A 57,671-nucleotide genomic window follows, 5' to 3' on the forward strand; every position below is an offset into this window, starting at 1 on the left:
GTGATTTGTGGTTTGTGGTTTGTGGTTTGTGGTTTGTGGTTTGTGGTTTGTGATTTGTGGTTTGTGGTTTGTGGCGGCTATTGTTCCATCGGCAACAAACCAATTAATAGTAAAATGGCTGCCTAACGGCAGCCATTCGTATAATTAGGTCAACCAGAATCTTCTGGTTGGCCTTTTTAATGTAATGTGTAATAGCACACTTAGGCATTCGTTCATTTTCTATGCTAACCAGTGTGTTGGACGAGTAAGCGTCGGCGGAAGTTTTGTATCTGCATTCCCTTTGGCTGCGTTAAGCTGAAATTGCGTCAGAAAGAGACTTTTTGAGAGGTTTGCACCACTGAGGTCAGCGTCTCGAAAATCAGCTCCGATAAGGTCCGCCGCTCTAAGATCGGCATCTCTGAGATCCGCAGCTATCAGATAAGACCCTCTTAGATTTGCTCCGATAAGATCAGCACCTCTAAGCTTAGCTCCCATGAGATCGGCGCCTCTTTCGTAGGTCTTCTTACGGCCTCGAGTGTTACTCTGCTTATTCGCACGAATGGCTTCCTCGCGTACAAGCTCACTTGCTTTAAGAAGCAGCTTGTTGATTGCCAAACGATGTGCTGACACATTCAATTCCACCAATGAATCCGGGCTCAGGCGAGTGAACCGTTCTGTTTCTTCGAGCATAAATCTAAGCTCATCGTGAATCGATTGTGTCGTTTCCAGTGCAAGCGCCTCGTTTAAATACCAAAGCAGCTCGTGGATTTGCCGCATGACCCGGAATACCTCGTACATTTGCTCCGCGGTATCTGGTACCTGCCGCCAATCTTGTCCGTTATAGGTTACCTGTGAAACCTGTTGACCAGCTCCAAAACAATCGTAAACTGTACAACCTTTAAATCCCCGCTCCCTAAGACTTTGATGAATGCCGCAGCGAAAGTTCGATTGCAAATTGCTGCATGGCTGACCGGCGTCTTTATCGATCGCAAAATCTATAGAAGCTGTGAACGGCAATGAAACACAGCATAAACCAAAACAATTCTCGCAGTCAGCATGCAGACTGCCTCTATTCCATTCAGGAATGGATTGTGAAAATTCGTGTATCACAGACAATGTGAGACCTCCTAACCAATACTTGGTGCAGTTAAATGAACTTTCATCTATATAAACAGATTGTTTTTATTCCAGTTCTTATATCCTATTACTGTAAATCCCTTCAGTCAATACCGACAGCGGCGCATGTGCACGGAAAAAATCATTTAAACTAAACTTTACCAAAATAGTTGAAGCTTCGTATCGAAAAGCTATATTCTTACATGAAAAAAGGATACAGATCACGGCAACGTGTCTGCATCCCTTTTTATAAATCTATCCACTTATCATTTACCAGGCAAAAACTCTGTCGTAAATATCTCCTTGGCGTCGAACTTATTTTTGAGCAGCCCTAGATCAGCAAGCTGATTGATCAGCGTCGACCAACGCTCCTCTGTCATATAGCCAAATCCATGCTCAGCAGCATCCCCGCCATAAACAAATTCCTTCTGAGCTTGATCCTCAAAATCGATCGCATCAAGATCAATATTCGGATTAGCTGCATGAATAGCGGCATTCACTTCCTTAGAAGTATCCTTATAAGACATCCAGCCCTCGGAGAAGGCAGCGACAAAATTTCCAACGGTCTCTTTATTTTTCTCCAAATACTCTTTTGTGACGAACAATACGACATTGTATGGATTATAACCAGATTCCGAAATTAGCAATGTTTTTGTTTTTACGCCTTCCTTCTCCATGAAGAACGGCTCTGAAGTTAGGAATGCTTGAGTGACCGATTCTGGATCAGCAAGGAAATTGACATGCTGGCCGGTGTAGGTCATTTCTTTTGCTCCGCTCAAATCATATTTACTCTTCAAAAAGTCCCAATACGTAATGCCCGGCTGAATAAATACGGTTCTGCCATTGAGGTCCTCGAAGCTATTTACTTCCGCACTTTCTTGAAACATGAACGCTTGCGGACTGCCTTGAAGCGCCGCTGCTACGACAACCAAATCAATCCCCTGATTTTTGGCGATAACGATTTGATCCGCATGAGCAAGACCGAACTCCGCTTTTCCAGAAGCGACGATTTGCACAGCCGAAACCTGCGGGCCTCCCGGCTCAAGCGTAACATCAAAACCATGCTTCTCAAAAATCCCCTGCTCCTTGGCCGCATATACACCGCCATGCTGTGCCTTTGGAAACCAGTTCAGAACAAGCTTTGCTTTCTTCGTTTCTACAGGAGCTTTGGGCTCTTCTGTAGCAGCCGTTTCTGCAGTTGGTAAATTCTCTGTTGTATTTGCCGGTGTGTTATTTCCAGACTTCCCTCCACATGCTGCGAACAAGACCATCATTAGCGTTAGCGATAAAGCAACTCCCCCGAATTTCATCCATTTCTTCATTTTGTCTCTCCTCCACTTTTTCTATTTATTTTCTTGTCTTCATCGCGGACTCATGCCATGAGCCCAGTACTCGCTTAGCGATCATGCTGACGATGAGATAGAAGCTGATGCCTAAAATAGCTGAAGCAATACCGCAAGCAAATAAAAAAGGTGTTTTCATCTGTACAGCAGCTATCGTTATGGCGTAACCGAGCCCGCCTTTGCCGCCCCCAATTCCTGCCACATACTCCCCTACAATGACTCCGACAATCGATAGGGTACACGATATTTTCAAACCAGCCATGATGTAAGGCATTGCAGCAGGTAGGCGAAGCTTCCACATCTTCTGCCACTTTGACGAATTGTAAAGCGTGAACAATTCATCCATATTGGAATCCACTGAATTTAATCCCATTAATGTATTGGAGACAACAGGGAAAAATCCGATTAAAAAGGAGATAACGACGATAGAATTATAGCCGGCGCCAAACCAGATCACGACAAGCGGCGCTACAGCAACAACGGGAATGGTCTGAAGGATAATGGCGTATGGATAAATGCTTCGCTCCATAATGAGCGAGCTGGCCAGCAATATGGAGATGAAGATACCGATCACCGCGCTAAGCAAAAAGCCTACTACCGACTCCAAAACAGTAATGCGCACGGCTTCCCACAAAATGGACCAGTCCTCGATTGCTGCTTTCAACACATCCGTCGGTTTAGGGAAAATAAAAGGCTTCATGCCAAGCCAAGCAGGAATGAGCTGCCAGAGCGCCATGACAAGAACAAAGGCCACAATCGGTCCTAGATAATAATGTTTGAATGTATATCCGAAATTTCGGCTTGTTTTCTTCACAACAACAGGCGTCTCAAGCTTAGGCTGCAAGGTTTCGAATGATGAGATCGACATTAACCCAGCTCCTTCCGATGAGTGCCATGCTCCAAATAAGTTGAGGCAAGCTCAACATATTTACCGAAATCCCGCTCGGTTCGCATGCCAAGCGTTCTTGGATAGGGCAGCCGCACATTAATTAATGCAGATAATTTTCCAGCACGTGCCGACATGACGGCAATCTTGGAGGATAGCAGAACCGCTTCAAACACATTGTGCGTCACGAACAAAACAGTCATTTTCTCACGTTCCCATATATCAAACAGCTCCATTTGGAGGGTTTGCCTTGTAATTTCATCAAGCGCTGCAAAGGGCTCATCCATGAGCAGAAGTTTTGGCTTCGCTGCTAGAGCGCGGGCAATGGAAACTCGCATTCTCATGCCCCCAGAAAGCTGTCTTGGATATGCTTTAAAATGATCCTTTAAACCAACCATCTCCAGCACTTGTTTGGCCGCTTCTTTATTTTCTTTCATATTTCCACCTCTGAGCTCCAGAGGTAAAATGACATTGTCCAGCACAGTGCGCCACGGCAATAAATTAGCTTCTTGGAATACATAGGCAATATCGTTCGACTCACGGATCAACTGCTTCGGCTCCTTGCCATTCACCAGCACACCACCAGAGGTAGCCTCCTCCAGCCCCGCTACCATTCGAAGCGCAGTAGACTTTCCACAACCAGACGGTCCTAGAAAGCTGATAAACTCTCCCTCTTTTATGGAGAAATGAACATCACTTAGCGCGATGGTTCCGGTATTATATATTTTACTTACTTGGTTAAAGGCTACGATTTCTTTCCCTGCCACATCATTCACATCGTCTCCCCCTTTTCCGCTTAACAATCGTCAGATGATATTGGTTTTTATGTTAATTTATATGACATATTATCACTCGAAATACCTAGGAACAATAGCTAAGTTAGCTAAAATTGGGCGCTCATTATTGTGCAATCCTAATAAAACTAACTTGAATGCGTTATATTCATGGTGATCACAAAGTCATTTATGTTAGAAAACCTAACTCAAACTGACTACTTTTATAAAATGCAAACAAAAAAAGTGATCATCCAAAAAAATCAGATGATCACTTCTAATTAATTAGCAGCATTAACATGCCCAATATGTGCGTTGATTGTGGAGATGGACAAGCTTTCTTTTCCACTCCTCTTCCCGTTCGCGTTCCACAGAAAAGAACTCTTAATCCATGGCTGTTTTTGGCATTTTCATTGAATTTATGCAGCGCATATTCAACCCAAACACGAAAATAAGCAAACTAAAAAAGCCGAGCAGCAGTTAGATCCTGCACAGGCTCGACTTTTGATTATGGTCAGTTAAAACTAATATCATTATTCCCAGCGGGTCAACACGATTGGACCTTCCTTCGTAATCGCCACGGTATGCTCAAATTGCGCCGCCCATGCCCCATCTCTAGTCCGAGCCGTCCACCCATCCTGTGCTATATATACGTCGGCTCTTCCTGCTGTAAGGATCGGCTCTATTGTTATCACCATACCTTCTTCAAGCAAAATCCCCTGACCAGGCAAGCCATGATGCATAACCTGAGGAAATTCATGCATGCTTCTGCCGATGCCATGACCAACAAAAGCTGTTACTACCTCAAAACCAGCTCTTTCCGCTCTTCTTTGAATCGCGTATCCGATGTCTCCCAGTCGATTGCCTAGCACAGCTTGCTTTATTCCATCTTTTAACGATTGCTCTGCTGCAAGGAGCAGCTTTTCTGTAGCCGTATTCGTCTTGCCAATTGCATAAGTCCATGCTGAATCAGCTTTCCATCCGTCCAAATCAGCTACCATATCAATCGTAACAATATCACCGGCTTCCAGCGGCTCAGAGTCTGGAAAGCCGTGGCAAACAACCTCGTTAACGGAGGCACACGTAGCAAATGGATATCCTTTATAGCCTTTCTGCGCCGGAGTCGCCCCTCGATCCAGCATGAACCGCTCAACAAACCGGTCAATCTCCTGCGTGGTGACACCCGGCGCTATCCGTTTCGAGAGCGCTTTGTGACAGGCAGCGACAATACGGCCAGCTTTACGAATGCCCCGAATATGTTCCTTTGTCTTCAAATCCACTGCCATGTGTGTACGTACCTCCTCCAGGTTTTACGATAGTAAAATCCACTTCGAAAGCATAAGCCTAGGTTTTACGTAGTAAAATCCACTTCGAAAGCATAGACCCAGGTTTTACGATAGTAAAATCCACTTCGAAAGCATAAGCCTAGGTTTTACGATAGTAAAATCCACTTCGCAAACATACCCCGCCTATGACAACGAGTAGATTTGTCTATGTATAACTTATTCGAGAAAAGGGAGACACATGCCCATCAGATATGGCGAAATTATGATTTGGAAGGAGAAATATTCGTTGCACTCGCGAGTGACCAAAAATAATCTGGGGTTAGTTGGATAGGTGGGAAATCCGCTTTTAGAAAAACCTATCATCCTAAGTTTGTACGTCCTGTAAAAAAACAAAAAGACTTTGCATCCTGCCTATAGACAGTTTACAAAGCCGTATCCTTCATGATGAGTCTAGCTGACCGAGGAGTTGATTCTGCACAATTCATTTTCCACCAATGTCGTTAATTCATCTTCGTAGCCCCCGGTAATCCGGTACTTTCGAATATACTCTTTAACAAATTTACGCGGGTCCTTGGGTTGAAAAATTCTCGTGAGTTCTTTCAGGCTTTCCTTGACTTCATTCTGGCTATGCTTCGCCATGAAATCTCCTCCCCTTTACGTTGGATGGTCGTCCTAAACAGCATTATACGAGACCGCATGCGGCGATTACACCGCAAGAACCCCCACTCGGTGCAGGCAACTCCATGGCCAATGAGTCACAATGTTCGCATTTTTCTTACTATTATAACATTTAGGTTCAGAATATGAAAGTTAACAATTATTAATCTCTTGGCGCGGCTTTTTTGGATTTGGGCGGCTTCTTATGCTCAGAATCCCTTGCGGTTGTTATGCTAATTACGTTTGGAGGCGAGACATCAGCTGACTGGTGAGACGTAGAAGAAAGCCGATCTTTACGAAACATTCTTAAATATGCGATTACGCCAATAATAGCGACTAAAATTCCGAATGCTAAAACCAATGTCGTTACCCAGCCCTGAACCATGTCCTCGCCTCCTTCCCCTATTACTTTTATCGGTATATTACGCTTAATTATTAGTTCAGTTCCACACAAGCTTTTCTTCCATAATTAGGTATTATTATATCGTACCAGAAGCAAGCAATCAACTTACGAAAATGTGAACTAAATGATCCGATACGCGCCGATCCCGCAAACGAGCAGCTTGCCTGCGTCATCCTTGACCTGCGCTTGCAGCGTCAGTGTACGTTCCGTTCGGTGAACCAGCTCTGCTTCGCAAAGCAGCACGCCTCCCTTGGCGCTGGCGAGAAATTGTGTGTTCAAATTTGCCGTTACCGCACTTTTCTCAGGTGCTGCTAGCATAACCACAAGCCCCATCGCATTATCCATCAAAGACATCAGTACTCCGCCGTGAACGATGTTTAGCAGATTAAGATGCCGCTCCGTTGCATCTAGGCAAATGGCCGCTTTGCTTGCGTTTGCCTGCACGATTTCACAGCCAAGCAATCCCCAAAAGGTGGCTTGCGCACGTTCTGCGAGCCTTGTCAGATGACCGGCTTGATCTGCCTGTTGAACAAACCAATCCTCATCCATACCGCTCACTCTCCCTTCTTCTCCGCCTTTCTCGCCTTTTCAGCCTCCGCCTCCTCCTCCTGCAGTTTTCGACGAAGCACTTTTCCGACCATCGTCTTTGGAAGCGTTTCCCTAAAGGAATAGTGGTGTGGCACCTTATAGGAAGCGAGCCGCTCTCTGCACCAACGGTCAAGCTGACTGCTTGATACTTGCCAGCCCTCCTTAAACACAATAAAAGCTTTTACTGTTTCGCCTCTGTACTCATCCTTCACACCAATCACTGCCGCTTCCCTTACAGCCGGATGCTCGAACAGTACCTCCTCCACTTCACGCGGATAAATATTAAAGCCGCCAGCGATAATAACATCCTTAATTCGATCCATAATTGTAAAATAACCATCTTCATCCATCGTAGCGAGATCGCCAGTATGGAGCCAACCATTCCGCAATACCTGATCCGTTTCAGCAGGCTTATTCCAATATCCTCGCATGACCTGTGGACCGCGAACAATTAATTCCCCAAGCTGGCCGCTAGGCAGTCTCTCACCACTCTCAGGATCGATTACTGCCGCATCCGTATCCGGAAAAGGTATGCCGATCGTACCGATTTTCCGTTTCTCCCATACCGGATTGGCATGTGTGACGGGAGAAGATTCCGACAAGCCATAACCTTCAACGAGCCTTCCGCCAGTTAAAGCTTCGAACTTCTCCTGCACCTCTAGCGGCAAAGCCGCTGATCCGCTAACACACACATTAATAGAAGAAAAATCGATTTTTGCAGCGGACTTATGATGGATGAGTGCGACATACATCGTTGGCGCGCCTGGAAAAATGGTAGGTTTCTGCTGATTAATCGTTTGCAATACCGTCTCCACTTCGAAGCGCGGAAGTAATATAAGCGTTCCCGCACGCAGTACCGACATATTCATTAATACCGTTAATCCAAACACATGAAACAGTGGCAGCGCCGCTAAAAATCTCTCTTTAGCATCCTCCGCTTTATAGCACCAAGTAGATATTTGTATCGTATTGGCAACGAGATTGCGATGAGTCAGCATCACACCTTTTGGCGTTCCTGTCGTGCCGCCTGTATATTGCAGCGCCGCGAGATCAGACCCTTTTGCCGAATCAGGCAGGCTCATATCCGTATGCTTTGCTGCAAGCAGCTTCTTATAAGAAACGACACCATAGCTGCCATATGGAATATCTGCACGAAAGCCTTCTTTTCGCTGCTTAAGAGGATAAAGCAAGTTTTTCGGAAACGGCAGCCCATCCTTAATCGATGTGATGATGGCATGCTTCAGCTGCGGCAGCGGACCCGACTCCGGCTGCTTGCCTCGAACCCGAGACAAGCGTGCATAAAGCAGATCAACCGTAATAACAGCAACAGCTCCGCTATCTGCCAACTGATGCTCAAGCTCCCGCTCCACATAAAGCGGATTCGTCTGAACGACGACGCCGCCTGCAAGCAGCACGCCATAAAAAGCAGCCACTGCCTGCGGGCAATTCGGCAGCATGATTGCCACACGGTCTCCTTTGGCTATGCCAAGGGAAAGGAGTCCATAAGCGAGATTAATCGCATTCTCGTGAAGCTCGCGGTATGTTAATATTTTGCCAAGGAAATGCACGGCAGGATGATTTGGATGATGATTAGCCGCATTAATTAAAAACTGGACGATGCTCTGATCGGGATAGTCCAGTGAAGGTGAAACCTCTTTAGGGTAATGTTGAAGCCATGGGCGCGCTTGCTCTTCAGATTGAGTGGACGGTTGCTCGGGCAAAGACGGATCTTCCGGTCTGAGCGAATCCATTCATGCTCTCCCCCTTCACACGACATAATGCTCACTATTAATGACACGAGCGGCAATTGTTCGCTTCAAAGCAACCGTATCTGAGATAGGCGCGCGCATCAGCTTTTTGAGGACGGACAGCTGCATTTGCAGCCCGTCTCCCGTCTCTAGCGCAGCAAGCGCCAACTTCGCTAGTGACTCAACCCGCTCCATTGCCTCCTGCACAAAAACTGTCGTCATCGCTAAAACATTTTCCGTCTTTTCCGAAGCGACTCCGCGGCTAGCCTTCCATATTTTTTGTGAGCGCAGCAGTGCGCTTTCCATGGCAAAGATGTTGATCATAAGATCTGCAAGAGAACACAGCACCTCTTGTTCCTGCTCCAGCCGCAGTCCCAGCTTCTGAACAGCAAGCCCGCCGATGGCGAGGAAGATTTTTTTCGCTTGACCTACGCGGAACGCTTCTTTGCTAAGCGGCTTTTCAAGAGGCGGAATCGGCATCGGCTGCAGCAGCTCTGCTTGCAATGAACGAGCTTTGCGCAGCAGCGGGAGCTCGCCCTTTAACGCTTTTTTCATCAGCGTGCCAGGAATGAGCATCCGATTAATTTCATTCGTGCCTTCAAAAATCCGATTAATTCGCGAATCCCGATAAATTCTTTCCACCTTATACTCGCGAATATAGCCGTAGCCGCCGTGAATCTGCACCCCTTCATCCGCTACAAAATCAAGCGCCTCAGATGCAAAAACCTTTATAATCGAGCATTCAATGGCATACTCTCCGATTGCCTTAGCGACCGTCATGCCTTCAACTGCCGCCCCGCCTTCTTCCGTCGTCCGCAGCATCGAATCGATCCAGCCCGCAGTTCGGTAAACCATGCTCTCCAGCACATAAGTACGAATGTTCATATCAGCCAGCTTGGCGCCTATTAACGGATAGGAGGAAATCGCCTTCCCAAATTGCTTCCGCGTATTGGCATAGGCCGATGCAAGCTCAATGGTCTCCTTCGACGAACCGAGGCAAGCTGCTCCAAGCTTAAAGCGTCCTATGTTCAAAATGTTAAATGCGATTTGATGCCCTTTTCCAACCTCCCCAAGCACGTTTTCAACCGATACCGCCACATCTTCAAAAAATAAAGGGCGTGTTGAAGAACCCTTGATGCCCATCTTATGCTCCTCCGGTCCAATACTGAACCCCGGCATGCCTTTCTCTACAATAAATGCTGTAAAATACTCACCGTCTACCTTCGCATAAACGATAAATAAGTCAGCAAAACCTGCGTTTGTAATATAGAGCTTTGATCCATTGAGCACGTAGTGCTTCCCATTTGGCGATAATCTTGCCGTCGTTTTCGCCCCTAGAGCATCCGAGCCCGATGCTGGTTCCGTTAAGCAATAAGCAGCGATGCGCTCCCCCGTTGCAAGTGCCGGGAGATACGTTTCTTTTTGCTTTGGTGTTCCGAAAAAAACGATCGGCAGCGTGCCGATTCCCGTATGAGCGCCTACCGAAAGCGCAAACGAGGAGGATCTTGCCAACGTTTCTGCGAGCAGCGTCGTACTTACCTTGTCGAGCCCCAGCCCGCCGTAAGCCTCCGGCACATCTGCGCCCAGCAGTCCAAGCTCGCCTGCTTTGCGCATCAGCTCTACGGTCAGATCATAATTTAAAGCTTCCAGCTCCGCATCGCGCGGCGTTATTTCCGCATCCATGAACTGCTGCGCCGCATCCGCCATCATTCGTTGCTCTTCCGTAAAATCCTCGGGCGTCACGACCGATTCCGGCACACTGTCTTCCACGACAAACCGACCGCCAAAACGTATCGTCTCCGTCATGCGCAGTTCTCCTTTCAGCCAACCGATTATTATATTTCAGGATGCTGCCAAACTCCCTTATCCGCCTGCCGACCTTATTGGTCTGAATTATACACCTCAATTACGCCTGCTGCTCCCATACCTCCGCCTATACACATCGTGACAACGCCAATACCGCCGCCTCTGCGACCAAGCTCATGAATAAGTGATACCGACAGCTTTGTTCCTGTACAACCAAGCGGATGTCCGAGTGCGATAGCTCCGCCGTTCACATTGACGATTTCAGGATTAATGCCAAGCTCTTTAATTATTGGGACACACTGCGCCGCAAAAGCTTCATTAAGCTCAAATAGATCAACCTGATCAAGCGTAATTCCCGCTTTCTTAAGCGCTTTAGGCACGGCTTCGATGGGACCGATACCCATAACCTCAGGAGCGACGCCAGCTACACTAAAACCGCGGAATACGGCAAGCGGACGATAGCCAAGCTCCTCCGCACGCGCCCTGCTCATCACGATTACCGCAGCTGCTCCATCGCTCATTTGGGACGTATTGCCCGCTGTAACCGTACCTTCTCTTGCAAAAGAGGGCTTGAGCGGCGCCAACGTCTGAACCGTCGTCTCCGGCCGGACGCCTTCATCTGTATCGAAAGTGATCACTTTCGACCATGGACGGCCAGCATCGTTCACGCCGGAGCGGCTTGTCGTTATTGGCACGATCTCAGCTTGGTAGCGTCCTGCTTCAATAGCTGCTGCCGCCTTGCGATGGCTCGATGCTGCAAACGCGTCCTGCTCCTCACGCGTCACCCCATAACGGCGGGCAACCTCTTCAGCCGTATGTCCCATCCCCATATAAACCTCTGGCATCGCATCGACAATGGCAGGATGCGGCGACAGCCTGAAGCCGGTCATCGGCACATGGCTCATGCTCTCCACTCCGCCAGCAGCAATAATGTCCGCATCGCCAAGCCTAATTCGCTCCGCTGCATAGGCGATTGCTTGCAGGCCTGATGCGCAGAAACGGTTAATCGTTACTGCTGGCGTCGTCACCGGCAATCCCGAATAAAGCGAGATCGTGCGCGCCATATTCAAGCCTTGTTCGCCTTCGGGCATCGCGCACCCAATGATGACATCCTCTATAAGCTCGGGCGACAAGCCGGGCAGGCGTTCAAGCGCACCTTGCAGCACAGCTCGCCCAAGATCCTCTGCCCTCGTCTCCGCAAGGCTCCCCTTTGATGCTTTGCCGACCGCCGTCCTCACCGCAGCTACGATAACGGCATCACGAGCGTGATCTTCAAACGGTGATGAAGCTGACATTTCACTCTCCCCCTTCGTTTTAGACTAGTTGCGCAGCGGCTTGCCTGTCGCGAGCATATGGCTCATACGCTCCTGTGTCTTGCGCTCGCCGCATAGGCTGAGGAATGCTTCGCATTCCAAATCGAGCAAATATTGCTCGCTCACTTCAGCGCCCGGCTGAATGTCCCCGCCCGCGAGTACAGAACCAAGCTTGCCGGCGATAAGCGCGTCATGCTCACTAATATGGCCGCTAAGCTGCATCGCTTGCACCGCTACCTTAAGCACCGCTCTGCCTTCTCGTCCGGCAACGCGAATACGTTCCTCCGCTGGCGGCGAGTAGCCCGCCCGGTCCAGCTCCAGCACCGCCCGCTTCGCTTCGGCTATCCGTGCCTCCTGCCGCATAATGACCTTATCCTGCGGCCGCATCAATCCCAAACGGCGAACCTCATAGCCGCTGGTTGATGATTTGGCCAGCGCAATCGTCTCAAACAGCGCATTCAAATGCGGCTGCAGGTCTCCGCCTGGCTTGCCGCCATTCGCAATAAAGGCCCGTTCAGCTGCCATCGCAGCCGCTTCCTTGCAGCCCCCGCCCGCAGGAATAAGGCCAACTCCCGTTTCCACTAACCCAAAGTATGTCTCTGGCGAATAAATAATACGATCAGCAGGCAAGCATGCTTCTACTCCGCCGCCCAGCGTCATTCGGTGCGGAGCAGCTACGACAGGACGGTCAAGCCGCTTGAGTCCCAGCATACTGCTCTGAAAGAAACGAATAATATCCTCCACTTCATCCCATTCGCCGCTTTGCGCCTCCATTAATAGCAGCATCAGGTTTGCTCCTACACAGAAGTTTTTCCCCTCATTCGCTATCACAAGCCCGCGCCAATTTTGTGACACCTCCTCTGTGCTTTGCCGAATCGCCGATAAAATATCACCCCCGATGGCATTGTTAGGCGAATGGAATTCCAGCAGTACAACGTCATCGCCAATATCGATTAGACTAGCGCCTGAGGTAGACAATACCGTTTTTCCGGCAGCCTTTAATGCCGTTAAGGAAACCGAATCAGCTTCCTCCACCTCTCTCTTGTATGCTCCCCTTGCAGCATAAACCCGCTCCGTTCCCTCCACCTTATAGAAGCTTTCATGTCCGGCTTCCAGCCAAACCGCCACCCACTCTGGGATCGCATCGCCCTCCTTCTGCATTTGCTGCACCGATTTGCGAAGCCCTATCGCATCCCACAGCTCGAACGGTCCAAGCTCCCAGTTAAAGCCCCAGCGCATTGCGCGATCGATATCCGAGATTGAATCCGCAATGACACCGACTTGTGCCGCTGCATAAAGCAGCGTTTTTTTGATAGTGGACCATGCAAATTTAGCGTAGCGGTCCTGCGGGTCTGTGCGAAGCAGCGCCTTCACTTTTGCCGCCGCTCCCTTCGCAGCCTTAGACGCATCAATAACAGGTGAGTTGACTGAACGCTTAGGCCCATACTCGAGCGTATCCAGCTTAAGCGATTCAATCTCACTGCCTCCTTTCCCCTTCACCTTTCGGTAAAAGCCCGCACCCGTTTTCTCACCCAGCCGTCCCGATGCTGCAAGCTTCTCAAGCAGGGGCGGCCTTGCAAAAACCTTTTGCTCCGCTGGATCGCTGCTCCTCTCCCGCACATTATCCACGACATGCAGCAGCGTATCTAACCCAACCAAATCTAGCATGCGCAGTGTCGCCGTCTTCGGCCTTCCCATCGCCGGGCCGGTCAAAGCATCCGCTTCCTCTACCGTCAGCCCAAATGCCAGTGTATCCTCAAGCGTAACCAGCATGCCGTAAGTACCAATTCGGTTCGCAATGAAGTTAGGCGTATCCTTCGCCAGTACGACTCCCTTGCCAAGCCGCTTCTCGCACACCTCCATCAACAGCTGAACAACCTCGGAAGTGGTGTCTTCGGTAGGCACGATCTCAACAAGCTTCATATACCGCGGCGGGTTGAAAAAATGGGTTACCGCAAAATGCTGCCGAAACTCCTTGCTCCTCCCCTCTGCCATGGACGCCGCTGATAATCCCGACGTATTCGTAGAAACGATGCTGCCCGGGCGGCGTGCGGCTTCAACCTTTGCAAGCACATCACGTTTAATATCGAGCCGCTCCACAACCGCTTCTACAATCCAGTCAGCCTCACCCAGCAGGTCTAGATGATCGGTCAAATTACCTGGCGTAATGCGTGATGACCAAGCTGGATCGTAGAGTTGGGCGGGTTGTGACTTGCCCATTTTTGCTATCGCCGCATTTGCGAGGCGATTGCGCACCTTGGCATCAGAGAGCGTAAGCCCCTGTCGTTCTTCCTCTGCCGTCAGCGAATGCGGAACAATGTCCAGCAGCGTCACTCGCATCCCCGCATTGGCTAAATGTGCAGCGATGCCGGCCCCCATTACGCCGGAGCCGATCACTGCGGCTCTGCGAATCGTACTTGAGTTATTTTGCGATGCTTGTGTCGTCATAGCCTCCTCCTCCTTTTTGACAAACAGCGGCTTATTCGCCAAAAACACTTTCGGCAAGCAGCTCAGCCACATCACGTGCGATTACCTTCTCATCCGCGCCCAGCGCCTTTAAACCGTCCTCCATCATCGTTAGGCAATAGGGGCAGGCGGAGCTGATAACCGATGGTTTTACTTCAAGTGCCTGAGCGGTTCGAGCATGGTTGATGCGAGTTCCAGAATGTTCCTCCATCCACATGAGACCGCCCCCCGCCCCGCAGCACATGCCGTTCGAGCCCGAGCGCTCCATCTCTTCAATCGATACGCCTGGAATGGAGCGAAGCAGGCTGCGCGGCGCTTCATACGTATCGTTGTAACGGCCGAGGTAGCAAGAATCATGTACGGTTACTCGCTCCTCAATCTTATGCTCCGGCTTCAATAAACCTTCCTCAAGCAGGCGAGAGAGCATTTCGGTATGATGCTCCACGAGGATGCTAGGATTAAGACCGAAGTCAGGATATTCATTTTTGAACGTGTTATACGTATGCGGGCAAGCGGTCACGATTTGTGTAACGCCATATTTGTTAAGCGTTTCTATATTCTCGCGGCATAGCTCTTGGAAAAGCAGTTCATTGCCGATTCGTCTAGCTGTATCGCCAGAGCTTTTTTCCTCCAATCCCAGCGTAGCGTAGTTGATTCCCGCATGGTCCAGCAGCCTAACCACATCGTACAAAACACGGCGGCTTCGCATGTCATACGCGCCCATTGATCCCGCCCAGAGCAGCACATCTGCTTTTTTGCCCTGCTTTTTCAGCTCCTGCATCGTCGGCACTTGAATGCCGGTTCTGTTCTCGCAATCTTTAATCCAAGCCGCCCGCTCGGCACGCGGCAGGCCCCAAGGATTGCTTTGCCGCTCGATATTCTGCAGCGCGCGCTGCCCGTCAGACGGCAGCCTCCCTTCCATCAGCACCAAGTAACGGCGCATATCGATAATCTTGTCGACATGCTCATTGCCAACCGGGCATTGCTCCTCGCAATTCCGGCAGGTCGTACATGCCCAAAGCTCCTCTTCGGTCAACACCTCGCCGATCAGCTCGACCTCCTCTGGCTTAGCACTCTCTTTTATATTCCATGCCCCAGCCTGCGCAGCCATGGTTGGCGCTATGTTTGTGCCCCATTCAGATTCAGCTTCCCAAGCAGGAAGCACCGCTCCCATCACATGGGCCTGAGGCTCACGCGATTTCGAATGCAGCAGGCTGGCTGGAAGCCATGGTGACTTGGACGTTATGGCAGCGCCTTTTTCGGTCAAATGATCCCTCAGCTTCACAATAAGATGCATCGGCGAGAGCAGCTTGCCGGTGCTCGATGCCGGACAAACATTCGTACAGCGTCCGCATTCCACACATGCATACAAATCTAGCATCTGTTTTTGCGAGAAATGCTCAACCTTCCCTGCACCGAAGGACTCCGCTTCCTCATCCTCTAGGTTAAGCGGCACAAGTCGGCCGGGAGGCGTGCTGCGTCTGAACCAAAGATTCACAGGCGCTGTCAATAAATGAAAATGCTTTGATTGCGGCACGTACACAAGGAAGCTAAGCAGAACCAGAAGATGCAGCCACCAAAACAATTCAAACCCCGCATGGGCTGCGGTGCTTTGCGGCTCTACACCTGCACTCTCAAGCATAGTGGCTATGGGAACGCTCACTGGTGCGAACTTCGCCTCAACGATGGCTGCAGTGGATCCATGCACCGAAGCCAATCTCTCGAATGCTAATGAGAATAAAACAGTCAGCATCAACGAGCCAATAAACCACATGACGAGCGAAGGTTTCCACCCCCGCTTAAGCCGCGGGAGCCGTTCCCCATAACGCCGGAATGCACCGTACAGCACAGCTGCAAAAACAAGCGTAACGGTCATCTCCTGCGTCAGCGAAAACCAATTATAATAGGGCAGCGGCAGCGGTACACCTTGGTTCAGCCCTTTCCAAACCAAGTCCGCCGCACCAAACTGAAGCACAATAAAGCCATAAAAATAAACCAAATGCATCACGCCGCTTCTCACATCGTTCAGCAGCTTACGATGGCCTAGCACTTGTGAGGTAAAACCGGATTTACTGCCTGACTTGCGTCGATACCGCGAAAAAACCGCCGGCACCCCAAGCCTCATATACAAGATGCGCCGCTGTACAACCATCGCGAACATGGTAATAGCAAACAGCACAACCGCCGCGAATAATGCCCATCTTCCCCCTATCAACCAGTGATCGACATTCCTAAGTGCCAAAAAAGATGGCATACGCCCCGCCTCCCTTATATGCCGGCTATATAACCGAGCACCTGCGCGCGCAGTAGTCGGACAAGTATTGAAGCGCTTACAAAAATAGCCGCGGTGCTCCATGTATATGAGCTTTCGGCCTTGAACATGCCGCACAGCGGGCAATTGCACACGGTCTATTCAATTCCAAGACAGCATATCCTAGCACTGATGGACAGTGTCAACAAATTAGCGGTACAAGTGAGGGAGCTTCTATGCCGAAAATAGTTGTGCTTCTCAAGCAAACGTTCGATACCGAGGAAAAAATCATTGTAACACCCGCTGGCGTTGACGAAAGAGACGCCAAATTTGTAATTAATCCCTACGATGAATACGCGCTCGAGGAAGCCATTCGCCAGCGGGAGCAGCTCGGCGGCGAGGTCATCGTGATCACCTGCGGTTCGGAGCGCTCGCAAGAAGCGCTCCGAACAGCTCTGGCTATCGGAGCAGATGAAGCTATTCGGCTTGATAGCGCAGATTTGTCCGATGACAGCTCAGCCGTCGCTGCTGCTCTTGCTGCCGTAATTGGACCGCTTTCCCCTGACTTGCTGCTAGCCGGCTTGTTTGCAGTAGACAGCGGCGCTGGAAGCGTAGCTCTGCAAATTGCCGAGCTGCTTCACTTGCCTCATGCAGCTTCAGCTGTGAAGGTCACCATCTTGACTGCTGGGGAGCTTGGCTCCCTGCCTGCCGATGGGCTTCTCAGCTCACCTACTGCTCGGAGCGCTGAGCGTTACGCATTAGTTGAGCGCGATGTTGAAGGAGATACCGAAACGGTATCGATTCCACTCCCTGCGCTCATTACCGCTCAGCAAGGACTAAACGAGCCGCGTTATCCGTCGCTGCCAGGCATTATGAAGGCGAAGCGCAAGCCGCTTCGCACAATAACAGCTGCTGAGCTGATCGCCAGTGGCGAGCTTTCACTTGAAAGCGTATCGCCTCGCACGGCGCGTACGCAGCTGCTCCCGCCGCCTCCACGCGCAGCAGGCAAACGGCTCCCCGGCGACCCGGCCGAGCAAGCCGCAGCTCTTGTTTCTCTGCTGCGAGAGGAAGCGAAGCTTCTTTGAGTTTGTGAATTTTGTAGTTGGGAGCTGTTTAGCGGTAGTGGGGTTGGGTTGGGGGGATTTAGGTAGTGGGGCTGAGATGATCGCCAGTGGCGAGCTTTCACTTGAAAGCGTTGTGCCGCGAACCGTGCGCACGCAGATGCTCCCGCCGCCTCCCTCTGTGCGCTGCGGACAAATGGCTCCCCGTGCGAGCCGACCGAGTAAGCTGCAGCAAGCAGTGCAAGCAGTGCAAGCAGTGCAAGCAGTGCAAGCAGTGCAAGCAGTGCAAGCAGTGCAAGCAGTGCAAGCAGTGCAAGCAGTGCAAGCAGTGCAAGCAGCAACAATTGTCTCGCCACTGCGGGAGGAAGGGAAGCTTCTATAGGAACATGACTTATTCAGTGAAGTTGGGCTTTTCAGGGGTAGTGGAGTTGGGCTGGGGAATGTAGATAGTGGAGCAGGTAGTAAATTTGTATTGGGGCATGTTGATATTGGGCAGGTAGTGGTTTTGTGCTGAGGCATGTTGGTATTGGGCAGGTAGTAAATTTGTGTTGAGGTATGTTGGTATTGGGCAGGTAGTGGATTGGTGCTGAGGCATGTTGGTATTGGGCAGGTAGTGGATTGGTGCTGAGGCATGTTGGTATTGGGCAGGTAGTGTTGGTGCTAAGGCATGTTGGTATTGGGCAGGTAGTGTTGGTGCTAAGGCATGTTGGTATTGGGCAGGTAGTGTTGGTGCTGAGGCATGTTGGTATTGGGCAGGTAGTGTTGGTGCTGAGGCATGTTGGTATTAGAGCAGGAATGATGCAGAGACATTTGACAAGAACTGAATAGTTACTGGTTACTAGACAATTTAGTGAGTTTTCTTGTTGATAAAGTGGCTCAAATCAAAAGCAGTGTTTGACCTACATTGGACTTTGGTAATTAATCAAACCTTCCCAATTAACGGACATCAGATACCTTATTTGCTGAAAAACCTTCTATTTCTCGATCTAACGGACATAGGTTCCCTTATTTCATAAAATATCGAGCGTTTGGGTGCCATTTAGGGCAAATAACGGATCTCATGTCCGTTAAATTGTAATTTAGCCCTTAAATACAGAAATAACGGATCTCATGTCCGTTAGATAATAATTTATGCCCCTAAATTCGGAAATAACGGCTCTCATGTCCGTTAGAAAGTAATTTATGCCCCTAAATCCAGAAATAACGGATCTCATGTCCGTTAGATAATAATTTATGCCCCTAAATTCAGAAACAACGGCTCTCATGTCCGTTAGAAAGTAATTTATGCCCCTAAATTCGGAAATAACGGATCTCATGTCCGTTAGAGAGTAATTAACCACTAAATTCACAAATAGCGGCTCTAATGTCCATTAAGACGATACCTAAACAGGTCAAGCACTGAATATAGAGTTGAACGCACAAAGAGCTACGCTTATTCGTAAAAGCTGTGGAAGAGGAGCTGTATCCTATGTCCAAAACCATTCTCGTATTTGCAGAAAGCCGGAATGGCGCGCTGCGCCGAGTGGCGCTTGAGGCACTCGGCGCAGCGCGCCGGCTCGCAGGCAAGGACGGCCATGTCCACGCCGTCCTTGCCTGCTTCGGCGGTGCGGCGGATGAAGCCGCCGCACTGCTCGCGCGGGGCGCGGACGTCGTGCATATCGCCGACGATCCGGCCCTTCGCGCCTTTGCGCCCGAGGCGTATATCGCCGCCCTCGGCGCAGCCATAACTGCGGTGCGGCCGGACGCGCTATTGCTCGGCCACACCGCTTTGGGGCGCGAGCTCGCGCCCCGAGTGGCCGCTGCCAATGGCGCCGGCCACATCGCAGACGTCATTGCCATCGAAACATCTGACGATGGCAATGACGTCTTATTTACCCGCCCGCTCTACGCCGGCAAGGCGTTCGAGCGGCGCAGCTTTGTTTCGGGCGCGACGTGGGTCATCACCGTGCGCCCGAACAACCTCCCGGCGACTGAACCGCTGGACGCCGCCGATATAAAGGGCACCGCAGCGGAGCTGCCCTTCACGGTGCCGCCGCTTTATACCGCCGTGCGCAGCGTTGTGCGCCGCGCCGGAGGGCAGCTCGATCTTGCCGAAGCCGACGTCGTCGTGTCCGGCGGCCGAGGCGTTCGCAGCGCAGCAGGTTTTGAGCCGCTGCAAGCGATGGCAACAGCGCTTGGGGGCGCAGTCGGCGCCTCTCGCGGCGCATGCGATGCCGGCTACTGCGATTATGCCCTCCAAATCGGGCAGACCGGCAAAGTTGTCACGCCTCAGCTCTATATTGCTTGCGGAATCAGCGGCGCTATTCAACATCTGGCGGGTATGAGCCAATCTCGCGTCATTGTCGCTATCAATAAAGACCCCGATGCCCCTATTTTCAGCGTTGCTGATTATGGCATCGTAGGCGATTTATTCGAGGTTGTTCCGCTATTAACAACAGAGCTCCAACGTGCTCGCGCTTAAATGTCCTAGTTTTCATCTAATTGCCTCTCACCCGAATCGCGCTTAAATGTCCTAGCTTTCATCTGAATCGCACTTAAAATTTTTTCACCAAAGTTGATTCCATCTACAATCAACTAAATCATCTGATTCAAGCCCCTAACCCTGTCCACTAAAAAATCAAAAAAAGGCGTCTACCCTGTTTCGGCCGCATACAGAGCCGAGTCAGAGATAGAACGCCTTTTGATTTAACCTATATCACTTATTAAATCACTTACTTATGCAAAATCAGGACGGATTTCACGAATACAATCCGGCGATTCGTACAGATCATCATGCACCGCATTCGTTACCGGGTAGGCGCGCATGAGGTAAGTGTCCATAGCCTCTAAATGCTTCCGCAATCCGCTGAATTCGGTAATACGCGGATTGAGCCAATCTTCCATACCCTCTTCGTCCAAAATAACCGGAACTCGAGGCTGCCACACCGACATCGCTCCTGTCGATGCTGCGGTAATCATTGTGAAGGCACGTACTTCCTTGCCGCTCACGTTTTTCCAGCAGTCGTAAATGCCCGCTATGCCAAAAAGCTGCTGGCTTGGAACAACAATGTGCATCGCCCTCGGATCACGCTCTTTGCCGAATTGCTTTTGACCAAAAAAGCCGCTGCATGGCAGCACACATCTTTGTCTGCGAAGCATTCTTTCTAAGAAAGGCTTCTCGGACAACGTCATATGGTCTGCATTAACTGCATCCTTTGCCCAAAAAGGAAACAGCCCCCATCTCGATTCCTCCATCGTCCGCTGATCAAATCGATCATTCATGACAATCGAAACCATCTGAGTCGGAGCTGCATTAAATCGGTTTGTATGCCCACGAATTACTTTTCCTACCTGAAACATATCCACTATATCGCCAATATCTGCTGTTAACGAAAACCGTTCAATCATCGCGACCACCCTTTTCACGTTGTTGAATCCAGTTTTTGTTAAAGTCGCGATATTTATGCAACGTTTCTAGTCAGAATATTAGAAAGACCTAAACAACAGCTTTCCGAAAATAGTTCCTCTACTCTTCAAAATCCGCTCGTCTACATCGTAAACCGTTTTCGGAATTTAAGAGGAGGCATTCCCGTATGGGATGCAAACAGCCTAGAGAAATGCGGCGTCTGCCGGAAGCCTGTTTCCTCTGCTACTTTTGCAATGGTCCAATCTGTCTTAATAAGCAGCAGCTTTGCTTGATCGAGTCTATAATAAAGCAAATATTGCTGCGGCGTACAATCAAAAACCTCACTCATGCAGCGAGTAATATAATTCGTATGTAATTGAAGCACATCGCTCAGCATCGTATTGCTGATTGGTGAACGATAATTCAGCTTTAAGTACGCAGCCGCACGCTCTGCTACCGATACGGCAGCTTTAGCCGCATCCGAGCGCCAGCCTTCGTCCAGCATTTGAAGCAAATGCAGAAACCGCTGCTGCCGATCCCAGAACGCGCCATGTGACGAGCCTTTGGAAGCCTCATGCAATTGTGAGAAAATAAGACTCGCTTCATCCGTGTAGGTAAGCTTCATTTGTTTAGGCAGACGAATGGCATAAGTGTAGTAATCTCCTCTAAGCGATCCGCTTTGATTGCCTACCGTCTCCTCCCAAGCGCCTACTGTTTGAAAATGAATCCAATCAAACACGGTCTCTTCCTCGCATGGACGTGTAGAATAATGCCAGCGGTCCGGCCTTAAAATAAGCACATCTCCAGGACCGAGCGTCCATCTGCGATTATCCTCTGCTACATGCAGTGCTCCCTTGTTTACATACAACAAATCAAATACGCCGAGGTTTGTCCTATTCGGATGCTCCTCGCCCGCACGATAAACCAAACGGTTGGATTCTATAAAAAATGGCAATGGTGGTGAACGAAACGTTAGTAATAGCTCCTCTGACAACCTAATCTCTCTCCTTCTAGAGTTTTGCATAGCAAAACTCACTTCGTAAGCATGAGCTTTGTTTTGCATAGCAAAACCTTCTTCGTAAGCATAAGTTTTGCTCAGCAAATCTCTCTTCATAAGCATTAATCCAGTTTTGCACAACAAAGCCTGCCATCCTAGCCTATGCTCATTTTACCTAGCAAAACTAGCTTCAAAAAGCATACGCTTACTTTTTCACAGTAAAATAAACTTCGCAATTAATAATCATGTGTAAATGTGCAAAAAATGACTACTGCTCATGTTACTTGAAAACCATTTCATTTGTCTACAACAAAAGAAATCCCCCACCATTCCGCTTCCGGAAATGACTTGGGGGATTTGCAAATTTTGTATTATTTTCAGCAGCAATTTCACATCACCAGCTGTACATCATCCGAGCCCGGATTAACCTTAAAGAAATCTACGTCCGGCAGCAAGCTTTTGACCAAAAACATATAATCATAAGAAAGCTCAAGCGATTGCTCGTCAGGCACGAACACGACCTGCTTGCCGCTTAAAAGGGAGAACACTTCGATTCGGTCAGGGAGCTTCTCGAATGCACTCATACAAAATACCGATGTCATATGAAAATATAGATTAAGAGCATCTTCATCTGTATCTACTGCTAGCTTTTGAACAATATAATGATCAAGCGAAGCCTCTTGCTCGGCAGAAACCAAATGAAAGATTTGTGAAATCTCCAAATCGAGCTCCTCTACATAAGCCGTCATTTGTTCATAAAATATAATCGGCATACTCGGTGCTCCGCCGCCAAGCAAGAAGGCTGCCAAATGCTCCTTAATGGTTTGCTTCATTTGCAAGAAATGCTCATCGGAATGGAACTTATAATTTCGATTTGTCCACCAATTCTCAACGGAAGTATGTATCGTCTCTACTCCGCGTGTCTCTTTGGACTGACGATAAAAGTCGTTTACCGTGTGGCTGGCTGCATATTGAACAAGCTGCCGCCAATTCACATCACTTTCCTGCTTGCGACCGGACTTTCTTCGAGCGAACCGTTCGGGGCAACGCAGCAGCTCTTCTAGCTTATAGTCTTCAACTCTCAAAATCGCTGGCAACTGCTCCATTACAAAGTCCGCCTTTCTCGTTCCACTATCCGGCTACCGCTACAAGACCCGCAATTTGGCGTCCTAATTTTCTTCCTTGCTCTTTCTCTTCCTCAGACGCGTTATATTCAAATTTAATGCACTCGCCCGCAATTTCTGCGCCGAGCTCCTTCAGCTTCGCTTCAATTGTATCTACAGCGCCGCAATAGATTGGGTATGATGTATCGCCTGAGCCAAATACGGCTGCTTTCTTGCCGCTAAGATCAAGTCCATCCATTTCTTCGAAGAAATCGAGAAATTCATCCGGCAGCTCACCGTCTCCCCATGTGTACGCGCCAATAATAATGGCGTCATAATGATTCAGCTCATCCGCGGTGGCATCGAAGGCTTCTTTAGAAACAACCTCCGCGCCCGCTTCCTTAGCTCCTTCTACTATCGCCTCGGCCATTTCTTCTGTATTTCCGGTCATGCTAGCATACACCACAAGTATTTTGGGCATCTTCTTTCCTCCGCTTTCTATTTTTTGTCGTTAGACATTTATCGTTTGAATGCCTTGGAAAAGCGTAGCGAGATACAGATTTCCATCTTGCATATCAATATCTGTTACAGGATAACCAAGTTGAACGGATAGTAGAGTTACTTGATTACACAAATAAGTAAGCTGGAATAATCCGCGATCCGTACATACATAAACCTCATTGCCCTTCGCCTGCACAGAAAAAATAAAACGTTTACCGAATCTTATCCGGTCAAATCTTCCTTTTTTATCGCCAATAAACAGCTCGCCCTGATCGCTCGTTCCAATTAAGTGGCCTCTGAATACCGCTAAGCTTGTTACACTTGCACCCAGCTCAAAATGAGCCCAATCATCCATAAAACGATCATATAAAGAGATGCCGCTCTCATGCGAAATGATCAAATATTGAGGCAAGTTCATAAAATCATATACACGTTTATCTTGGCATGCTATTTGCTCCCATTTGGAGCTGGCTTTGGACCAAAGCCCATATTCCGTTGCAACGTAGCTGCTTCCACCGATCTTGCGATACTGATAACTAGGAATCAATATGCCATCATTGACCCATGCTTCTCCGTTCCATTCATATAAGCCGCTGCTTGAGCAGGCATGCAGCAAATCATGCTGCAACTGCAGCCGATTTACATTAGTCTGGTCTTCCATGCCTTGATCAAGCTTCTTCCATTCTCCTTCAGCATCGATTTGGTAAATCCCGTGACCGACTGAAGCGGCATACAAGCTATCAGCTCCTGCTTTAACGGACGAGAAGGGAAAGAGCAGCCAATTCCAAGGCTTGCTCGTTTCAGTCTGCATGTCTCTCACTCCTATAAAAATAATCGTTATATCGTTATCCATTCACTAATAATGCAATATGTTTCGTTTCTTATAAGGCGTTATTGGGGATGTCTATCCAAACTCTTTCATGGCAGTAGTAAAAGAACAACACCATCCAGTGATAATGATTATCACTTTCGTATACATGATAACCATTCTCAATAATAATGTCAATCCTGTTCTTCATTTATTCTTCATTCATGCTCTTCTACTTCTCTATCATTTAGTAGTCGATCATCCATCCCATACAAACACACAAATCCGCAAATATAGTTGAAGGACTATGACCATAGCAGATAGATACCCAATCAATAGATAGAGTAGAGCCGTATAATAAGGCATCTAACAAGGAGGTGTTTTCGCTGAGTCATTATTATTATAAGAAACGTTGTGTCAGAAAACCGACTGCAGGTTGCAGTCCAAGAAGGAAGAAACACGATGACAAAATAATTGTTGTAAAGAAAAAAATTATATCTCAAAGAGTTAAAGTCGTAGCTGAGCGAGGAGAAGACGGTCACAAAGGCAGAAGAGGACCCCAAGGACCACAAGGTCCTCAAGGGCCTCAAGGAATAGCTGGTCCTACAGGTGCAACAGGATCTGCAGGGGCAGCGGGTTCTACCGGCGCTACTGGAGTTGGAGTTACGGGAGCGACTGGCGCTACTGGTGCAAATGGTATTAACGGCGTAACCGGTGCTACTGGTCCAGCAGGTCCTACAGGACCAGGAGTAGGAGCTACAGGAGCGACTGGTGCTACTGGAGATCCAGGGGCTGCTGGTGCTGCTGGTGCTACTGGGGCTACTGGTGCTGGCGTTACTGGAGCGACTGGTGCTACTGGAGATCCAGGTGTTGCAGGAGCGACTGGCGCTACTGGTACCGCTGGTGTTACCGGTGCTACTGGGGCTACTGGAGACCCAGGTGTTACTGGGGCTACTGGCGCTACCGGTACTGCTGGCGTTACCGGTGCTACTGGGGCTACAGGAGATCCGGGTGTTACTGGGGCTACTGGTACTGCTGGCGTTACCGGCGCTACTGGCGCTACCGGTGCTACTGGTGCTACTGGTGGTACTGGCGCTACTGGTGCTACTGGTATTGATGGTGCGGGCGCTATTATTCCTTTTGCTTCAGGCATTCCAACCGAATTAACGACAGTATTAGGCGGTTTGGTAGGTACTTCGAGTCTGGTAGGTTTTGGTTCCTCCGCTGTAGGCGTTAGTATACTTGGTGGTATAATCGACCTCACAGGCGCTGCAGGAACACTACTCAACTTTGCTTTCTCTGTGCCGCGCGATGGTACGATCACTTCTCTTGCAGCTTACTTCAGTACAACATTAGCGCTTTCACTTGTCGGCTCTACAGTAACTATTACTGCCCAGCTTTACCAGTCAACGGCTCCAAACAACTCGTTTACTGCAGTTCCAGGCGCTGTTGTAACATTAGCTCCTCCACTTACCGGCGTTCTGGCTCTAGGCACTATTAGCAGCGGCATTACTCCAGGTTTGTCTATTCCTGTTACTGCTGGAACACGCCTTCTTCTTGTCTTCTCTGCTACAGCTACTGGTGTATCACTTGTCAATCTTGTAGCTGGCTATGCTAGCGCTGGATTAGGCATCTCTTAAAAAACGAAATTATGAAAAACGACAGATTAAGGATTCGTCCTTAATCTGTCGTTTTCTTTTCCAAGGTTCATCGTTCATTACAGCTTTAATTGAATTTGGAGCTTGAAACGAATTTTTATCTGATTATTCTCGAACTGTACATCTCTCACCGTTACAACATCCTGCGCCGGCAAATCTAGCGGAATGACGATCGTTTCTAGCATACTTAGCGGCAGCTGAATAGCTTTGACAGAAAGCGATTGGGGTTTAAGAATAATGTTTGGAGACTCCCAGTCCATTGAATATACCGCATCCAGTCTTGCAGGAATTTTGTTCTTATAGGTTATATTCATTTGTGCTGTCAGCCTGTTCTCTTCGAGGTCAAAGTTTGCCCCATCCAGATGAATAGCCTTCGCCATTTCTTGATCAGCGGATTCCGGTCTGCTGATGGCAAGCTCATCTTTCATATTCATTTTGATCAAATGGTTAATATCGGATTCCGTCAGGACGAGCTCCAGCTTCATTTTTCTGACCATATCCAGCGCTTTCTCTTTCACATCAATCGGCGCGTAGCTCATGTCCAGCGGCTCATCCGGTGCAATGTAAGACAGGAACCACCATAGTGCGCCGCCAAGCAGCAACAGAATAACAATGAAGCTCGTCAGAAGTCTTTTTAAGGTTTTTCCCATGTGAATCCTCTCCTTGCTATACAAATAAACGATTTCTATTACGCCAACTCATAATGATAGTGCTATAATGAATCCAATCATTTTTACTGTTGATCAAAAAAATGCCGAGAGGATGGTCACCTATGAACACAAATCCTATACCGCTGCATCGTATTGGGCTTGAAGAAATCGTTCAAGCTCAAATGCACTTAAAGGATATCATTACACGAACACCACTTCAACATAACCGTGTGCTGTCCGAGCGGTTTGGATGCCATGTTCTTCTAAAACGAGAGGATCTGCAAATCGTTCGTTCCTTCAAAATACGCGGAGCGTACCATATGATGCGTTCTCTGTCACCAGAAACGCTCGCTAAAGGGGTGGTTTGCGCCAGCGCCGGCAACCATGCGCAAGGCGTAGCTTACTCGTGTCAAACACTTGGCATCCCCGGCAAAATATATATGCCCAGCACAACTCCTCGCCAGAAGGTGACACAGGTTAACTTTTTTGGCGGATCGCAAGTTGAGGTCATCCTTACAGGAGACACCTTTGACGATGCTTATGCCGAAGCAGTCGCAGAGAGCAACCGCAATGGCCTTGCCTTCGTACATCCTTTTGACGATCCCAAAATCATCGCAGGAAACGGAACGGTAGGACAAGAATTAATGGAAGCCGCGGATACTGTACCTGACTTTGTATTCGTGACTGTCGGCGGTGGCGGGCTTGCAGCCGGCGTCTCCTCTTATGTAAAAATCGTCTCACCGACAACAAAGGTAATTGGCGTGGAGCCGGAAGGCGCGCAATCACTAAGAGCATCGCTTGATGCAGGTGAAGTCGTTACCCTTGATCAAATTGAGAAATTCGTCGATGGCGCAGCTGTTAAACGTATCGGTGATTTATCATTTGAGCTATGCAGAGACCTGCTTGACGATGTTATTTCCGTGCCTGAAGGAAAAGTGTGTACGACGATGCTCGATTTATATAATGAGAATGCCATCGTAGCCGAGCCGGCTGGCGCACTTCCCATTGCTGCGCTAGAAGCCTATCGTGATCAAATTCAAGGCAAGACGGTCGTCTGTGTCGTAAGCGGCGGCAACAATGATGTCGATCGGATGCAGGAAATCAAAGAACGTTCTCTCATCTATGAGGGCTACAAACATTACTTTATGGTCAGCTTCCCGCAGCGCGCAGGAGCGCTTCGCGAATTTCTCGACAGCGTGCTTGGTCCTAATGATGATATTACACGATTCGAGTACACCAAAAAATCAAACAAAGACAACGGTCCCGCACTCGTCGGCATCGAGCTTACTCACCGTGAGGATTACGATCCGCTCGTTGCTCGTATGAGCAAGAAGGGCTTTCAATTTCTTGAGCTGAACAAGGATCCTGTTTTGTTTAACTTGTTGATTTGATCGGCATGATGTGAATAAGATACGCCCCGTATCCATGAATGGATACGGGGCGTTTGTCATTACCAGGCGTAGGCGCGCGGTGCATCTCCGCCAGGACCAGGGAATATTTCATCAATACGTTTCAGTGCAGATTCATCTAATGAGATTTCAACTGCGCGAAGCGAGCGCTCGAATTGATCCAGCGTGCGGACACCGATAATCGGAGCCGTTACTGCCGGATTCGCAAGCAGCCATGCCAGTGAAACCAGATCCTCAGGCTCGCCAAGCTCGTCACAAAATGCAGCATAGGCATCTAATTGCTCACGATGCTGATCCAATCGTTTCGAATCTCCGCTGCGGCGGCCTCCGTCTTTACGACGATGATTGCCTGCAAGCAAGCCGCCGTCAAGCGGACTCCACGGAATAACGCCAAGTCCTAATTCCTTCGAAGCTGGCAATACCTCCAGTTCCGGCAAACGGCATAACAAATTATATTTGTGCTGCTCAGATACAAGACCGATCGATCCTCTTGCCTTCGCTTCGCCTTGCGCAACTGCAATATCCCAGCCGGCAAAATTACTTGAGCCTATGTAGCCAACCTTGCCTTGGTTTACTGCTGTTTCAAACGCTCCCCAAAGCTCATTCCAATTTGCACTGCGATCCACATGATGCATTTGGTACAGCTCGATATGATCCGTTTGAAGACGCTTAAGCGAACCTTCCAAATGTCTGCGAATTTTATATGCGGAAAGTCCCGCTTCACGGTTCGGACCGTCATGATTATCATGCATGTCGCCGTATACTTTTGTAGCCAGCACCGTACGTTCACGGCGTCCGTCGCCCTGCTTGAACCATTTTCCGATAATTTCTTCAGTACGGCCTGCGTTCTCGCCCCAACCGTAAATGTTAGCGGTATCGATAAAATTAATGCCTGCATCTAGAGCTGCGTCTAATATACGAAATGATTCCTTCTCGTCTGTGTCCACGCCAAAATTCATTGTGCCCAAACATAAACGGCTAACTCGAAGTCCAGATCTTCCTAATTTCGTGTATTGCACTCTAATCATCGCTCCTTCAATTTTGAAATAGGATGGATTGCGTATTCATTATACTAAAAATACACAAAGTAACCAAACGCCGTTCACAATCGCATAACAAATGTTCGTTACACTAACGGCAGGAGGTGTGTCTATGATACGTTTCGAGGAAAAACCGCAGCCGAAATTGTTAATTTTGTACGCTTCATATGGAGAAGGCCATCTTCAGGTTGCTCGTGCGATTAAGAGCGCTTGGGAGGAGCATGGCAATTATCGTACGGTAATGGTCGATCTCATGGCAGAATCTCACCCTTGGATAAATGAGTTTGCTAAGCGCTTTTACTTAAAGAGCTATACGCATATGCCCTCGCTATATGGCTGGGTGTATGATTTCACAAGGCTAATGAAGCATGATTCATTATTTGGCGGGCTTCTTCATTCCTTTGGTACAGAAAAAATCAGGCGTATTCTTGCAGTCGAGCAGCCGGATATCGTCGTGCATACTTTCCCCAGCTTTGCTCTGCCGAAGCTTAAGAAACGTAAAAGCTTTCATCCTCCCTCCTATGCTGTCATTACCGATTTTGATCTTCACAGGCGCTGGGTTCATCCAAGCGTCGACCGCTATTATGTCGCTACTGAGGATCTCCGATTAGAGCTTTCATCGCTGGGAATACCGGAGAGGGCAATTCAAGTGAGCGGCATTCCGCTCAAACGCGGCTTCCGTGCAACAGCCGCCTCAAGCGAGTTCTACGAGAGATATAAACTAAATCCTAATCAACCTATCATCCTAATCATGGCGGGAGCGCAGGGCGTTTTGCCAGATGTATCGCAAATTTGCAGCAGCTTGCTGCAAAACGCTGAGGTTCAAGTCGCGCTCGTATGTGGACATAATCTTTTTATGAAAAATATTATTGAGCAACAATTTCAAGCACATGAAGGAGCTTCTCGCCTGCAGGTGTACGGGTTTATTGAGTCTATTCATGAGCTCATGGCTATATCTAATTGTCTCATCACTAAGCCAGGTGGCGTTACATTATCAGAAGCAATCGCTGCTGAGCTGCCCATATTCATTTACAAGCCAGTTCCTGGACAAGAAAAACAAAATGCATTGTATCTTAAGTCCAAAGGCGCAGCTGTTGTTGCCTATGAGGTGAACGAGCTGACGGAACAAATTTTGAAACTCGTTCATGATCCATTACGTCTTACTAATAGCAGACAATCCACCAAACAGCTTCAAGCCTCACAAACCGCAGCAGACAGCATCGTTTTGGATATTTTATCCAACTTGCGTATAATGGAGAAAGCAATCACTTTATAATGGATAAGGGGCTTGCCCGTGATTACAAATCAGAAAAGTTGGTTTGGAGCGGAGATGCGACTTATCTCCGTTATTTTGTTTATTGTGGAGTTTGTAAGAGGTGCTGTTCTTGTTAGTTTGCTGCCTATTTTTGGGGCAAAGACTTTAGGTTTATCACCTGATGTAATTGGCGCTGCGATTTCAGCTCACTATTTAACCGATACGCTGCTCAAAATGGCTATTGGCTATTTGCTGGATCGTTTCTCAACGCGGATCGTCGTTCAAGCAGGTTTAATTATTTCGCTGATCGGCATATATTTGCTGCAATTTTCCGAGCTGCCATGGATGTTCATTGGTGCAGCCGCACTATATGGCATCGGGATGTCACCGATCTGGATCGTATGCTTAACGAAAGTAACCGAGCAGCAGCGTGCAACCCAAATGGGAACGCTCTACACCATTTGGATGGTGGGACTAGGAAGCGGTCCGATCATATGTAATATTCTGCTCGATTTCAGCGTATCTTTTACGTACAAGCTGCTTGTCAGCATGTCTGTGGCTGCATGCATATTAACGCTTTTCATGAGCAAAGAAAGGGCTGCTGCATCAAACCGCATGCCATTTCGAAAGCAGCTCGTCATTCTGAAGGAACGACTCGGCCATATGAAGATGCTTCTGCCGGGGATGATATTACAGACGACAGGCGCAAGCATGCTCGTTCCCATTTTACCAAGCTTCGCGAATCAGGAGCTGGGTATCTCAGGTACGCAGTACTCCATTCTTTTAACGGCCGGAGGACTTTTTGCTGCAGGCGGACTCATTCCCATGGGGAAGCTTGCCGATAAGCTGGTTAATAAAAAATGGTTCCTCGTGACTGGATTTGGAGCGTTTGCATTTGGTTTATATATGCTGGCATCAGGACTTTCGTTCTGGTATTGTTTACTAATAGCGGCTGCTCTTGGATTATCCTATTCTGCTATTTTGCCTGTTTGGAATGCGCTGCTGGCTGCCTATGTTCCACCTAATCAAGAAGGGCTTGGCTGGGGTGTATTATCCACCTTTGAAGGCATTGGCGTTATGATCGGTCCAGCTGCTGGCGGCCTAATCGCTGCTTGGAACGGAGAAGCATCCGTTTTTTGGACAAGCGCAATCCTCTTTGGATTGATCGGCTTATTTTATTTATGGTTCCCATTTCCGGCATTCGCTACAAATGAAAAAGCTACAAACAAGTAGAACGGGGTTAGATCTATGGATGATTGGCGCAACTGGCTTGAATACTTAAAACACTTGGATCTCGATTCAATCCAATGGACATTGGAAAGCTATTCGCAATGGGGGCCTTTTCCCGGCATTTTGCTTCCCATGCTTGAATCGTTTCTCCCTTTCCTCCCATTAATTCTTATCATTGCGGCAAACGCCAACATTTACGGCCTCGGCTTTGGATTTCTTTTTTCATGGATCGGTGTAAGCGCTGGTGCCTTCTGCGTATTTTGGATCAGCCGAAAGCTCGGACGCAATGTAAAAGGGAAACTAGAGCGAAGATTTCCAAAGTCGCAGCGGTTCTTCAATTGGGTTGAACGCCGCGGCTTCACGCCGCTATTCCTGCTGGCTTGCTTCCCTTTTACACCTTCAGTCGTCATAACTGTCGTATCCGGACTTAGCAAGGTGCCATTTCCTACTTTTATGCTCGCTACACTGCTTGGGAAGGCAGTTATGATATTTTGCATTTCATTGATTAGTTTCGATATTGGCAATTTAGTCAATGAGCCTTGGCGTATATTCGTCTCGATTACTGCTGTTCTGGTCATGTGGTTCGGGGGCAAACGTCTCGAATCCCGCTATCAGCTGAATGGGTGAGGTGATGGAGTATGTTTACATGGACCATCTTGGCTAGCTTGCCTGTACATACGCCTCTCCCTCTCCTCACATGGTTTGATGTTGGGGCTACGACGATCGTGCTGATCATTGCGTTTGCTCTGCTCGCTGGCATGTTTATGTTCATTCGAATTGTTACAGATGACTCAGATAAATTTAAGGACATGAAAGAGATGGTGGAGACGATCTTCGGAACGCCTGCCCATCTCCGTCCGAATCCCGAACAATCCTCCGCCTTAAAAGAAGGCAAAAGCGAGCTCATACATGATGCCGCTGCTGCTAAAGCACCATTTTCCGAACCATGTCCCGCTTGCGATGAGATCGTCACTGAACGTGATTCGGTTTGCCCCTCATGCGGACTCCAGTTATTATAGATTGCTCCTGTACTTCCACCTTGTACTCATACATTTCATCCTTTTGTGGCACACTGTTGAGGATCTTCTTCTGAAGATAAAGAAAATATAAAAACGATGTGATTCTCGAGGAGGGTGACCACATGTCAGGCAAACAGCCATCCGATCAACAGAAGGCAGCAAGCAAGGCGCAATCCCGAGCAGACCGCAATCTAGCCAGCAAGTCGTCAGCGAGCGAACTGCAGTCAGATGCCGATCGTTCAGCTGTGCCGAAGCACGGATTATAAGGACAGGAAGGTTGGTTGACACCATATGAGCAATGATAATAACCATAATGAGATGAATCCCCTATCTGGTGAGCCTGTTGAAGTAAAAGGCACATACCGCAACGAATGGGGACGTGAAGAGCAGCTCGAACGCGGAGATGTGTTCCCAGCAGATCCGATGCTTGGATCAACCGAGTGGCAGCTCGTTGAGCTCTTCTTCAATAATCATCATGAGGGGCATACTGATCCGAGGCTGGTGCCGCATGATGATGATAATAACCCAGAGGCTCATATGCAGCATCCAAGACGTCATGAAGGCAGCAACAAAACTGACGATGACCAGTAAACATTGACATGCTGTAAAATAAGCAGAAAAACAGCAGGCAAGAACGCTCGTAAGCGGCGTTCTAACCTGCTGTTTTTGTTTTATTTTCTAAACTAACCAGCTAAATCTGTTCATGATGACTTCGATCCGTTCTCGGCCTCTTCAGCACAGCGCTTCGCGTTTTCCTCGCGCTGCGTCACTTGATCGAGCAGCTTCTCCAGTCGCCGCAAATGGTAGGCGTATTCGAACAATGCCGAAGCGACAAATACGAGACGCTTATGCTCGTCCGGATCTTCCAAAATGTACGCTGTCAATTCCTTCACAAACCGCGCTTCTCGTTCTTCCTCAGGCTCAATCAGCGCATTAGGCTTCATTTTCCCTTCAGCTTTCAACAAGATGTGCTCGTGATACTTTGACAAATCCTCAATTTGCCGATCGAAGCGCAGCGCCCACTCACTGGCACTGTGGGAGGAAAAATAATGCTCCTCCACCACATCGAGCAGATCAGCCCCTTTTTGCAGAGACTTAATCATTTGTTTCGATACAAGCAGCTGACGGGCATGGCTCGTCTTCGTCTTCGCAAGCACTTTGCGCTCCTCTTCGAATACGGTGTGGCGTTCCTCCAGCTTGTGCAGCGTATCGTGAAGCTTGTTCTTCTCTTGGCGGAAAACCTGCTCCTTCATCTCATTCGAAATGGCTGTGCGAAGCAGCAGAGAAAGCTGTGAATAGGCATGATGAACCTGTTCGGTAAATTGCTTCCTTGGCCGCGGAGGAAATACGAGCACGTTAACCGCAAATGAAGCTCCAATCCCCGTTAGCACCATTAAAAATCTTCCTATTGCCACGTCCCAGCCTTGTCCATTCGCTTCCATAATGGCAACGACCGTAACCAGCGTCAGACTAATCGTGCTCTCCATCTTCAAGCGAATACTGATGAGAATGACAAGGATACATACAAGACCAGCCGCAATCGGCGTATGACCGAATAACCGAACGGCTACAATCGCCATTACAGCACCCAGCAGATTCGTTTGCACTTGGTCCGCTACACGCTGCCATGAGCGGTAAATAGAAGGTTGAATCGTAAATATAGCTGCCACGGCAGCAATAAGCGGGGAAGCGAAGCCGAACAAGCTGCTCAAGTAAATCGCTAATGCAACTGCCATCCCCGTTTTTAAAACCCTTGCACCAATCGTCATGTTGATTCTGCCTCCGTCACCAGAAGTTCGGCTGAAGCCACCTCTCTTCCATTTACCCAAAGCGTCACAAGATGAAGCCCGCTATAATGCTTGCGCGTCGTTAGATCAGCAAAACGATGAGTGCGAACACTTGAAGCTGACGCTCCTCCAGCATACTCGCGATCCGATAGCAGGAAACGTTTCAATGAAGTTTTCCCTCCAGACTTCACGAATGCAATTCCATATTCGATACGCAGCTTGGCCGGCTCACCCTCACGCAGCTGTACGCGATAGCGTAAAGATACCTCACCGCCAATAGCAACCGTCTCTGGGTCTACCTCGATTGCAGCAAAAGCAACAAGCGGGTGTTCCTCTTCTTCTGCAGATGCGTGCTTCGCATACCCAAACAATTCCATGATCTGCGGACTTGATTGCTTAATCAGCGTACGGCAGCCATGACGAATGATCCAATCGGTCTTCGCATCATTGCCGATCCAAGCCTGCGCAAGCGATATGACAAGCTCGGGATGATCTTTCGCGATATCATTCAAGTTGTTAGCTACACTCTTGCGCACATAAAGGGAATCATCACATTTCAGCTTCTCCAAAATCGGAACAATCGGCGATGGGTCTCGCTTAAAGAGCGGCAGCGCCTGCGCCCACGGCAGGCGTGGTCTTATGCCTTCGCTCGCAAGCCGCCTTACGTGCTCATTCGGATGATCTGCCCATACAAGCATTTGTTTAGCCATACGCTCTGGATCGGCAAGAATGAATGCTCTTATTGCAAATTCTGAGGTCGAGTATTTCGTAAAGCGCTCCAGCGCGTCCAAAGACAGCTCCCAGTTTTGCGGCTCCAGTCCAAACACCTCGACGAAGTCCGGAAATATGATAAAAGGCAGCCCTGTGCATTTTTCATCTATTTGATATAAAACAGCCAGCGCTTCATCATATGCCTGCGGTAATGTAGCACCCAGCGCTTCTGTTATTTTTCGAGTTCGAGCCTTTAACTCTAATTGCTCCCAGTCACCATCCCTTACACGCTCTGCGAAAAGAACGGCGTCAAAAGGACTCCATGCTGACTTCAGCAAACCCGCAAATTTCTCCAAAAATAATCCATCGTACATAGCCTTAAGCGGTTCTGCCAAATTAATCCCCTCCTCCAGTTATTATACCGAAAAAACCGATTCGATCACTACTTGCATCCGTTATTCATTTATAACGGCGCTGCAAGCAGCAAAAAAGCTCCGAAACGCCCCTGCAGGAGCGCTCCCGAGCTTGTTTTATTTATAAAAATTAAATATAGCGCGCTATGATTCCAGACAATTGCTGCGCAATTGCGTTCGGCCCTGCTGACAGCTGCTCATTCGTGAAGCGAGCCCGAACAAATGTCTCATCCATATCCATAGCCTCTGCAAAAAAGGATGATAACCCGCGTGCGCGCCGGTCGATTTGGAGCACCAGCTCAAGCTCGCGATCCGATGGATAGAACATCACTTCCAGCTCATCAAGCTGGCCTCGGAACTGCGAGGTCGGTACAAATTCCAGCTCTTGAATAAATGGCATTTTGCCGCCAAGACGGGAAGAGTACTCGCATTCTGCCTTGCGCAACCGGAAGCCGAGCACATTCAGCGCATCCAGCACCGTGTTCATGGCGTGAGTCGGAACAACTTCGATTCGGTCATTATCACCAGGATCGACGCCTCCGCGAACGTCTAATTCCGTCTTCACCCATACTGGCGCGCGGCCAATTGTAAGCGGTGTTTGATGGGGCAGCTGAAAGGAGAAAGGCACCTCGCGACTTTCATTTGCCTGCAATGTGAAGGGAGCGCTCACGTGATAACGTCCGACCACTCCCTGCTGCGTTATTTTACTGTCATTGCTCTCACGTATATATTCTGTCATGACCGATAGCTGTATCGTTTCAATTCGCTGCTCTACGTTGCCGCCTTGCATTTTGACGATACCTCGAACCTCTTCACCTGGTGCATAACGTGCTTTTTCTAATAGTGTATCAATCTTTGCTGAGCCAATACCGATGCTTGCCAAAAAACGATTAAACATCAAACCGACCTCCACTCATATTATCTTCATTCCGAACTGCATAACCGTATTACGATGTCTTGAAAATTAAGTTTCAAATTCAAAAACTCATCCTTCGGCGCGTGAAAAATCGTTGAATATGAATGGTGTGAACCCGTCTCTAATGGTCTGAATCATCTGATTGGCCTAGCTCGCTCTGCTTCTGATCCATCGGCAAATTCGGCTGCTCCATATACGGCAATTGGATGATGAAGGTCGTCCCGACTCCTAGCTTGCTTTCGGCCGTAATTTGTCCCTGATGATTATTAATAATTTTGAAAGTGACCATTAATCCAAGTCCGGTCCCTTTATCCTTTGTTGTATAAAAGGGTTGACCAATCTTCGACAGCTGCTCCGCAGGCATGCCTGATCCTTCATCTTTAATGCGTATCAATACTCCGCGATCAGGATCAAGGGACATATTAATCATGACGATGCCACCATTATGCATCGCTTCTATCGCATTTTTAAGCACGTTAATAAACGCTTGCTTTAATTGATTCTCAACGCCGTATACCCACAATGGGCGATAGTCAGAATGGAATTCAATGATCACATTGTGCAAAATAGCTTGTGTCTCCAGTAAATTAACCGTGTCCGCCATTAATTGACGGCAATCTTTGTACACAAATTCATAAACCTGCGGCTTGGAGAGCATAAGTAGCTCGCTGACAATTGACTCGATACGGATGAGCTCTGTTTTCATAATGTCGTAAAAATGGTTGATATTGCCCCGGCCCGACGAAAGCAGCTGCATAAACCCTTTTAACGAGGTAAGCGGATTTCGGATTTCATGTGCAATGCCCGCCGCTAATTGACCTGCAACATAAAGCTTCTCAGAATTAATGAGCAGCTCCTCATTCTTCTTCCTCTCAGAAATATCCCGAATAATGACTTGTTCAATTTGTTTACCCGAAAAGGTAGAGCTCACCCTTACCATTTCTGTATGAAGCAGCGTCCCTTGAGTGGACATCCATTGCAGCTCGATTGGCTTATTGGGCGCATCATCTCCTGCTTGGCCTGCCGTGAGCCATGCTTCCAATTCATTATGATAGGGTTCGGCCAATAAGTTATAAATATTTGTACCGATTATTTTATCCGCTGAATCTACTTCGAATAAACGCAAGCCAGCACGGTTCATAAATTCCCATTTGCCGTCGCTTATTAAAGCTATCGTATCTATGGAGTTCTCCACTAGAAGTTTATAACGCTCATTCATTTGAGTATATTTGTTGGATGCAAACCAGGTGGTAAGACTGAAGCTGAGGATAAATAAAGTAGATAAACCAAGTAAAGATGCAAGAATCAGCAAATATTGGTTTAGAAGATCTGTAGATAAAACATCGCTATAATCAACCTGCAGCGCGTGCATGCCAACTTGATGAACGACTATATTAGACAATCCGAGTGATAAGCAGCTTTTTATCTTATACCTTAACCCCTTTGTTTCCAGCCAATAAAAAGCCAAATATGCGCCAATAAAGTTGACTCCAAACGAAATCCAATATAGCAGCCAGTCCATTTTTAGGATGATGACCGATTCGGAAAGCATCGACAGGTAATGAAGCATAGTCGCTCCAAAAGCCATTAATAGAGCGCCGAATAAAATGCGTACCGATGAGAGATTTTTCTTTTGCATAACAACTAATGAGACATAAATGATAATGACACATGCGAATACTATAGGGAGCATGCTCCAATTCATGACCAATCTATAATGGGATGCAAGCAATAAAACAACATGCATCGTCCATAGGCCAAGTCCAAATACGGCAGCACCGCCAATGATCCAATTGATGCCGTGTGTCTGTTCTTTTGGCAGAGGCTTTTCAATCATTTTCAGCATCGTATAGGATGCAAAACACATGATGAAGAGCGATAAAACTAAATAAAACCAATTTCCCTCTATAACTAGGTCGCTCATAGAACTCCTTAAATAACCATTAATTTGCTTTCAAATAGTAAAATTCGACAAAATCCTTTAAAAACCTCTCTTTGTCCCGGCAATATTTCAATTTTTTGTAAGAAATCGAGAGTGAGTTTCTCTTCTGCTCATCTTCGGCTATTATGTTAGAATGACCTTAGTAGAAACAGGCGATAATAGTCTAATAGGCATTGCTAGATTTGATCATTTCGCTTCGTAATAGCACGAGGCTTACGTCAGACATTATTACCGCTTCTTAAAATGTGTAGGAGGAAAAGCAATGAAAATCATTAAAGAGTTTAAAGAGTTTGCAATGAGAGGCAATGTCATCGATCTAGCGGTCGGGGTCATTATCGGAGGAGCTTTTGGTAAAATCGTAACTTCTCTGGTTAACGATGTGATTATGCCGCCGATCGGCGTGGTTTTGGGAGGAGTCGATTTTAAGGATTTAAAAATCCCTCTCTATACCAAAGAACATGCCGCCAAAGTCGCCGCTAGTAGCAAAGATAAGATTGATGAAACCTTGCTGCCTACCATTAATTATGGCCAATTCATAAACGTAATGCTGGACTTTATTATCGTTGCATTCTGTATCTTTCTGCTTGTAAAAGTAATCAACGTGCTTCGCCGCAATGAGAAGAAGGAAGCTCCACCTGTTGAAGTGACCGAGAAGGATTGCCCTTACTGCTTGTCCAAAATACCTGTGAAGGCTACGCGCTGCAAGCACTGCACATCCCAGCTAGAGGCTGCTGCACATGGCTGATGAGCTCTTTGACATTTATGACGAGCAGCTTCGGCCGCTGGGCACAGCAACACGCGCAGAGACGCATGCGAATGGTTATTGGCACCGCAGCTTCCATTGCTGGCTGACGCGCCGCGAAGGAAACCGCAGGTTCGTGCGGTTTCAGCTGCGTCAGGCAGGCAAGGATACAAATCCGGGCTGTTACGATATCACGGCGGCCGGTCATTTGAGTGCGGGCGAAACGATTCGCGAGGCCATTCGTGAGCTTGAGGAAGAACTAGGGGTTTCCGCCTCATTTGAACAACTCATGCCCCTCGGGCAAATTAGGGAAAATGTGAGCGGTGAAGTAAATGGAAAACCCTTTATCGACCGTGAAGTCAGTGACGTTTTTGGCCTTGTGTGCGAGTTGCCTTTGACAGAACTTCTGCTGCAGCCTGAAGAAGTGGCCGGCGTTTATGAGGCTGATCTAGATGAGCTGATTGCATTGTTTGAAGGCTCTTTATCTGCGGTTTCTGCGTCAGGTGTTGAGCTCGGCGATCAGAACGAGCAGCTGACGATTGTCCAGCGCTCCGTTTCGGCGAAGCAATTCGTGCCTCGCGAGTTTTCTTATTATACGAGCGTACTTCAGTCTCTGCGCGGTTGTACTTAAGGGATGCCCTGCTTTTGCTAGCGGGATCGCGAACGCCCATTGTTCGCTCCCAATTGCTATACCACTGGTCAATTAAGCCATGGATATTATAAAATTCGGTATTGCGCGGCGCTAGGTCAAAATCATTCAGCTCGGGCTGATTGTACAACCTCGCCGCCATTTCATGAAAACACCCGTGAAGATTGTACTCAATAAAGCTGCCCAGCTGATCGGCTGTAGCGAATGAACGCGGATTGTTCTGTACTCGCTGCTCTGCGCCTGGATTAAAGCAGGAGGAACGCCTGATCTCCTCAGGCACTTGGTTCCAGCCAGCAATCCAGCTGCGGTCATAGCCCATCGAATCATGCCAGCTGTATACCCTATTAATAAAATCTCGATGAAATTTCAGAAACCGATCGCCATAACCCGGCGGCGGTATCGTTCCCGGAACCAAATGATTCGTATGATGCCATACGCGGTGCTCATCTAACAACGCTTGCGGAAAATTAGGTATTCGCGGCATCCTCTTTCCCTCCAAACTTATACATGATTCTCGTCTCTCACTCCTATAACGTATGCAGCCCATACAACTCCTGTGATATGCCTCCTTTTTAAATAACAAAAAGGACTGCCAACATAGAATATTGACAGCCCTTCCTATTAAATTGAAATTACCAAAATTGACGACGGCATTCATCTACTTCTCTTTTGACGCAAATATCAAATGAGACGGTTACATCATGATTTCTTCCGAACGCACAGAAAATTCTTACACAGTCCTTGTCGCGTGTGCAGAAGAAGTTAACTACACGGCAATGGCAATCGATTAAGTTTTGAACGGCTCTTGCATCACGACATCGTATCGCTCTCACAAGTTTTGCAGCAGTGCGCTCATCCTTCAACTGTTTAAAAATATCACTTAACTCAGCTCCTGCTTCTTGCATCGCTTCAACTGCCGGGTCTTCTCTGCGGCCGCAGCTTTTTTGCTCCACTGGGCTTATGCACTCAGAAGAGATCCGAGCTCGGCTATTTGTTTTGCTTGTTTTACGAGCCGCTTTTACATTGCTAACTTTCAGTATTGATTTAGCAGACATATTACTCCACCTCCCTCTCGAACATACTCTATTCTATGTAAATTTAAGAGAGTTGCATGGACGAGTATCGCCCTCCATATGTTGAATTTAACCTTCCGTTGTTGTATGACCCGCTCGCTTCCTGCATACCTATATGACATACCATACGAATGGAGGTCTTTGGCTTGGCAGAAAATATGATGAGCATGGGCAATATCGGCAATATGGGCAATGTGCCAAACCCCGGCAACATGGGGAGCATGAGCAATATGCCGAACGCTGGGAACGCGGGCAGCATGCCAAACATGAACACCATGAGCAGTATGCCGAATACAGGGAATGTGGGCAGCATGTCCAATATGAGCAATATGGGCAATATGCCAAACGTCGGCAGTATGGGTGGCATGCCTAATATGAGCAACATGCAAAACGCAGGCAGTATGGGCGGAATGCCCAATATGAGCAACATGCAAAACGCAGGCAGTATGGGCGGAATGCCCAATATGAGCAACATGGCAGGCATGGAGAAACCCGCTCCAGTGATCTATGAAGCCGAAGCGCAGCACACGGCAATGGTGATGGAGGTACGCGATAGGATTATGAACATGTGCGGCGGTCATATGCATAAATACGTTTGCGTCCAGACCATCGATGGACATGTATTTGAAGGCAAGCTTATGCATATCGATCACTGCATTCTTTATTTGCAATGTACGATGCGAGACCCGCGCGCTTTCATGAACCCGTACAATGCGGTGCTGCCACTCGTTCTGTATGAGCTTCTTGTCATCACACTGCTCTAATTATCAAGTTAGGCTTAGATACATTCGACAAAAGCATGTCCCTTTTGACATCGACGGTCTATGACTGCGAAAGCTGTCATACATATGCATAGAATGAAACGTCGATGAAATGAGGGGAGTAGACTCATGATTGAACGGATAAATCGGCTTCAAATAGAACTCCCGCCATCACCTTACGCGGATGCGAACGCCGCGGCAGCAGTGCAGGAGCTGCTTGGAGGAAAATTTGGTGAAATGTCCACCTTAAACAACTACATGTACCAATCCTTTAATTTCCGTGAGAAAAAGAAGCTTAAACCGTTCTACGACCTAGTATCCAGCATAACAGCAGAGGAATTTGGCCATGTGGAGCTTGTTTCGACAGCTATTAATATGGTGTTAACAGGGACAACAAGTCCCGGTGATCCAAATTCTGCTCCACTAAAGGAAGGCATAAATAAGCGCAACAGCTATTTTTTTATACAAACCGGTCAAACCTCGCTGCCAGGTGATTCGATGGGACGCGCATGGACTGGTGATAATGTATTTAGCAGCGGCAATCTCGTGCTTGATCTGCTGCATAATTTCTTCTTGGAGTGCGGAGCACGAACGCATAAAATGCGAGTATTTGAGATGACGGATCATCCTACAGCAAGGGCAATGATTGGCTATTTGCTCGTTCGCGGCGGCGTCCATGTCCTTGCCTATGCCAAAGCGCTCGAAATCGCAACGGGTGTTGATGTGAAGAAGCTTATCCCTATTCCCGACCTTAGCAACAACAGCTTCGAAACGGCTCGAAAATACGAAGCAATGGGACTTGGCAACAAGCTGTACACATTCAGCCAGAACGACTACAAGGATATTGTCCTCATTTGGAATGGACAAAATCCGCTTACCGGCGCTGAGCTTGAGGTCATTCAGGGCGCACCGCAAGGCGCACCTATGCCTGATTTGAGCGAGCTTCCAGAAGAGTTTGCGCCAGGCATCTCGCAAGAGGATTTTATTGAAATTGCCCGTCGGCTGCAAAAAAACGCTGGACTATAATCAAGTCATGCTTCAAGGAAGACCTCCTTATGCGCGCAAAGCGGCTTGGAGGTCTTCCTGCTCCTATTCCCTCGTTTTCCTATGCTATACTAAACAAAAGGCGAGGGAACGAAGGTGATTGCGATTCAAGTTTTGGCTATGCTTACTATGCTTATTGATCATATTGGTCTGTTGTGGTTCCCTGAGAACGTCATTTGGAGAATCATTGGACGGCTAGCACTCCCCTTCTATGCGCTCGCGATTGTCCTCGGTTATTACCGAACGAGCAATTTGGATCGTTATCTGAAACGGGTAGCATGGATCGCGCTTTTATCGCAGCTGCCTTATCAATTTGCTTTTTACCGGCTTGAAGTCAATACGGTAGGCACTTTATTCGTCTGCCTGCTGCTTCTGCGCCTTCTAGATAAATGGAACGGCAAGCCGCTTCTGCAAGTTCTGCTTTGCCTTTCACTCGCTGGACTTCTCGAGTTTATGCCCTTCAGCTATGGCGCATATGCTGCACTGATCGTACTCATTTATCGCTATGCTCAAAATCAATCTTTTGTTGTGTTTCACTTCTCCTTGGAAGTGGTAAGCATCTTTATAAAGGAATGGTTCATACAGCCCTTTAGCATATTTGCTACTATTCTTATGGTCTACGTTCCTGATTTCATGCGCAGCCTCGAAACCATCAAAGTACCGCGCTTCGTTTGGCGCAGCTTTTATCCGCTTCACTTGACGCTTATCGCAATCGTTTATTATGCAACCAGCAGCGAAAGCTTTAAGGAAATATTTCGCAAGCTATCATTCAGTTGATCATTCCGCCAGTTTTTCTATGGCTTTCATACATGAGATTGCAGCTGCTACACCTCTTAAGCATGTGCAGTAATTGTCGAACATGTTAGAAAAGTGTAAATAAAGTAAACAAAATTCTGACCACATATTCATAAGGGGCTAAAATATTTACGTTAGAATGGAGGAAATTGATCGGAGGTGTTATAGGAAATGATGAAAATCGTTACCTTTAAAAGTCGTTCTGTCCCAGTCTATTACCCTAATGAACAATCGGCATCCATAGATCTGCTTCATCATAAATTGTACGAATTAGAACTCGATTTTGACTTCCGCAAAAAGTGGAGAAGAATCAAATCTGTTGAAATGGTGCGTGATGTCGCTATTTTCCAGTATAACGACGGCACAAAGCTCTACCTTGAAGTATGTTAGATAACTCGTAAAGAAAGACCTGCAGGCAAAGTGCCCGTCAGGTCTTTTTGTGTTTTTATCAATCCCATTCACCTAAAAAAAGCCCCAACAGCATATCGCTGCTAGGGCATTACTCATTCTCCTTTAAGCTAAACCTTAAATTTCATAATTTCCTTCTGCAAATGCTCTGCCATATTGGCAAGCATAGCTGATGCCGCTGCAATTTCTTCCATTGAGGCCGTCTGCTGCTGCGCCGCTGCAGCTACAGATTGCGTACCAGAAGCCCCTTCAACCGCGATATCAACGACCTCTTTAATCGTCAGCATCACCTGCTCCGTACCTGCTGCAATGCCATTTGCTGCTTGCGAAACCTCATCAATTTGCTCAGCGACCTGCATAACCTCGTCCCGTATAGAGCCAAACATGCGGCCTGCTCCTTCAACTGCTTGGATGCCGCCGGATACGACAGTGCCCGCATCATTCATCGCCAGCACCACACGTTCCGTCTCCGTGCCAACAGCCATAACAATCTTCGTAATATGATCGCTTGATTCCTTCGTTTGCTCTGCCAGCTTGCGAACCTCGCCAGCTACAACCGCGAAGCCTTTGCCATGCTCGCCCGCCCTCGCCGCTTCTATTGAAGCGTTCAGTGCTAGCAGATTCGTCTGAGCAGAAATGTCTGATATAACCTGCACCATTCTAACGATTTCCGTGGATCGATTCCCAAGTCCTTGTACGGCTGCAGCCAAACTATTAAAAGATAGCTGGATAGATTCCATTTGAACAACTGCCTGCTGCAGCGTCTCGTTTCCTTCTGTTGCCTGGCGGGAAGTTTTTTTGGCTGCATGTGACGCTTGCTCCGTGCTGACCGCAATTTGCTGAACGCTTGCCGACATTTCATGTATAACCTGAAAGCTCTGCTCAGCACTAGCCGATTGCTTCTCAGCCCCATCTGCTACCTTCTGAATTGTATATGCGATATGTTCGCTTGCATGACTGGTTTGCTCACCACTAGCCATAAGTTCCTCCGAGGAAGCGGCTACCTGATCGACGCTGCTCCCCACCTCGTGCACAAGCGTTTTAAGCTGCTTTACCATTTCATTAAAGCTTACAGCAAGTACACCTGTCTCATCTCGGTAATGGCAAATAATTGGTTCTATTTGAAGATTACCTTTTGCAACCTCCATCGAAAGCGCAGAAACCTGCTTGATTGGCCGTGTCATGCGGATCGTAAACAGTATTGTCGCTGCCATACCGACCGCTATCGTAATTAATAAGGTAACGATTGTAACCGTCACAATCTGTTCAGCACCCTTATTAAAATCCTGCATATATGTACCCGAGGCAATAATCCAGCCCCAGTGAGGGTCCTTCTCTAAGTAAGTAATTTTCGACGCCAGTTCATTCTCTGTACCCGGAAGCGCCCAAGTATAATAAACAAAACCGCCACCCGACTCCGCTTTCTTCATGAAAGCATCCGCAACAGGGAGGCCCCATTCAGAATCGAGCACCGGTTCTCCATCGCCGTACTTAAGTCCAGCAAGACTGCTGCCCTCCATCGTGGGATGGGCAATCGTGAGTGAATCTTTGTCTAATGCAAAAACATAACCGTTTTCGCCGAGATCAATGCTTTTATTGATAGGCCGTTTGCCTGCCTCATTTTTTGGCCCAAGCATAGAGACTTTGACGAACTCCTCTGCTTTGGCACGGTCAATCGCTCCTGCTTTCACCTGTGTGTCAAGCAATGCAATTAAACCGATGGTGCTTTTAACGCTATTTTGAAGCAGCTTCTCGCCGCCCTTGTCCAGTTCGCTAACAGCAGTATTGTAACTTAAAGTACTAACTAGAATGCTAGGAATTAAAAGAAGCGACAAGCATAACGCCATTAGCTTTATACGAATCGTAGGTTTGATCGATCGAAGATTTTTTAGCTTGCTCAATAGACTCACTTTACAGTTCTCCTTTAGTCATCTTCTTTGCTGTGTATTCCGAACGTCGTATCATGGATATATCAAGCACGTCAGGTTCCTGTGGTTTGCCCAGAAGGAATCCCTGTACATAATTGCAACCCCATTCGCCTAATAATTCGTATTGTTCCTTGTACTCTACTCCCTTGGCAATTACTTCAAGACCAAGCTTATGAACGAGATTAATGATGCCTTCAACGATAATGCGATCCGCGCTTTGTAGATCAATGTTTCTAATGAATGACTTATCGATCTTAAGGCAATGAATCGGCAATTGATTCAAGTTGGTGAGGGAAGAGAAGCCTGTTCCAAAATCGTCTAGTATGATTCGAACGCCAGCTGCTCGAAGCCAGCTAAGTGTAGTCATGGCTGTAGTTGAAGTATGAAGCATACAGCTTTCCGTTATTTCAAGCTCAAATGAGGAGGGCGCAAGCTCATATTCCTTTAACACATGCAGCACCGTTTGTGAAAAGGTTGGATCTTGCAGTTGAAGAGAAGATATATTAATTGACATGTTAAGACTATTCAAACCATATTTGCTCATGTTCGCGAGCGTTTTGCACGATTCTCTAAGCACCCATTCTCCAATAGGTACAATAAGACCGCTATGCTCAGCTATAGGTATAAATTCTGTAGGTGAAATATCGCCAAGCTCAGGATGCTGCCAGCGCAGCAGCGCTTCAAATCCTCTAAGCTTGCCGTCCTCCATGCGATAGATAGGCTGATAGCTGAGGTGAAATTGCTGTAAATATAATGCCGGTCTTAACGCCGCTTCGATGGCGATGCGTCGGTTAAGCTTATTCGTATCTTCCAAATTATAAAATCTTGCTCGATTGCCACCCTGCTCTTTTGATTGGTATAGGGCAGACTCCGCTCGGCATATGAGCTGTTCGCTTGTTCGTCCATCCTTCGGGTATAACGTAGCCCCAATACTCGAGGTCAAATACAGCTCAGCTCCGTTAATATCGATGGGACGCTCAATCGCATTTTTGATAGCCTCCACAGCTTGCATGCTTTGACATTCATCATGTTCTACAGGCATAGCTACCATAAATCTGTTTCCACCAACTCTACTCACCGTTGTAGCAGCCTTTCTAGCTTCAGCCAAACGCTGCCCCATCATGAGGAGTACATGGTTGCCAAACTCTGTTCCTTTGGTTTCATTTAAACGATAAAATTTATCCAAATCCACCAACGCCACCACCATCCGCTTGCCTGCTGCACGTACGACATTTACGGCCAATTCCAGCTGTGCAAAAGCCTCCTTGCGACAAGGCAAACCGGTCAACGCATCCATGTTGTTCGACCACCATCCTTTTCCATTTCCGTAATATACACTCATTTTGTCATACAACTATTAGAAAAATTAATGAGCAATATTTAGAACATTGTTAGATAATTTAATACCCGTTCTAACAACCTTACAATTAGGAGAATGGCAGCGAATATTCAAAGTACTGCTGGGCAAAAAAAAAAGAATCACTCCATGTTATAGAGTGATTCTTCTTACATAATAGCTTATTCAGCTTTGATTCTTGCTCGTATGCTGAGCGGTATACTTATAGCCGAATCCCCATACCGTTCGAATGAGCCGCGGTTCCTTCGGGTTCTGTTCAATCTTCTTGCGAAGGTTGACGATATGTACGTCTATCGCACGGTCTGTTACGAAGGAATCAAAGCCGCGAATCGTATTTATAAGTTCTTCCCTGCTAAACACCTTGCCCGGATGTGCAAGAAATAATTTCATCAGCTCATATTCCGAGAAGGTTGTTTCAACTAACTTCCCGCGAACCAGCAATAGGCGTCTCTCAAAATCAAGCTGAATGAGCTCCCCCTCTTCGGTCGCTTCCACTGCTGCTGAAACCTGCTGCGCTGTCTCTGTCTGCATCGTATTCGATCGACGAATTAACGCCTCTACCCTAGCTGTCATTTCGTGCATGCTGAATGGTTTGCACATGTAATCATCCGCTCCAGCCTTTAAAGCCTGAACTCTTTCTGACACTTCGCTCTTCATGGATAGAATCATAATCGGTACGTTAGAGCGCTTTCTAATTAGCGCACACACTTCCATTCCGTCCAGATCGGGCAAGATTAAATCAAGCAGCACCAAGTCCGGATTAAACTCTGATGCGAGTCTTAAACCATCGTCCGCTCTATAAGCTTGCATGACAGAATAGCCTTCCTCGGATAAATACATAGACAGCATATCACTCATCATGACGTCATCTTCAATAACTAAAACCTTATACATTGTCGTCACCCTTTTTGAGGATTGAAGATTTCTGTCGAATATTTTTTGTATCTCTACTATACCTTAACGTTATTAAAGGAACAACAAGTTGTTAGAAATTTGTTAGGTTTTATTGTCGAATACATCTTTCGCTTTCCGAAGCCCATCCAAAAGCCGCTTTAACGTCACCTCTAACTGATTAATAGCTTTTTGCAAATTGTCCGATTCAAGCTCCGGCAGCTTCACGATTCGCTCAACCTCACAAGCCGCCTCTAACAATTCGTAGGCGGATAAATAACCGGCAGCCCCCTTAAGTGTGTGAGCCATTCGTTTGACAATTGTTAGCTCCGATTGCTTAACCATCATTCGCAGCTGGTCTGCAAATGAATCGTAATCAAGCATAAATTGCTCCATCATATGCAGCAAAATCGGCAGTTTTCCATTCACTCTTGCCAGTGCGCTTTCAACGTCCATGCCGTCAATAGACGGCAAACTATCTATATTTGCTGGTTCTAATGCACGTGAACGATCATTTAGGCCCGATTTGACGACCGGCTGAATAGTCGAACCGTTGATTTCCTTCAGCCAATAGGAAATGACATTATGAATTCGCTCGGAGGAAATAGGCTTCGTTACCACATCATTCATCCCCAGCTTCAAATAACGCTCGTGATCATTGCGAAGCACGTTTGCCGTTACGGCAATAATCGGAATATGATCATATTTAGCTTGTGTGCGAATGATGCGAACCGCTTCCGATCCATCCATTATCGGCATATGAATATCCATTAATATAAGATCCCAGCGCTCTTCACCCAGCTTAATCAGCACTTCTTCGCCATTCTCAGCTAAGCCGACCTCGTAGCCCCGCTCCTTCAAAATTTCGATTGCAACCAGCTGATTAATTTTATTGTCCTCTGCTAACAAAATCCGCGTATTTGTCACATTTTGTTGAATCGTTGCTACTGACTCGATTTCTTGTTCCTTCCCATCCGTGCCTTTATGATCGAGAACACTTTCAATTGCACGAAGCATAGCCGTCCTCATGATAGGCTTAATTAACAATGTGACCGGTCTTTGCTCAGCAGGAAGCTGCATCATTTCGTCGCGTCCATAAGAGGTCGTCATAGCAATGGTTTTGACACCGGCTAGTTCCGCATCACGATGGAATTCAAGCCAGGTTTCTGCACCGTACATATCCGGCATCTCCATATCCAGTACGATAAGCTTCGGCAGTGCGCCAGCTCCAATGCGGCGCAGGCGATCTCTAGCCATTTTCCAAGAGTGAAATGGAATAGGTGTCAAGCCAAACGATTCGATAATATCGCTCCAGTGCTCCCGCATTTCGTCATCATCCTCTACGATCCAAACGGGCTGCTCCAATAAATCCTGATGTACCTGCAAACGCGGTTCGGTATACTTATGAATAATAGTAAATGGCAGCGTAAAGTAAAACTCGCTTCCAACAAGCGCTTTACTGGTAACCTTTAGCTTGCCTCCCATTAATTCAACAAATGATTTGGATATGACAAGTCCAAGTCCTGTTCCACCAAATTTCCGTGTTGTTGATCCATCCGCTTGCGTAAACGGTTTAAAGAGCTTCTGGACCTGCGCCTCGCTCATCCCAATCCCCGTATCCGAGATGATAAACTTCACGTTAACCCCTTTATCCGTCTGCTCCACTATCTCCAGCTTCAGCCTTACTTTTCCTCTATTCGTAAACTTGATCGCATTCATGCATAAATTGAGCAGCACCTGCTCAAGACGCAGCGCATCGCCAATAATCGTTTGCGGCAGTTCCTCTGGCGTATCAATAATGAATTCAAACTGCTCTTTACCGCCCATAAATACGCTTAATTGATCGGTGATTCGGTGCATCAGCTCCTCAGGCTGGAACGGCTGACGTTCGATGTCGACCTTGCCTGCTTCAATTTTGGAGAAATCCAAAATATCATTAATAATCCGCAGCAGTGTCTCCGAGGATGTATTCATCTTATCCATATAATCCTTCTGTGACGAAGACAGCCCTGTCTTGCGCATTAATTGCGTCAAGCCGATAATGCCATTAAGCGGCGTGCGTATCTCATGGCTCATGAGTGCCAGGAATCGGCTCTTCGCTTGATTCGCTTCTTCCGCTTCGAGCGTGGCACGAACAAGCTTCTCCTGCACCATCTTCTGCTCCGAAATATCTCTTGCTATACAAGAGAAAAACAGCTCACCCGTATCTTCATCCTTATGCGGCACAATGACCATGGAAACGTACAGCGGCTCGCCATTTCGCTTCATCAACTGCGCGTCGCTTTCCCAGTAACCAAACTCTTTGGCGAGCGCAGCTCCTCTCACAAGCTCGGAATACATTTCTGGATGAGAATATTCCTCTACCATATGCACCTGATCCGCATTGCTTTGCAAGCCCAGCATTTCTCTGCCTGCCCCATTCATATAGACGAGCTTGCCTCTTGAGCTGACTGAAGCTATTAAATCCTTGGCTGATTCAACGATGTCGAGCAACCGGTTGCGTGCCTTCTCTACATGCTTGCGGTCGGATATATCGAGCACCATGCCTACAACGCCAGAGAACCGCCCATTGCGGTCACGCAAACCATTCGAGCTGTGCAGCGTTGGAATTCTTGTTCCGTTTTTATGAATAAAGGTCCATTCCCTCTCATAGGAGAAGCTCGTGCTGCGGAGCTCCTTGAATACTTCAAGACCAGGCTGAACCGTTCTGCCAAGCTGTTCGCTAAGCTTCTCAGCTTCCAAGCGAACCTCATCTAGATCCATGAACAACAGCGGTGTAGCGCTTCCAGCCAGCTCCGAAGTCTTATAGCCCAGCATCTCTTCAGCTGTTTTATTCAGATAAGTGACCTTATACTGATCGTCGAGTACGATAAATGCATATTGATTCTGATTAATGATTGCCTCAAGGCGATCGAACATTTCTTGCAAATGCTCCATCATGCCGTTCACAGAATGACCAAGCTGACCAATCTCGTCATATGGCTCAACTTCAAGATGCTCAGCCTCGAAGCTCCCCGCAGCAGCCTGCTCCGTAACGCCCAAAATACGTTCTAACCGCTTCACAATACGTTCGAAGTAGAGAAAGAAGAAGATAACAATAATCACTTCTGAGACGGCAATCGTCGTGAAAATACGCCAAAAGATCGGCTTTACCTCTTCTTCCAGCTTGGACATTGGCTCTTGCAATGCAAAACGCCATGGCGTTTCACTCACCTTTGTATGAAAAACCGCGTACGATCTTCCCGCTATATTAATTTCCGAAACACCCTCATAGGAGCCAAGCATCTTCTCCGCAATCGGAGACAAGGAAGACTTCTCATGAAATAAGCCCTTGCTAATGATCTCTTGGTTATCAGAGCTATAGATGATGCCGCCTTCATCATTGAACAAGCGTATAATCGTTTGATCGCCTGTAAATTCAATGAATGGCCGAAGTGTCGCCATGACAATAGAGGCATACACAACTCCTTTGAGTTCATTCGTAGCCCCATATACAGGTACAACAATAAATGATTGCGTAGCATCAGAAAAAGAAGGCTTAAATGGGTCCGTAATGACCACTTTGCCTGTAATCGACTCCTGAAAAAATGACTCCATGCTCATATCTCTTCTAATACCATCGGTACGCAGGCTTATACCCGATTCATCAATATACCCAATCGAGTGATAGATAAAGCCACCACGAACGAGCTCACGTCCAAAATAATGAAGACGCTCCTCATCTGTGCCAAAACGGACAACCTCTGTTCGGCTCATCACAATAACCTCCGCCTTGCGGATAGCCATCCATGACGCCAATTCGTTTGCACGTTTGTTTTGCATACTGCTTGTTTTCTCGATTTCGGATTTAAGCATTGCATCCTTGACCGCAGAATAGTTGCCTATTCCGGCAATTAACAACGGAAAAAAAGAAATGAGAACAATCAGGATCAAACCTTTTGTACGCAACGACATTTTTTTCAAACCACTTCCACCTTCCGCTACGCATGAGCCAAATCTGCCTGACTTTGACACTATTATATCTCTTTCAACTATTATTTGGATAATAAAAAAACGCTAGAGCCTGCATGCCGCAACACTGCGGTTAGCTGCTCTAGCGTCTCATCATAATTTATACTAAGTTATTCGGCTGCAAGCACCGATTCAATCCGGCTAAGCTCCTCATCGCTGAAATCAAGACGGCTTAATGCTGCGACATTATCATCAATTTGTTCAACACGACTTGCTCCGATCAAAGCCGAAGTTACTCTTCCGCCTCGGAGTACCCAAGCAAGAGACATTTGGGCAAGCGATTGTCCACGATGCTGTGCAATCTCATTCAACTGCTTAATTTTATTCAATGTGCTGTCTGTAATATGATCCGCCTTCAGAAACACACTTGGTCCTCCAGCGCGTGAATCGGCAGGAACACCGTTCAAATAACGATTCGTCAGCAAGCCTCCAGCAAGCGGAGAGAATACGATCGAACCAATGCCTTCTTCATCCAAAACATCCTGCAAGCCGTTCTCGATCCAGCGATTGAACATCGAATAGGATGGCTGATGAATAAGGAAAGGCGTACCTAGATCTTTCAGAATAGCGGCCGCTTTAGCTGTTTGCTCTGGATTGTAATTCGAAACGCCGACATACAGCGCTTTTCCTTGGCGCACAATATGATCAAGAGCCCCCATCGTTTCTTCAAGCGGTGTATCCGGATCTGGACGATGGTGATAAAAAATATCGACATAGTCAAGGTTCATCCGCTTCAAGCTCTGATCCAAGCTGGAAATCAAATATTTGCGTGAGCCCCATTCGCCATAAGGGCCTTCCCACATATAGTAGCCAGCTTTGGTTGATATAATAAGCTCATCACGATATGCTGCAAAATCTTGTTTAAGTATTTGGCCAAACATTTCTTCCGCTGAGCCCGCAGGCGGTCCATAGTTATTCGCAAGATCGAAGTGCGTAATGCCTAAATCAAATGCACGGCGTACCATGGCACGCCCATTCTCATGACGGTCAATGCCGCCGAAATTATGCCACAATCCTAAGGAAATTGCCGGCAGCTTTAAGCCGCTTCGTCCGACACGGTTATACTTCATGCTCTCATACCGATTATTAGCCGCTAAATAAGTCATGTTCAATATTCCCCCAAACCGTTATTGGAATCGCTTATTGTGCTAAATAATCAACAACAAGCTGCTTCCCGTATATTGTACAACTGCAGCTTGCCAAATGGAAATGCAACTATTTGATCATCCTTTTCTCCAGCTTCAAATGCGGACTGTTGCGGACGGTTTCCTCGAAAAAGCTCGTTTGCTCCCGAACAAGACGCTCCCATGCCTGAACGCACACAGGGTCGAAATGTCGCCCGCTCTCCTTTAGAATAATTTCCATAGCTGCCTCATGCGACATCGCCTTTCGGTAAGAACGTGACGAGGTCAAGGCATCATAAACATCCGCTACGGCAGTGACCCGTGCAAGCAGCGGTATCTGTTCACCTGCAAGCTGATCAGGGTATCCGCTGCCGTCCCACTTCTCATGATGAGACCTTATAACAGAAAGCTCCTCCGGCATAAAACCTAATCTTTTGCACAAATCGTAGCCCGATATAGGATGCACCTCAATAATTTCACGTTCCTCAGGTGTAAGCTTGCCTGGCTTGTTCAAAATCGTATCCGGTATTCGCAATTTGCCGACATCATGAACTAATCCGCCTTGTGCAATCGCTCTTAATTCAGCTGAGCTGAGTGAGAGCTCCTCTCCCAGCTTCAAAGCATAGAGGGCTACCCGATAATTATGGCCTGCTGTGTAAGAATCACGTGCTTCCGTTGTCATCACCAACTCTCGAACGCTTGAAGACATATAGGTGTTAATCCAATCCCGCGGATTGGCGCGGAACATCAACTTAATAGAGGCTGTAATGGATTTGGAGCTGACATATTGATTTACAATACCCCAAACCATGACGACAACTGAAGCAAGCAATAAGAAATGGTAAAGCCACCAGCTTATATTCCAAGCCTCGCCACTCACGATAATCAGCTGTGCAATAATCATCCAGCCTGAGCTGTACACGATGGCGAGCTGCAATGGAAAACGAGAGGATATGTACGCTTGCAAATACCGATATATTGTCCAGCCATTCAAAGCGATCGTAAATAGGCTTGCGGCCCATTTCATCGGCAATTCCTTAAAATGTAGAAATAGAATAAGATTCGGGTGAAACCAAAGGATGGTGCAAAGGGCAAGAAGCAAGGATATCCATAAGGGCAAAAGCATTCGCTGCAACTGCGCAAACCATTTGATGAGAGGACGATCTACAGATATAGAGGACAACCACAACCATACAACGGCCAGTATAACGCTAAGCTGAGCAGTGCTGCCTGCAGTACTTGAGTGATGCGTTAAAAAACCAGGGGTAGATAAGCCATGCAGAACAAACAATGCAGATAATGATACATAAGATAACGATAGAAAACTAATCTTAATATTGCGAAGGGTAATCGCGACGAAACCTACAGCAATAGCAAGGATCAGTGAGATCATGGCTACGAGACTGACGATATAAAAATGCTCTTGAGGTGCGTTAATGCTCTTATCAAGCTCCGAACCTCGCAGCGCAAAATAGCCTGCCAACGGCAAAAGCATTAATAAAACTAAACGTGTGTATACCCACATATTTTTGCGCAAGCTTATTCCTCCTAGATGTCGTTCTTTATATGTATTTGCTGGTAAACAAACCGCCTGTGGGAGGCGCAAAATGTAAAGCTTCATCAAAAACCAACATGAAACTTGTAGGATAATGTTGGATATTCGTCTTTTACTATCATATCATCACGCAGTCAACCTATAAATAGTGAAATTTCGCGGAAATACGGATAATTCAAACCGACAAAATATATTTTTATTTTAGATTAAGGTTTTTTCAATCTTGTTTTGTTATAGTAGTTGAAGACAGGTAAATTGAAGGGAGTTTATGGAATGAATAACAAGGAATCGCAGCCAAACAAAGACGCAGAAAACGAATTGACTGCGAAGGAAGAACGTTACGAGCTCGAACAGACAGAAGAGCAGGACAAGCTTTCGGATCAAGATACAGCTATCGAAGAGGAGCTTCAACAAGAATTAAACGAAGAGCTTCCTGAAGATTCAAACGACGAGGTTCGTGCTGCTGCCCTAAATTCGGAGAGCGTTCATCAGGCTCCCAAAGGCGGAAGCGGTAAAGCATGGGTGATCGTCTCAGCAGTACTAGCTATTTTGCTGATCGTCGTATTAATTAAACCGCCATTTGGATCAAGCAATGAAACCGTGGCAACTGTCAACGGTGTCAACATAGGGAAAGACAGACTTTACGATGAGCTAGTTAAAGCAGGCGGTCCGGCTACACTTGAGAACATCATTACACAAGAGCTGATCGTCCAAGAAGCAGAAGCAAATAACGTCAAAGTTACAGACGCTGACGTAGATGCTGAAATTGCGCTGATCAAGAAGAACTTCGGTACGGACGAGCAGTTCAATGCTGCGCTTGCTCAGTACAACATGACGCTTGAAAACTTGAAAAGCGATACAAAAATCAATTTAACGATTCGTAAAGTTTTGGAGCCAAAAACAGACGTAACTGCGGAAGAAATTCAACAGTTCTATGATACGAACAAAGCTGCGCTTGGTACGCCTGAGCAAATTCAAGCTTCACACATTTTGGTAGCAACAAAAGAAGAAGCTGACGCTATTCTAGCTGAGCTTAAGCAAGGCGGCGACTTCGCTGCAATTGCCAAAGCGAAATCGATCGACCCAGGTTCGAAAGATAATGGCGGAGATCTTGGCCTATTCGGAAAAGGGAAAATGGTTCCTGAGTTCGAAGCTGCTGCTTTTGCTCTAAAAATCAATGAAATCAGCGGTGTTGTTCAAACCGAAAACGGCTACCACATCATAAAGAAAACAGCTGAGAAAGCTGCAGTTGTTCCAACGTTTGAAGAGAAAAAAGAAGAAATTAAGAACCAGCTTGTCGCTACAGAAGCAAATGAGCTATCCGAAGCTTGGATGACAGAAATTCGTGCAAAAGCAAAAATCACGAACACACTGACTCCAGCAGCTACTGACGCTCCAAAAGCTGAATAATAGCTAATGCTTTCTTAAAAGGGACTGTGCTTCATAGGTTATTTATAACCTATGGGCACAGTCCTTTTTTCACAATAAAGAGCCCCCCTTTCGCCCGGAGGGATGGGCTTCAGGGAGGCTCTGGCTTCAGAAGGACAGATGAGCCTCTTCAATTTTATGTCATTCTTCTGAAGTTAATATATATTATTCTATGACTATCAATTGGCGTAGATGATTGTTTTACTAGATTCGACCATTTTAAAACAGGCAATCGATCGGTTAGGGATAGTCGTACGGATGACGGGGAGGGCGAAATGACTCTGTAGGCGTGATTTAGGACATAAATAGTGAGGTAGCGTTTATTGCGAATATGATATGATGGTGAAATATGTCATGTACCTATTATTGGAGGGAAACAAGTGAGCAACTACGAAGTACGCACCTATAAGGATACGTATACCTTGTATGAATTAACGGAAGAAAGCACGCAATCCCGCATCATCGTATGTCCAGAGCGCGGCGGTATCGTTATCGGCTGCCAGCTGCATGGACTAGAGCTCTTTTATTTGGACAAATCGACGTTTGAGAACCCAACCGCCAATATCCGCGGCGGCAATCCGATCCTGTTCCCAATTAGCGGGCAGCTTTCTAACCAAACTTATGAGTGGAACGGTCAATCGTACACGATGGCTAATCACGGCGTTGCCCGTACTGCGGTATGGGATGTTGTCAGCACAAAAACGGATGGTGAGGCTTCGATTACAATCCGCCTGCAAAGCAATGAAGAAACGCTGCGCTCCTACCCTTTTGCATTCGAATTGTTGTTTACCTATGTACTGCAGGATGGTCAATTACATACGCGTCAGCTGTACCGCAATCAAAGCGAAGCTGCTGCGATGCCTTTTTATGCTGGCTTCCATCCTTATTTCGCCATTGATTCGGGTAAGAAGATCGCTTATGAAAGCGATGCTACCCGTTATGTCGATTATAACGATAATGTAGAAAAACCATTTGATGGAGTTATCGACTTGGAAGGACTTGTGGAATCCGTATGCCTGCTCGATGCGAAGAAAAGCGAAATCTCCTTCGTCGCTTTGCAAGGCGCTCGCGTTCGTCTAACTTACGATGACATCTTCAAATATATGGTACTTTGGTCCGTTAAGGATCGGCCTTTCGTATGTGTAGAGCCATGGATGGCTGAAAATGGCGAGCTTAACCGTCAAGAGGAGCTTGTCATGCTGAACGCTGGCGAAGAGCTGCATGCCAACATGACGATTAGCTGCGAACGTTAAGCCCCTTCGCTTTGGACGAACGATTCAGCCATTTAGCTCGTGTAACATTGGAATCATAAAGCAAAAAAGAGAGGGAAGCCTTGCAAGCCATGGGTTCGGTTCCATGGTGCAAGGCTTCCCTCTTTGTTTTTTATGAGCTACGAACTAATAGC

General features: G+C 47.4%; 51 protein-coding genes (1 of these 51 running past the window's edge). 19 read left to right on the forward strand and 32 right to left on the reverse strand.

All coding sequences use genetic code 11. The features are described 5' to 3' along the window. Positions 1-219: 219 nt before the first annotated feature. From BK120_RS15320 to BK120_RS15380, 13 genes are all read right to left on the reverse strand, one after another. Positions 220-1,095 (reverse strand): pentapeptide repeat-containing protein, encoded by an 876-nt coding sequence (locus tag BK120_RS15320; RefSeq protein WP_076268376.1) that lies wholly within the window; start codon positions 1,093-1,095, stop codon positions 220-222. Between the two features lie 266 nt (positions 1,096-1,361). Beyond that, positions 1,362-2,417, reverse strand: a complete 1,056-nt coding sequence (locus tag BK120_RS15325) for an ABC transporter substrate-binding protein (RefSeq protein ID WP_076268377.1) — start codon at positions 2,415-2,417, stop codon at positions 1,362-1,364. A gap of 25 nt (positions 2,418-2,442) precedes the next feature. Further along, positions 2,443-3,306, reverse strand: a complete 864-nt coding sequence (locus tag BK120_RS15330; RefSeq protein ID WP_076268378.1) for an ABC transporter permease — start codon at positions 3,304-3,306, stop codon at positions 2,443-2,445. Continuing rightward, positions 3,306-4,100 (reverse strand): ABC transporter ATP-binding protein, encoded by a 795-nt coding sequence (locus BK120_RS15335; RefSeq protein ID WP_256710906.1) that lies wholly within the window; start codon positions 4,098-4,100, stop codon positions 3,306-3,308. Before BK120_RS15335 ends, BK120_RS15330 begins: the two co-directional genes overlap by 1 nt. 530 nt (positions 4,101-4,630) lie before the next feature. Next, complete coding sequence (gene map / locus BK120_RS15340; protein ID WP_076268379.1) at positions 4,631-5,383, reverse strand: type I methionyl aminopeptidase; 753 nt, start codon at positions 5,381-5,383, stop codon at positions 4,631-4,633. A 450-nt stretch (positions 5,384-5,833) separates the two neighbouring features. Further along, positions 5,834-6,022, reverse strand: a complete 189-nt coding sequence (locus BK120_RS15345; RefSeq protein ID WP_076268380.1) for a hypothetical protein — start codon at positions 6,020-6,022, stop codon at positions 5,834-5,836. Between the two features lie 181 nt (positions 6,023-6,203). Continuing rightward, the gene (locus tag BK120_RS15350) at positions 6,204-6,425 is read right to left on the reverse strand and encodes a hypothetical protein (RefSeq protein ID WP_076268381.1); all 222 of its coding nucleotides are present in this window, start codon (positions 6,423-6,425) and stop codon (positions 6,204-6,206) included. Between the two features lie 138 nt (positions 6,426-6,563). Then, entirely contained in the window at positions 6,564-6,992 is a 429-nt protein-coding gene (locus tag BK120_RS15355) for a PaaI family thioesterase (RefSeq protein WP_076268382.1), read from the reverse strand. A gap of 5 nt (positions 6,993-6,997) precedes the next feature. After that, positions 6,998-8,782 (reverse strand): long-chain-fatty-acid--CoA ligase, encoded by a 1,785-nt coding sequence (locus BK120_RS15360; RefSeq protein ID WP_076268383.1) that lies wholly within the window; start codon positions 8,780-8,782, stop codon positions 6,998-7,000. Between the two features lie 15 nt (positions 8,783-8,797). Continuing rightward, positions 8,798-10,585, reverse strand: a complete 1,788-nt coding sequence (locus BK120_RS15365) for an acyl-CoA dehydrogenase family protein (RefSeq protein WP_076268384.1) — start codon at positions 10,583-10,585, stop codon at positions 8,798-8,800. A gap of 74 nt (positions 10,586-10,659) precedes the next feature. Continuing rightward, a complete protein-coding gene (locus BK120_RS15370) occupies positions 10,660-11,880 on the reverse strand; it encodes an acetyl-CoA C-acyltransferase (protein ID WP_076268385.1) in 1,221 nt (406 codons plus the stop codon). Positions 11,881-11,904: 24 nt separating this feature from the next. Beyond that, the gene (locus tag BK120_RS15375; protein WP_076268618.1) at positions 11,905-14,346 is read right to left on the reverse strand and encodes a 3-hydroxyacyl-CoA dehydrogenase/enoyl-CoA hydratase family protein; all 2,442 of its coding nucleotides are present in this window, start codon (positions 14,344-14,346) and stop codon (positions 11,905-11,907) included. 31 nt (positions 14,347-14,377) lie between these two features. Further along, positions 14,378-16,618 carry a heterodisulfide reductase-related iron-sulfur binding cluster gene (locus tag BK120_RS15380; RefSeq protein WP_076268386.1) on the reverse strand — a complete coding sequence of 747 codons (2,241 nt, stop codon included), beginning with the start codon at positions 16,616-16,618 and terminating at the stop codon, positions 14,378-14,380. A gap of 233 nt (positions 16,619-16,851) precedes the next feature. Between BK120_RS15380 and BK120_RS15385 the strand changes: the two genes are divergently transcribed. From BK120_RS15385 to BK120_RS15400, 3 genes are all read left to right on the forward strand, one after another. After that, complete coding sequence (locus BK120_RS15385; RefSeq protein ID WP_076268387.1) at positions 16,852-17,700, forward strand: electron transfer flavoprotein subunit beta/FixA family protein; 849 nt, start codon at positions 16,852-16,854, stop codon at positions 17,698-17,700. Between the two features lie 37 nt (positions 17,701-17,737). Beyond that, entirely contained in the window at positions 17,738-18,058 is a 321-nt protein-coding gene (locus BK120_RS35285; RefSeq protein WP_179089809.1) for a hypothetical protein, read from the forward strand. Positions 18,059-19,144: 1,086 nt separating this feature from the next. Beyond that, the gene (locus BK120_RS15400) at positions 19,145-20,137 is read left to right on the forward strand and encodes an electron transfer flavoprotein subunit alpha/FixB family protein (protein ID WP_076268390.1); all 993 of its coding nucleotides are present in this window, start codon (positions 19,145-19,147) and stop codon (positions 20,135-20,137) included. A 254-nt stretch (positions 20,138-20,391) separates the two neighbouring features. Here the strand turns inward: BK120_RS15400 and BK120_RS15405 are convergent, their stop codons facing one another. From BK120_RS15405 to BK120_RS15425, 5 genes are all read right to left on the reverse strand, one after another. Beyond that, positions 20,392-21,063 (reverse strand): SOS response-associated peptidase, encoded by a 672-nt coding sequence (locus BK120_RS15405; protein WP_076268391.1) that lies wholly within the window; start codon positions 21,061-21,063, stop codon positions 20,392-20,394. Positions 21,064-21,203: 140 nt separating this feature from the next. Next, positions 21,204-22,055: an AraC family transcriptional regulator gene (locus BK120_RS15410; protein WP_076268619.1), complete on the reverse strand. Its 852-nt coding sequence runs from the start codon at positions 22,053-22,055 to the stop codon at positions 21,204-21,206. Between the two features lie 392 nt (positions 22,056-22,447). After that, on the reverse strand, positions 22,448-23,164 hold the full coding sequence (locus BK120_RS15415) for a hypothetical protein (RefSeq protein ID WP_076268392.1): 717 nt from the start codon (positions 23,162-23,164) through the stop codon (positions 22,448-22,450). A gap of 25 nt (positions 23,165-23,189) precedes the next feature. Continuing rightward, a complete protein-coding gene (locus BK120_RS15420) occupies positions 23,190-23,642 on the reverse strand; it encodes a flavodoxin (RefSeq protein WP_076268393.1) in 453 nt (150 codons plus the stop codon). Positions 23,643-23,672: 30 nt separating this feature from the next. Beyond that, the gene (locus BK120_RS15425) at positions 23,673-24,473 is read right to left on the reverse strand and encodes a hypothetical protein (protein ID WP_076268394.1); all 801 of its coding nucleotides are present in this window, start codon (positions 24,471-24,473) and stop codon (positions 23,673-23,675) included. A 374-nt stretch (positions 24,474-24,847) separates the two neighbouring features. On the opposite strand from BK120_RS15425, the gene BK120_RS15430 reads away from it, so the two are divergent. Further along, positions 24,848-26,110 carry an exosporium glycoprotein BclB-related protein gene (locus tag BK120_RS15430; RefSeq protein ID WP_076268395.1) on the forward strand — a complete coding sequence of 421 codons (1,263 nt, stop codon included), beginning with the start codon at positions 24,848-24,850 and terminating at the stop codon, positions 26,108-26,110. Between the two features lie 77 nt (positions 26,111-26,187). Here BK120_RS15430 and BK120_RS15435 read toward each other — a convergent pair whose 3' ends face one another. Beyond that, on the reverse strand, positions 26,188-26,778 hold the full coding sequence (locus tag BK120_RS15435; protein ID WP_076268396.1) for a hypothetical protein: 591 nt from the start codon (positions 26,776-26,778) through the stop codon (positions 26,188-26,190). A gap of 122 nt (positions 26,779-26,900) precedes the next feature. Between BK120_RS15435 and ilvA the strand changes: the two genes are divergently transcribed. Continuing rightward, complete coding sequence (gene ilvA, locus BK120_RS15440; RefSeq protein WP_076268397.1) at positions 26,901-28,169, forward strand: threonine ammonia-lyase IlvA; 1,269 nt, start codon at positions 26,901-26,903, stop codon at positions 28,167-28,169. A gap of 59 nt (positions 28,170-28,228) precedes the next feature. On the opposite strand, the gene BK120_RS15445 is transcribed toward ilvA, so the two are convergent. After that, positions 28,229-29,206, reverse strand: coding sequence for an aldo/keto reductase (locus tag BK120_RS15445; protein ID WP_076268398.1), 978 nt, complete (start codon positions 29,204-29,206; stop codon positions 28,229-28,231). 133 nt (positions 29,207-29,339) lie between these two features. Between BK120_RS15445 and BK120_RS15450 the strand changes: the two genes are divergently transcribed. From BK120_RS15450 to BK120_RS15470, 6 genes are all read left to right on the forward strand, one after another. Next, the gene (locus BK120_RS15450; RefSeq protein WP_076268399.1) at positions 29,340-30,503 is read left to right on the forward strand and encodes an MGDG synthase family glycosyltransferase; all 1,164 of its coding nucleotides are present in this window, start codon (positions 29,340-29,342) and stop codon (positions 30,501-30,503) included. 18 nt (positions 30,504-30,521) lie between these two features. After that, the gene (locus BK120_RS15455; protein WP_256710907.1) at positions 30,522-31,715 is read left to right on the forward strand and encodes an MFS transporter; all 1,194 of its coding nucleotides are present in this window, start codon (positions 30,522-30,524) and stop codon (positions 31,713-31,715) included. A gap of 15 nt (positions 31,716-31,730) precedes the next feature. Continuing rightward, entirely contained in the window at positions 31,731-32,339 is a 609-nt protein-coding gene (locus BK120_RS15460) for a TVP38/TMEM64 family protein (protein ID WP_076268400.1), read from the forward strand. Between the two features lie 11 nt (positions 32,340-32,350). Continuing rightward, on the forward strand, positions 32,351-32,731 hold the full coding sequence (locus BK120_RS15465) for a zinc ribbon domain-containing protein (RefSeq protein WP_076268401.1): 381 nt from the start codon (positions 32,351-32,353) through the stop codon (positions 32,729-32,731). Between the two features lie 122 nt (positions 32,732-32,853). Then, positions 32,854-32,997 carry a hypothetical protein gene (locus BK120_RS35290; protein WP_179089810.1) on the forward strand — a complete coding sequence of 48 codons (144 nt, stop codon included), beginning with the start codon at positions 32,854-32,856 and terminating at the stop codon, positions 32,995-32,997. A 25-nt stretch (positions 32,998-33,022) separates the two neighbouring features. Further along, positions 33,023-33,322, forward strand: a complete 300-nt coding sequence (locus tag BK120_RS15470) for a transposase (protein ID WP_076268402.1) — start codon at positions 33,023-33,025, stop codon at positions 33,320-33,322. Positions 33,323-33,432: 110 nt separating this feature from the next. On the opposite strand, the gene BK120_RS15475 is transcribed toward BK120_RS15470, so the two are convergent. From BK120_RS15475 to BK120_RS15490, 4 genes are all read right to left on the reverse strand, one after another. After that, positions 33,433-34,500 (reverse strand): FUSC family protein, encoded by a 1,068-nt coding sequence (locus BK120_RS15475; RefSeq protein WP_076268403.1) that lies wholly within the window; start codon positions 34,498-34,500, stop codon positions 33,433-33,435. After that, a complete protein-coding gene (locus BK120_RS15480) occupies positions 34,497-35,624 on the reverse strand; it encodes a DNA alkylation repair protein (RefSeq protein ID WP_076268404.1) in 1,128 nt (375 codons plus the stop codon). The genes BK120_RS15475 and BK120_RS15480 overlap by 4 nt, the downstream gene beginning before the upstream one ends. A gap of 148 nt (positions 35,625-35,772) precedes the next feature. Then, the gene (locus tag BK120_RS15485) at positions 35,773-36,540 is read right to left on the reverse strand and encodes a sporulation protein (protein ID WP_076268405.1); all 768 of its coding nucleotides are present in this window, start codon (positions 36,538-36,540) and stop codon (positions 35,773-35,775) included. A gap of 139 nt (positions 36,541-36,679) precedes the next feature. Continuing rightward, positions 36,680-38,482, reverse strand: a complete 1,803-nt coding sequence (locus BK120_RS15490; protein ID WP_076268406.1) for an ATP-binding protein — start codon at positions 38,480-38,482, stop codon at positions 36,680-36,682. A 280-nt stretch (positions 38,483-38,762) separates the two neighbouring features. Here BK120_RS15490 and mscL point away from each other — a divergent pair, with 280 nt between their 5' ends. Both mscL and BK120_RS15500 read left to right on the forward strand, forming a co-directional pair. After that, positions 38,763-39,245, forward strand: a complete 483-nt coding sequence (gene mscL / locus BK120_RS15495; protein ID WP_076268407.1) for a large-conductance mechanosensitive channel protein MscL — start codon at positions 38,763-38,765, stop codon at positions 39,243-39,245. After that, a complete protein-coding gene (locus BK120_RS15500; protein WP_076268408.1) occupies positions 39,238-39,873 on the forward strand; it encodes an NUDIX hydrolase in 636 nt (211 codons plus the stop codon). Before mscL ends, BK120_RS15500 begins: the two co-directional genes overlap by 8 nt. A 650-nt stretch (positions 39,874-40,523) precedes the next feature. Here the strand turns inward: BK120_RS15500 and BK120_RS15505 are convergent. Continuing rightward, a complete protein-coding gene (locus BK120_RS15505; RefSeq protein ID WP_076268409.1) occupies positions 40,524-40,946 on the reverse strand; it encodes a hypothetical protein in 423 nt (140 codons plus the stop codon). Between the two features lie 164 nt (positions 40,947-41,110). Here BK120_RS15505 and BK120_RS34595 point away from each other — a divergent pair, with 164 nt between their 5' ends. The 4 genes from BK120_RS34595 to BK120_RS15525 all read left to right on the forward strand — a co-directional run bounded on the left by BK120_RS34595 (position 41,111) and on the right by BK120_RS15525 (position 43,954). After that, positions 41,111-41,728 (forward strand): hypothetical protein, encoded by a 618-nt coding sequence (locus BK120_RS34595; protein ID WP_083682019.1) that lies wholly within the window; start codon positions 41,111-41,113, stop codon positions 41,726-41,728. A gap of 126 nt (positions 41,729-41,854) precedes the next feature. Continuing rightward, positions 41,855-42,751, forward strand: a complete 897-nt coding sequence (locus BK120_RS15515; RefSeq protein WP_076268410.1) for a manganese catalase family protein — start codon at positions 41,855-41,857, stop codon at positions 42,749-42,751. A 114-nt stretch (positions 42,752-42,865) separates the two neighbouring features. Further along, complete coding sequence (locus BK120_RS15520) at positions 42,866-43,546, forward strand: TraX family protein (protein WP_144376772.1); 681 nt, start codon at positions 42,866-42,868, stop codon at positions 43,544-43,546. A 189-nt stretch (positions 43,547-43,735) separates the two neighbouring features. Next, positions 43,736-43,954, forward strand: coding sequence for a hypothetical protein (locus BK120_RS15525; protein ID WP_076268411.1), 219 nt, complete (start codon positions 43,736-43,738; stop codon positions 43,952-43,954). Positions 43,955-44,082: 128 nt separating this feature from the next. Here the strand turns inward: BK120_RS15525 and BK120_RS15530 are convergent, their stop codons facing one another. The 6 genes from BK120_RS15530 to BK120_RS15555 all read right to left on the reverse strand — a co-directional run bounded on the left by BK120_RS15530 (position 44,083) and on the right by BK120_RS15555 (position 54,820). Continuing rightward, positions 44,083-45,882, reverse strand: coding sequence for a methyl-accepting chemotaxis protein (locus BK120_RS15530; RefSeq protein WP_083682021.1), 1,800 nt, complete (start codon positions 45,880-45,882; stop codon positions 44,083-44,085). A gap of 1 nt (position 45,883) precedes the next feature. Further along, positions 45,884-47,197: a putative bifunctional diguanylate cyclase/phosphodiesterase gene (locus BK120_RS15535; protein WP_076268412.1), complete on the reverse strand. Its 1,314-nt coding sequence runs from the start codon at positions 47,195-47,197 to the stop codon at positions 45,884-45,886. A 225-nt stretch (positions 47,198-47,422) separates the two neighbouring features. Further along, positions 47,423-48,151 carry a response regulator transcription factor gene (locus BK120_RS15540; protein ID WP_076268413.1) on the reverse strand — a complete coding sequence of 243 codons (729 nt, stop codon included), beginning with the start codon at positions 48,149-48,151 and terminating at the stop codon, positions 47,423-47,425. A gap of 102 nt (positions 48,152-48,253) precedes the next feature. Beyond that, positions 48,254-52,102, reverse strand: coding sequence for a response regulator (locus BK120_RS15545; RefSeq protein WP_256710923.1), 3,849 nt, complete (start codon positions 52,100-52,102; stop codon positions 48,254-48,256). Positions 52,103-52,269: 167 nt separating this feature from the next. Then, complete coding sequence (gene mgrA / locus BK120_RS15550) at positions 52,270-53,265, reverse strand: L-glyceraldehyde 3-phosphate reductase (RefSeq protein WP_076268415.1); 996 nt, start codon at positions 53,263-53,265, stop codon at positions 52,270-52,272. Positions 53,266-53,374: 109 nt separating this feature from the next. Further along, positions 53,375-54,820, reverse strand: a complete 1,446-nt coding sequence (locus tag BK120_RS15555; RefSeq protein ID WP_256710908.1) for an HD-GYP domain-containing protein — start codon at positions 54,818-54,820, stop codon at positions 53,375-53,377. Between the two features lie 291 nt (positions 54,821-55,111). Between BK120_RS15555 and BK120_RS15560 the strand changes: the two genes are divergently transcribed. Next, the gene (locus tag BK120_RS15560; protein WP_076268416.1) at positions 55,112-56,248 is read left to right on the forward strand and encodes a peptidylprolyl isomerase; all 1,137 of its coding nucleotides are present in this window, start codon (positions 55,112-55,114) and stop codon (positions 56,246-56,248) included. 398 nt (positions 56,249-56,646) lie between these two features. After that, on the forward strand, positions 56,647-57,519 hold the full coding sequence (locus BK120_RS15565; protein WP_076268417.1) for an aldose epimerase family protein: 873 nt from the start codon (positions 56,647-56,649) through the stop codon (positions 57,517-57,519). Positions 57,520-57,663: 144 nt separating this feature from the next. Here the strand turns inward: BK120_RS15565 and deoC are convergent, their stop codons facing one another. Further along, positions 57,664-57,671, reverse strand: the end of a protein-coding gene (gene deoC, locus BK120_RS15570) for a deoxyribose-phosphate aldolase (RefSeq protein ID WP_083682025.1). 682 nt of this gene lie beyond the right edge of the window; the window shows 8 of its 690 coding nt (coding positions 683-690); its start codon lies off the right edge, out of view — the gene reads right to left on this strand; the stop codon is at positions 57,664-57,666.

Origin of the sequence: Paenibacillus sp. FSL A5-0031, from assembly GCF_001956295.1 — a bacterium.
Classification (GTDB): domain Bacteria; phylum Bacillota; class Bacilli; order Paenibacillales; family Paenibacillaceae; genus Pristimantibacillus.

What these genes read in the sequence shown, in the direction of transcription:
- ilvA (WP_076268397.1), top strand. Translation starts at nt 26,901, where the DNA reads ATGAACACAAATCCTATACCGCTGCATCGTATTGGGCTTGAAGAAATC.
- BK120_RS15450 (WP_076268399.1), top strand. Translation starts at nt 29,340, where the DNA reads ATGATACGTTTCGAGGAAAAACCGCAGCCGAAATTGTTAATTTTGTAC.
- BK120_RS15515 (WP_076268410.1), top strand. Translation starts at nt 41,855, where the DNA reads ATGATTGAACGGATAAATCGGCTTCAAATAGAACTCCCGCCATCACCT.
- BK120_RS15460 (WP_076268400.1), top strand. Translation starts at nt 31,731, where the DNA reads ATGGATGATTGGCGCAACTGGCTTGAATACTTAAAACACTTGGATCTC.
- BK120_RS15380 (WP_076268386.1), bottom strand. Translation starts at nt 16,618, where the DNA reads ATGCCATCTTTTTTGGCACTTAGGAATGTCGATCACTGGTTGATAGGG.
- BK120_RS15400 (WP_076268390.1), top strand. Translation starts at nt 19,145, where the DNA reads ATGTCCAAAACCATTCTCGTATTTGCAGAAAGCCGGAATGGCGCGCTG.
- BK120_RS15470 (WP_076268402.1), top strand. Translation starts at nt 33,023, where the DNA reads ATGAGCAATGATAATAACCATAATGAGATGAATCCCCTATCTGGTGAG.
- BK120_RS15325 (WP_076268377.1), bottom strand. Translation starts at nt 2,417, where the DNA reads ATGAAGAAATGGATGAAATTCGGGGGAGTTGCTTTATCGCTAACGCTA.
- BK120_RS15545 (WP_256710923.1), bottom strand. Translation starts at nt 52,102, where the DNA reads ATGTCGTTGCGTACAAAAGGTTTGATCCTGATTGTTCTCATTTCTTTT.
- BK120_RS15560 (WP_076268416.1), top strand. Translation starts at nt 55,112, where the DNA reads ATGAATAACAAGGAATCGCAGCCAAACAAAGACGCAGAAAACGAATTG.
- BK120_RS15415 (WP_076268392.1), bottom strand. Translation starts at nt 23,164, where the DNA reads ATGGAGCAGTTGCCAGCGATTTTGAGAGTTGAAGACTATAAGCTAGAA.
- BK120_RS15500 (WP_076268408.1), top strand. Translation starts at nt 39,238, where the DNA reads ATGGCTGATGAGCTCTTTGACATTTATGACGAGCAGCTTCGGCCGCTG.
- BK120_RS15370 (WP_076268385.1), bottom strand. Translation starts at nt 11,880, where the DNA reads ATGTCAGCTTCATCACCGTTTGAAGATCACGCTCGTGATGCCGTTATC.
- BK120_RS15505 (WP_076268409.1), bottom strand. Translation starts at nt 40,946, where the DNA reads ATGTCTGCTAAATCAATACTGAAAGTTAGCAATGTAAAAGCGGCTCGT.
- BK120_RS15355 (WP_076268382.1), bottom strand. Translation starts at nt 6,992, where the DNA reads ATGGATGAGGATTGGTTTGTTCAACAGGCAGATCAAGCCGGTCATCTG.
- BK120_RS15435 (WP_076268396.1), bottom strand. Translation starts at nt 26,778, where the DNA reads ATGGGAAAAACCTTAAAAAGACTTCTGACGAGCTTCATTGTTATTCTG.
- BK120_RS15425 (WP_076268394.1), bottom strand. Translation starts at nt 24,473, where the DNA reads ATGCAGACTGAAACGAGCAAGCCTTGGAATTGGCTGCTCTTTCCCTTC.
- BK120_RS15420 (WP_076268393.1), bottom strand. Translation starts at nt 23,642, where the DNA reads ATGCCCAAAATACTTGTGGTGTATGCTAGCATGACCGGAAATACAGAA.
- BK120_RS15465 (WP_076268401.1), top strand. Translation starts at nt 32,351, where the DNA reads ATGTTTACATGGACCATCTTGGCTAGCTTGCCTGTACATACGCCTCTC.
- BK120_RS15405 (WP_076268391.1), bottom strand. Translation starts at nt 21,063, where the DNA reads ATGATTGAACGGTTTTCGTTAACAGCAGATATTGGCGATATAGTGGAT.
- BK120_RS15535 (WP_076268412.1), bottom strand. Translation starts at nt 47,197, where the DNA reads ATGGATGCGTTGACCGGTTTGCCTTGTCGCAAGGAGGCTTTTGCACAG.
- BK120_RS15330 (WP_076268378.1), bottom strand. Translation starts at nt 3,306, where the DNA reads ATGTCGATCTCATCATTCGAAACCTTGCAGCCTAAGCTTGAGACGCCT.
- BK120_RS35290 (WP_179089810.1), top strand. Translation starts at nt 32,854, where the DNA reads ATGTCAGGCAAACAGCCATCCGATCAACAGAAGGCAGCAAGCAAGGCG.
- BK120_RS15385 (WP_076268387.1), top strand. Translation starts at nt 16,852, where the DNA reads ATGCCGAAAATAGTTGTGCTTCTCAAGCAAACGTTCGATACCGAGGAA.
- BK120_RS15540 (WP_076268413.1), bottom strand. Translation starts at nt 48,151, where the DNA reads ATGTATAAGGTTTTAGTTATTGAAGATGACGTCATGATGAGTGATATG.
- BK120_RS15350 (WP_076268381.1), bottom strand. Translation starts at nt 6,425, where the DNA reads ATGGTTCAGGGCTGGGTAACGACATTGGTTTTAGCATTCGGAATTTTA.
- BK120_RS15490 (WP_076268406.1), bottom strand. Translation starts at nt 38,482, where the DNA reads ATGAGCGACCTAGTTATAGAGGGAAATTGGTTTTATTTAGTTTTATCG.
- map (WP_076268379.1), bottom strand. Translation starts at nt 5,383, where the DNA reads ATGGCAGTGGATTTGAAGACAAAGGAACATATTCGGGGCATTCGTAAA.
- BK120_RS15525 (WP_076268411.1), top strand. Translation starts at nt 43,736, where the DNA reads ATGATGAAAATCGTTACCTTTAAAAGTCGTTCTGTCCCAGTCTATTAC.
- BK120_RS15360 (WP_076268383.1), bottom strand. Translation starts at nt 8,782, where the DNA reads ATGGATTCGCTCAGACCGGAAGATCCGTCTTTGCCCGAGCAACCGTCC.
- BK120_RS15475 (WP_076268403.1), bottom strand. Translation starts at nt 34,500, where the DNA reads ATGACGATTGGTGCAAGGGTTTTAAAAACGGGGATGGCAGTTGCATTA.
- BK120_RS15345 (WP_076268380.1), bottom strand. Translation starts at nt 6,022, where the DNA reads ATGGCGAAGCATAGCCAGAATGAAGTCAAGGAAAGCCTGAAAGAACTC.
- BK120_RS15485 (WP_076268405.1), bottom strand. Translation starts at nt 36,540, where the DNA reads ATGTTTAATCGTTTTTTGGCAAGCATCGGTATTGGCTCAGCAAAGATT.
- BK120_RS15375 (WP_076268618.1), bottom strand. Translation starts at nt 14,346, where the DNA reads ATGACGACACAAGCATCGCAAAATAACTCAAGTACGATTCGCAGAGCC.
- mscL (WP_076268407.1), top strand. Translation starts at nt 38,763, where the DNA reads ATGAAAATCATTAAAGAGTTTAAAGAGTTTGCAATGAGAGGCAATGTC.
- BK120_RS15365 (WP_076268384.1), bottom strand. Translation starts at nt 10,585, where the DNA reads ATGACGGAGACGATACGTTTTGGCGGTCGGTTTGTCGTGGAAGACAGT.
- mgrA (WP_076268415.1), bottom strand. Translation starts at nt 53,265, where the DNA reads ATGACTTATTTAGCGGCTAATAATCGGTATGAGAGCATGAAGTATAAC.